The sequence below is a fragment of the Niallia sp. Marseille-Q9988 genome (assembly GCF_976954375.1).
In genome coordinates, this window is sequence record NZ_CDRJSZ010000023.1 from 1 (window position 1) to 41,802 (window position 41,802).

At 31.4% G+C, this 41,802-nt stretch carries 41 protein-coding genes and 2 pseudogenes; 4 read left to right on the forward strand and 39 right to left on the reverse strand.

Features of this window, described 5'->3' with window-relative positions; genetic code table 11:
* Both ACWNMZ_RS24605 and ACWNMZ_RS24610 read right to left on the reverse strand, forming a co-directional pair.
* A partial coding sequence (locus ACWNMZ_RS24605) for a helix-turn-helix domain-containing protein (RefSeq protein ID WP_449598946.1) occupies positions 1-629 on the reverse strand: 629 nt, incomplete at its 3' end.
* A 134-nt stretch (positions 630-763) separates the two neighbouring features.
* Complete coding sequence (locus ACWNMZ_RS24610) at positions 764-1,087, reverse strand: hypothetical protein (protein WP_251628161.1); 324 nt, start codon at positions 1,085-1,087, stop codon at positions 764-766.
* Between the two features lie 284 nt (positions 1,088-1,371).
* Between ACWNMZ_RS24610 and ACWNMZ_RS24615 the strand changes: the two genes are divergently transcribed.
* Both ACWNMZ_RS24615 and ACWNMZ_RS24620 read left to right on the forward strand, forming a co-directional pair.
* Positions 1,372-2,535, forward strand: coding sequence for a tyrosine-type recombinase/integrase (locus ACWNMZ_RS24615; protein WP_251628160.1), 1,164 nt, complete (start codon positions 1,372-1,374; stop codon positions 2,533-2,535).
* 385 nt (positions 2,536-2,920) lie between these two features.
* Positions 2,921-3,136: a DUF5348 domain-containing protein gene (locus ACWNMZ_RS24620; protein WP_251628159.1), complete on the forward strand. Its 216-nt coding sequence runs from the start codon at positions 2,921-2,923 to the stop codon at positions 3,134-3,136.
* A 704-nt stretch (positions 3,137-3,840) separates the two neighbouring features.
* On the opposite strand, the gene lepB is transcribed toward ACWNMZ_RS24620, so the two are convergent.
* From lepB to ACWNMZ_RS24730, 22 genes and pseudogenes are all read right to left on the reverse strand, one after another.
* Positions 3,841-4,377: a signal peptidase I gene (lepB, locus tag ACWNMZ_RS24625; RefSeq protein WP_449598947.1), complete on the reverse strand. Its 537-nt coding sequence runs from the start codon at positions 4,375-4,377 to the stop codon at positions 3,841-3,843.
* 31 nt (positions 4,378-4,408) lie between these two features.
* Positions 4,409-4,690, reverse strand: a complete 282-nt coding sequence (locus tag ACWNMZ_RS24630) for a hypothetical protein (protein WP_251628155.1) — start codon at positions 4,688-4,690, stop codon at positions 4,409-4,411.
* Between the two features lie 73 nt (positions 4,691-4,763).
* Positions 4,764-4,895 (reverse strand): hypothetical protein, encoded by a 132-nt coding sequence (locus tag ACWNMZ_RS24635; protein ID WP_285846431.1) that lies wholly within the window; start codon positions 4,893-4,895, stop codon positions 4,764-4,766.
* Positions 4,896-4,901: 6 nt separating this feature from the next.
* The gene (locus ACWNMZ_RS24640) at positions 4,902-5,747 is read right to left on the reverse strand and encodes a hypothetical protein (protein ID WP_251628153.1); all 846 of its coding nucleotides are present in this window, start codon (positions 5,745-5,747) and stop codon (positions 4,902-4,904) included.
* 94 nt (positions 5,748-5,841) lie between these two features.
* Complete coding sequence (locus ACWNMZ_RS24645) at positions 5,842-6,168, reverse strand: hypothetical protein (RefSeq protein WP_251628151.1); 327 nt, start codon at positions 6,166-6,168, stop codon at positions 5,842-5,844.
* 15 nt (positions 6,169-6,183) lie between these two features.
* The gene (locus ACWNMZ_RS24650; RefSeq protein WP_047944126.1) at positions 6,184-6,495 is read right to left on the reverse strand and encodes a DUF2325 domain-containing protein; all 312 of its coding nucleotides are present in this window, start codon (positions 6,493-6,495) and stop codon (positions 6,184-6,186) included.
* A gap of 97 nt (positions 6,496-6,592) precedes the next feature.
* On the reverse strand, positions 6,593-7,039 hold the full coding sequence (locus tag ACWNMZ_RS24655) for a hypothetical protein (RefSeq protein WP_251628148.1): 447 nt from the start codon (positions 7,037-7,039) through the stop codon (positions 6,593-6,595).
* Between the two features lie 454 nt (positions 7,040-7,493).
* Positions 7,494-7,751 (reverse strand): hypothetical protein, encoded by a 258-nt coding sequence (locus ACWNMZ_RS24660; protein ID WP_251628147.1) that lies wholly within the window; start codon positions 7,749-7,751, stop codon positions 7,494-7,496.
* Positions 7,752-7,771: 20 nt separating this feature from the next.
* Positions 7,772-8,329 (reverse strand): hypothetical protein, encoded by a 558-nt coding sequence (locus ACWNMZ_RS24665; protein ID WP_251628144.1) that lies wholly within the window; start codon positions 8,327-8,329, stop codon positions 7,772-7,774.
* The gene (locus ACWNMZ_RS24670) at positions 8,322-9,002 is read right to left on the reverse strand and encodes a hypothetical protein (protein WP_251628143.1); all 681 of its coding nucleotides are present in this window, start codon (positions 9,000-9,002) and stop codon (positions 8,322-8,324) included. Before ACWNMZ_RS24670 ends, ACWNMZ_RS24665 begins: the two co-directional genes overlap by 8 nt.
* Positions 9,002-9,640, reverse strand: coding sequence for a hypothetical protein (locus ACWNMZ_RS24675; protein ID WP_251628141.1), 639 nt, complete (start codon positions 9,638-9,640; stop codon positions 9,002-9,004). The genes ACWNMZ_RS24670 and ACWNMZ_RS24675 overlap by 1 nt, the downstream gene beginning before the upstream one ends.
* A gap of 286 nt (positions 9,641-9,926) precedes the next feature.
* The gene (locus ACWNMZ_RS24680) at positions 9,927-10,655 is read right to left on the reverse strand and encodes a hypothetical protein (protein WP_251628139.1); all 729 of its coding nucleotides are present in this window, start codon (positions 10,653-10,655) and stop codon (positions 9,927-9,929) included.
* 10 nt (positions 10,656-10,665) lie between these two features.
* Positions 10,666-12,153: a helicase-related protein gene (locus ACWNMZ_RS24685; RefSeq protein ID WP_251628216.1), complete on the reverse strand. Its 1,488-nt coding sequence runs from the start codon at positions 12,151-12,153 to the stop codon at positions 10,666-10,668.
* A 164-nt stretch (positions 12,154-12,317) separates the two neighbouring features.
* Positions 12,318-14,150: a reverse transcriptase/maturase family protein gene (locus ACWNMZ_RS24690; RefSeq protein WP_311297486.1), complete on the reverse strand. Its 1,833-nt coding sequence runs from the start codon at positions 14,148-14,150 to the stop codon at positions 12,318-12,320.
* Between the two features lie 600 nt (positions 14,151-14,750).
* Positions 14,751-16,547 carry a DEAD/DEAH box helicase family protein gene (locus tag ACWNMZ_RS24695; protein ID WP_251628136.1) on the reverse strand — a complete coding sequence of 599 codons (1,797 nt, stop codon included), beginning with the start codon at positions 16,545-16,547 and terminating at the stop codon, positions 14,751-14,753.
* A 332-nt stretch (positions 16,548-16,879) separates the two neighbouring features.
* Complete coding sequence (locus ACWNMZ_RS24700) at positions 16,880-17,203, reverse strand: hypothetical protein (RefSeq protein WP_047944141.1); 324 nt, start codon at positions 17,201-17,203, stop codon at positions 16,880-16,882.
* Positions 17,204-18,209: 1,006 nt separating this feature from the next.
* Positions 18,210-18,584, reverse strand: coding sequence for a hypothetical protein (locus tag ACWNMZ_RS24705; protein WP_251628134.1), 375 nt, complete (start codon positions 18,582-18,584; stop codon positions 18,210-18,212).
* Positions 18,562-19,047, reverse strand: a complete 486-nt coding sequence (locus ACWNMZ_RS24710) for a hypothetical protein (protein WP_449598948.1) — start codon at positions 19,045-19,047, stop codon at positions 18,562-18,564. Before ACWNMZ_RS24710 ends, ACWNMZ_RS24705 begins: the two co-directional genes overlap by 23 nt.
* A pseudogene (locus ACWNMZ_RS24715) lies at positions 19,040-20,060 on the reverse strand (IS3 family transposase). The gene ACWNMZ_RS24710 and the pseudogene ACWNMZ_RS24715 overlap by 8 nt, the downstream one beginning before the upstream one ends.
* 561 nt (positions 20,061-20,621) lie before the next feature.
* Positions 20,622-21,251: a tetratricopeptide repeat protein gene (locus ACWNMZ_RS24720; RefSeq protein ID WP_251628131.1), complete on the reverse strand. Its 630-nt coding sequence runs from the start codon at positions 21,249-21,251 to the stop codon at positions 20,622-20,624.
* Between the two features lie 28 nt (positions 21,252-21,279).
* Entirely contained in the window at positions 21,280-22,047 is a 768-nt protein-coding gene (locus ACWNMZ_RS24725) for an ABC transporter permease (protein WP_251628129.1), read from the reverse strand.
* A 3-nt stretch (positions 22,048-22,050) separates the two neighbouring features.
* A complete protein-coding gene (locus tag ACWNMZ_RS24730) occupies positions 22,051-22,806 on the reverse strand; it encodes an ABC transporter ATP-binding protein (RefSeq protein WP_449598950.1) in 756 nt (251 codons plus the stop codon).
* A gap of 444 nt (positions 22,807-23,250) precedes the next feature.
* Here ACWNMZ_RS24730 and ACWNMZ_RS24735 point away from each other — a divergent pair, with 444 nt between their 5' ends.
* Positions 23,251-23,874 carry a peptidoglycan-binding domain-containing protein gene (locus ACWNMZ_RS24735; RefSeq protein WP_251628125.1) on the forward strand — a complete coding sequence of 208 codons (624 nt, stop codon included), beginning with the start codon at positions 23,251-23,253 and terminating at the stop codon, positions 23,872-23,874.
* Positions 23,875-24,498: 624 nt separating this feature from the next.
* On the opposite strand, the gene ACWNMZ_RS24740 is transcribed toward ACWNMZ_RS24735, so the two are convergent.
* Positions 24,499-24,714 carry a hypothetical protein gene (locus ACWNMZ_RS24740; protein ID WP_251628122.1) on the reverse strand — a complete coding sequence of 72 codons (216 nt, stop codon included), beginning with the start codon at positions 24,712-24,714 and terminating at the stop codon, positions 24,499-24,501.
* Here ACWNMZ_RS24740 and ACWNMZ_RS24745 point away from each other — a divergent pair.
* Complete coding sequence (locus tag ACWNMZ_RS24745; RefSeq protein ID WP_449598951.1) at positions 24,629-25,060, forward strand: CPBP family intramembrane glutamic endopeptidase; 432 nt, start codon at positions 24,629-24,631, stop codon at positions 25,058-25,060. The two genes, ACWNMZ_RS24740 and ACWNMZ_RS24745, sit on opposite strands and share 86 nt — an antisense overlap.
* 223 nt (positions 25,061-25,283) lie before the next feature.
* Here ACWNMZ_RS24745 and tnpC read toward each other — a convergent pair.
* From tnpC to ACWNMZ_RS24815, 14 genes and pseudogenes are all read right to left on the reverse strand, one after another.
* Positions 25,284-26,778: pseudogene (tnpC, locus tag ACWNMZ_RS24750) on the reverse strand (IS66 family transposase); the annotation flags it as partial.
* 57 nt (positions 26,779-26,835) lie between these two features.
* A complete protein-coding gene (gene tnpB / locus ACWNMZ_RS24755) occupies positions 26,836-27,183 on the reverse strand; it encodes an IS66 family insertion sequence element accessory protein TnpB (protein ID WP_449598949.1) in 348 nt (115 codons plus the stop codon).
* A gap of 1 nt (position 27,184) precedes the next feature.
* Entirely contained in the window at positions 27,185-27,511 is a 327-nt protein-coding gene (gene tnpA, locus ACWNMZ_RS24760; RefSeq protein ID WP_251628118.1) for an IS66 family insertion sequence element accessory protein TnpA, read from the reverse strand.
* Between the two features lie 175 nt (positions 27,512-27,686).
* Positions 27,687-28,778, reverse strand: coding sequence for a DnaA N-terminal domain-containing protein (locus ACWNMZ_RS24765; RefSeq protein WP_311297478.1), 1,092 nt, complete (start codon positions 28,776-28,778; stop codon positions 27,687-27,689).
* A gap of 356 nt (positions 28,779-29,134) precedes the next feature.
* Positions 29,135-29,404 (reverse strand): hypothetical protein, encoded by a 270-nt coding sequence (locus tag ACWNMZ_RS24770; protein WP_016205235.1) that lies wholly within the window; start codon positions 29,402-29,404, stop codon positions 29,135-29,137.
* Between the two features lie 505 nt (positions 29,405-29,909).
* On the reverse strand, positions 29,910-31,628 hold the full coding sequence (locus ACWNMZ_RS24775; protein ID WP_251628116.1) for an LPD1 domain-containing protein: 1,719 nt from the start codon (positions 31,626-31,628) through the stop codon (positions 29,910-29,912).
* A 65-nt stretch (positions 31,629-31,693) separates the two neighbouring features.
* Entirely contained in the window at positions 31,694-32,698 is a 1,005-nt protein-coding gene (locus ACWNMZ_RS24780) for a DNA cytosine methyltransferase (protein WP_251628114.1), read from the reverse strand.
* An 11-nt stretch (positions 32,699-32,709) separates the two neighbouring features.
* Positions 32,710-33,792 carry a DUF6094 domain-containing protein gene (locus ACWNMZ_RS24785; RefSeq protein WP_396953876.1) on the reverse strand — a complete coding sequence of 361 codons (1,083 nt, stop codon included), beginning with the start codon at positions 33,790-33,792 and terminating at the stop codon, positions 32,710-32,712.
* A gap of 80 nt (positions 33,793-33,872) precedes the next feature.
* Positions 33,873-35,672, reverse strand: a complete 1,800-nt coding sequence (gene ltrA / locus ACWNMZ_RS24790) for a group II intron reverse transcriptase/maturase (RefSeq protein WP_016205239.1) — start codon at positions 35,670-35,672, stop codon at positions 33,873-33,875.
* An 800-nt stretch (positions 35,673-36,472) separates the two neighbouring features.
* A complete protein-coding gene (locus ACWNMZ_RS24795) occupies positions 36,473-36,880 on the reverse strand; it encodes a single-stranded DNA-binding protein (RefSeq protein ID WP_251628112.1) in 408 nt (135 codons plus the stop codon).
* Positions 36,877-37,536 carry a JAB domain-containing protein gene (locus tag ACWNMZ_RS24800; protein ID WP_251628110.1) on the reverse strand — a complete coding sequence of 220 codons (660 nt, stop codon included), beginning with the start codon at positions 37,534-37,536 and terminating at the stop codon, positions 36,877-36,879. The genes ACWNMZ_RS24795 and ACWNMZ_RS24800 overlap by 4 nt, the downstream gene beginning before the upstream one ends.
* Before the next feature lie 46 nt (positions 37,537-37,582).
* Positions 37,583-37,942 (reverse strand): DUF6018 family natural product bioysynthesis protein, encoded by a 360-nt coding sequence (locus ACWNMZ_RS24805; protein WP_251628108.1) that lies wholly within the window; start codon positions 37,940-37,942, stop codon positions 37,583-37,585.
* A gap of 202 nt (positions 37,943-38,144) precedes the next feature.
* On the reverse strand, positions 38,145-39,281 hold the full coding sequence (locus ACWNMZ_RS24810; RefSeq protein ID WP_251628106.1) for a DUF418 domain-containing protein: 1,137 nt from the start codon (positions 39,279-39,281) through the stop codon (positions 38,145-38,147).
* Between the two features lie 98 nt (positions 39,282-39,379).
* Positions 39,380-40,630, reverse strand: coding sequence for a replication initiation protein (locus tag ACWNMZ_RS24815; protein WP_084668800.1), 1,251 nt, complete (start codon positions 40,628-40,630; stop codon positions 39,380-39,382).
* Positions 40,631-41,802 lie beyond the last annotated feature (1,172 nt).

The following is a 41,802-nucleotide window of genomic DNA, read 5'->3' on the forward strand; positions in this document are numbered from 1 at the left end:
TCATAAGGGAACTCAAATTTAGCAAATTTCCTTTTGGAAATTATCGAACCTCTTTCAATTAAATAAACCGGTTTAAAACCATATTGCTCAATTTTCGTATATGGAATCTTATTTCCACTAGCAGTTAGCAAAAAGTAAACTTCATCATCCCCAACCATCAATCTTCCATGTTCTTCACTTCTTTCATGAATAAACAATTGAAACCAACCCTGTTTATTTGGTTTAGAATAAAACTCTTTATTATTTCTACTTCTAACATTTTTATAATTTTTTTGAAAACGTTCAAGCTCCGTTTGTTTAATAAAATATAATTCCCTACCTCTATAAACTTCTTTCTCTGCAGTTAGTTTACCATCCTTTATATAGTTAAATACCGTTACAGTAGATACTCCTAATTGTGTAGCAACTTCCCCAGTGCTAAGTCCTGGCTTTTTTAATTTGTCTTTTACCTCTTCTACATCATCTATATAAAAGTACTTCGTATTATCAATTTGCCAACTTTTTTCATTTACTGCAGTTAATATGCCTTGTCTGGAATATGATAAAACTGTGTTCTCGGCAACACCTAATAATTCCGCAGCCTCTTTTGTAGTAATTTGCTTTTTCTTTTTCTTATTTTCTTGGCCCATTTTATTCTCCCCGACTAATCATTATTAAAATAGTGTATACATATTATTTAATATTAAATCAATATTATAATCTATTTATATGTTACCATTTACTATAGTCAATATTCAATTGGGGAATAATTCTAATTTATGTATTAATTCTCACTTTGTTTACAATACTCACTAGCATTCTCTAAAAAATCTGTAATACATTCTTCTACCATTTTTCTTGTTGGTTTTTCTAATGTAATACTTTTAAACGTTTTATCAATAACTACACCTCCTCCCCCTATCAATAGTTTAATCTCAACTGTATCTTTTTCTCGACTCAAACTACCTCTTTTATCTACAAATCTACTAACTTGCACTCTGAGACCATATTTGGATTTTTGTAAGAAATAAGTTTTCACTTGCACTTCATATTTACTTACAAAAAATGTACTTTCTTCTAATGCTCGGTATAAACTTTCGCTAATCAAAAAATCCACCTCTCCCTTTTATCATTAATAAGATTATAATATATGTCTTAATATTAAACAAAGGTTCAATATCTGTTTTATATAAAAAAATACATTACCTACTATTTTATATTAAAATGTATTTTAGATATTAATTTTATTTATATGTATATATAGTAGACAAATAAAGTATTTTTCTACTAATATAGGAGTATATATTAAATATGACTAAATTAACTTAATAACGAATCATTTATCACCAGATAATTACTTTACTTATAAAAAATGACAAAAGGGGTGTGAAAATGCTAGAAAAAGAAATTTCATTCCATTCGAATAAAAATTCGATAGAATTTACAGGAAGTCAGTCGTCCATCGCATCGTTTTCGAAAATACTAACAGATCCGTCGCTATTTCAAAATTTACCCGACGAGTTAATCATTATGGAGGACGTATCTAACAATGCGGAAATGAATGACTTGGAAATGATGTATTTATTTTTACATCAAAAGAAAGATATGGATATACGAAAGAATAAAATGGAGAACACCATCGAAGAGTACAGTAGAGATTTACTTATCATGTATAAACAGATAATAGAAAATGCTTTTTCCATTGGATTAGATTTAAACGCACAGCAAAATCCATATCAGATATTTAAACTACTCAATCATGTACATATTAGAAAATTTCAAGAGTGGTTAGCAGCAGCTCCGTTAGGAAAGGGGAAGAAGCCATATGCAGTTTCTACACTGAGTCGCAAAATGGTAGTTCTTAAAGGGTTACTTTCTTTTTTGTACAAAACAAAATATATAGAAATTCCGCTGCATGAAAAAATGTTGAGTAGTAATGTACGGGATATTGATCGACCTGACAGAGATTTAGGAAAAAATGAAGTATTACCCATATTGGACTATTATAAAAATCATCCAATCGTACACTGCTTACTAGCGACCTTAATTACGACAGGGCTTAGAATAAACGAATTATGTCATAGTAAAATATCGGATATTTCATATGCGGATGGGGATTATTGGTTATATGTGCTAGGAAAAGGGCGACATGAAAGAGAGGTTCTCTTACATCCATATATAATAGAAGAAATACGGAGATTTCGACGAGCAAGACGGTTAGATTTTGTATTAGATGGAAGTGATAATTCGTATATTTTTACTACGAACAAAGGAAAACCATACAATTATAAATATTTATCAAATTATTTAACAAAAAAAATTAATGAAGTGGAATTACCTTTCATCAAAACAAAGAAAAATCCAATTACGCCACATACACTGAGACATGCCTTTGCTCAAATAAGTTCGGATCAAGGAGCAAGTTTAGATCAAATTAAAATAGCATTGGGGCATAAATCGATTCAAACAACGTCTATTTACTTGCAGAAAAAATCAAGAAGAGAGAATAATGCAGGTCATGTTTGGAAAAATTCAATTATAACTCATTTTAACTAATTAAAATTATTTTTAAATGAGGCACTGTTAAACTAGATGTTGAAAATAATACAAATATAGAAAAGGGAAGCCTATTCAGAAAGGTTTCCTTTTTTTTATATTTGCAAACTTACTTTCAAATAAAGTAAAGTTTCTATATAATTCTTTGAATAGATAACCACTGTTCAAATTTTTTGACTCCGTAATTATAATCAAATTCTTCAATCTCAATTGAAATAATTAATATGCCAATCCCTTTTAATTCGGTCTCTTGGCCAGTTTTTTAAACCATAATGCTCAATTTCGTCTAAGTTTCGTATGGTGCAGTATAGCTATTGTTTCTTACGTATAATTATCTTTTTTTTAGTCAATCCTTTAATAACAAATAGTAATGGAGTTGATTTCTTTGTTGACGAATACGGAAGATAATATGCTTTCCAAGAATCATCAAGGTAGATATTCATTACCCAATGGTGAGTATTTCACTACTGGTGATGATATTGAATTCAAATTTGATCATAAACATTGGATTAAAACTACTGTTCACCATAATCATGATGATTATTATTTAATTGGCTTTCCTACTTTAAGTATGAATGGTTTAATTGCGAGAAAACCTTAGTTTTCTCGTTTTTTATTGCACATAAGTTATCTACTAATTTTCTATGTCCTGTTTTAAGTTGAATTTATCATTACTATCTTTATTTGTATTTTTTTTAACAAGAAATTTAATGCGAAGACTATAAAAAATATCCCTAACAACTAATACAAAAACCATTAAAATTGAAAATATTATCAAGAAAATTAATATTGGTGCAAATATTTTCGCATAAAATAAAAATCTATCAAAAAATTGTAACATATTCATAAGTTTACCTACCTATATAAGTTTTTTTGCGAAGTGATTACTATAGTTTTGAATGGTGTGTTAATATATTCATTTATATCTGCCTTTCTATTGCATATAAGTTATCTATTACTATTACTATTAGTATGGCCCCTACATCATCCCATGTCCATTTCTGATTTTCTTTTTCTCTGTAATATCCATAATAACTCTCCCTTTACTAATCCATCATTTCTATCAATGATTTAATCCAACCAAGTATTTTCAGAATTGCACCCAATACATCAATATAGAACAACATACCTAATCTCCTTATCTATTTATTGGTCTTGTTAAACAATTGCACCTTTTTTATATTTTGTTCCATAGCTAAATGATGTTTCTCCAATATTTTTTTCTTTTCATCTTGATAGATTTTTACTTTTTGACTAGCCTGCTTTTCAATTTCATTAGCATATTCAGAAACTTCCTTAATAAAATCACTTAAAATTATCCTTTCCGATTGAAATAGACACTTTGTTTAAAGACCAATATCGCGCTTCAATGCAGCCAACTACACTATCAATAGGAATTGCCCCTAATTCCCTACTATCCGTACTAAATTGTCTATTATCCCCTAATACAAATAGATGTTCATCTGGCACTTTCCCCTTTAAAGCATAATCCTCCGTATAAATATCTTTTTTTCCATTATGTAAAAAATCCTCGTCAGTAGCTTCATTATTTATAAACAATTGATTATTCTTATATTGAACTGTTTCACCTGGTAACCCAATTACTCGCTTTACTATTTTCTCTCCTGAAGGAAGCTGGGCAATTACGATTGAAAATCTCTCCGGTTTATTAAATTTATTTATTAGGACTAAATCACCATTCTGTAGTGTCGGTTTCATAGATTCACCATCTACCTTTAAAGGAACAAAAATAAATAATCTTACGATGAACAATACTATAAAAAAAATAAAAATTTTCCTTACATATGTTTTCATTGTTGTTCTCTCATCTTGACTCAACATTTTTTATCTATACTCCTATCTTTTTTTCGAATCAGCTAATATCAAATGACCTTCCACTTTTTGTTACACCTGTTTCTAAAGTTAATATCCAATCATAGACATCATCTAAATTAAATCCATTTATCTTCAACTCTTTTGGAAATTCTATTTCTTCTCCAAAAATTTTATATAGCTTTTCTTTTGCTGTTTCAATTGGTCCAAATCCATATAGATATTGATGTTTTACCTTCTTTCCTTCTCTATAAGATTTGCGGATATACAAATATACTTTTCCTTTAGAGGTTTTCTTAGTTAAGTAACCCACCCTTTTCATGTTCAACCTCACCTCTTTGTTTCTCCTACAAGTTGAATTTATCTATATGTAGGGGAAACCCGTTTCAAAAAAATTATTCTATAGAAATAAATATCTTTATCCAACCTATCAAAGAAATCCATAGTGGAATGGAGAAACATAACCCTAAAAATATCCCTTTTATAGGGCTGCCTTCTATAGTTTCTATTTCTTCTTGTTCAATCAATTTAATTCATCCCTTTTTTATGATTTCTATATATTCGTCTGATTTAATTATTAGATTGGTAAAATTCTTATCGTTAAATGTATTTTTATGTAGGTGTCCCCAACAAAGAATGTACTTTCCGATTAATTCTTCATCCGTATAAGAGAAATACTTAAAGTATTTTTCAAAGATAACAATTGAAAATGAGATATTATTAATTTTTTTAAAGTTCAAGTAAATAACTTTATCTCTTCTATTTATTGTTTCTATCTCTCCATGAACTAAATAAGGAAGGTTAAGTACAGCCATGTCTGACCATAACTTCTCATGAGCTACCTCTTGAGACAAAATCAAATTGGAAATAGGAATTTTGTGTCCTTTCACTTGAATTAAAATGCTGCTAAGAATATCTGGTTCATAGGTGGAGAACAATTTAACTATAGATTTCAGCGAGCTGATGCTGTTGGGAGGAGCGGTTTCGTTTTTTATTTTGATTGTTTGCTTTTTCTTTTTTTTTTCATCTTTCTCTTCTCTTTGGATACTTCTAGGTTCATAATCAGGATCTAATTTATTTAAGCTTAATTTAATCACTGTTTCACTTATCCCTTGTTCTATAAAATCACTTTGATAGTCATTAATTTTCGAAAGGCTCTCTTCAAACGAAAGAGGTCTGTAAAATCCACAGGAAGAGGTATGCTTAGATTCATTTTTACCTGTAGTTTTAAAATGAGGTGTTGTTCTTTCGTTACCTTTCACATGAACCAATGGTGCTTTGCAGCTTTTATCGATACAATAAATTTCTTGGTTGTGTAGATCATCATTATATTCATTAATGGAGATAATTCTTCCATCACGAAACATAGCTGATATCACCTTACATCCTCCTTTTACAACATAAATTTTTCCTTAAGATATGTGCTCCAATTAATTTGGCGGCACTTCCATTTAAATCTCTTCTCTTGCTTTCTTAAATAAGATATAGTTGCTTTTCTAACATTTTTTGCAAACTCCAATGCTTCTTCCATCTCAGTAAATGTGAAAGTCGTCCCAATAAAATGTAGTCCTCTAAACAGTCCTGACTCTTAATTAGCAAACTATCAGAGAAAATGATTTTAGTTCTTTTATTTCTACCAAACAAAGGAAAATGCTGCCTTTTAATCTCTAAATGTATGGTTACCTTTTGATAAGCTAGTTCTAATAAATACTTTTTAAATTTTTCATTTGAAAAAGAAATTTTATAAAATACGCTAATCTTACCTTTTACACCTTTAATGTCCGTAGTGATGAAGAACATTATCTTAGCTCCTTTTTATGCAGACAATCCTTCAAAATAAGCAAGTGATGATTGAATTGCTCCAGTTACTCCGCGTCCTTGATGATAAACAATAGTTTTGTTTTGCTCTTTGCAAATCTCCTTAACCATAATCATAGATTTACGATTTATAGCCCCTTTTAACACAACTACACAATCCGCCTTATTGATTAGAGTTTGGTATTCTTTTTTATTTCCTGACTTTTTCGACTCTCCAGGATGATGTAGCACTTTAAGCTCAAATCTGTCGCCCATTTTTTTGAACGTTTTATCTTGATTTCCACCAACAACCAACAATGTATTTGCCATTATGATCACTCCAATTCTAATATTTAAAATAATCATAACATAAATTACCACAAATACAACTGTAATTTTAAATAAAACAAAATTTTTATTACCTCATTCACAACCGAACCACTTCATTTGTTTTTAAGACATCAACAAAACGGTTATATTTTGATAAGATATATGCACCTATATCAGGATGGACATAGATTGTTCCATGTAACAATACGTTCTCTATCGCTTCAGTCATTTCTTTAGTAGGCATTCTTTTGGATAAAAAACCGTTAAACATATTTAATTCAAAAGGAAAGCCATTATCATTTTCCTTAATCAAAACGAACTTAGTACCATACTGGTACAAGGTCCTTATCTTTTCCATAGCATTTACTTCTTTTAAAACTTCTTGTGTGAGTATTACAAGTTTTGGCTCACCACGTAAAGTATCTTGTAAACTATCTTTTGTCGAGACTATATAATCTTTACCGAATTTCACCTCTAATAGATCTTTAAAGCCTTTTCGAAAAGTAAAATTCTCATTTTCAACAATAAAAATACATCCCTTCATGCTCGTCACCCCCCTTAGAAATAAAAAAAACCCTATCTTAAATAAGACACCAAAAGCGTCTTACTTCAGATAGGGTTTTTCCCTTTAGATATTCAATTTATTGATTTTATTATATCCTTTACATCGATAGATATCAACGTATACTTCAATACTTCAATTGGTTTGTTATTTTAGAATATGTCCATTTAGTAAAGTCACATATTGACCTATACCATTTTCATCAATATACCAAGCTATTCGTGATGCTAAACCTTTTGACGCTTTATGATTATGAAGCGGTATTGCCGACTTATATACTTTTTCTCCGGGATTAGGACTAACTAGTACAATTGGCTTCTTGTAATCATTAACTATCCAACAACCGTATTCTTGACAAGGAGAAACATACCAATTAGCATCTGTTCTTCCAGCTGGGAAATCTGGTTTAAAAGGATAGCACGATTTTTTTAAGATTTCAATTTGTCCTTGTAAAATGGTAAGAGGTTTCCTCTTCTTCTAATCTGTCAAATTCAGCTTGGTTTAAATTTATATCTATTTCCAAACTATTTGTGGGTAAATATCTACTACATTTTGTAACAACTAAAGGATTATCTACATCTACCTTATTTTTAATTGAACAGGATTCTGTAATAAAATCATAAAGATCACAAGAATTCCGACAAGTATAAACTTTTTCTCTCGTATTTTTTGTATTATCTACTATTAAAGACAACAAGATATCACCTTCTTTATTTATGCTGCACCAAATGCATAAGGGATTATAAAGCTAATGATTAATAGAAATCCCGCAGATGCCCATAGTCTCTTACTCCATCTACCAAATTCAGGGTGTTTCAAAAGTTTATAGAATAGAAACATAACTAATCCAACCAATGCCATTCCCACTACTGTATAAAAACCAGATAACTGTAATAAGTTTATTACATCAGTTGCAAAAAGTGTAACATTTGTTGTGTTTATTGTAAATAATACAATTAAAAAAATACGAATTATAAAGAAAGAAATTGGTGCCCAAATCAATACACCAGTAGCTCCTTTCATAACTTGCCCAGTTTTAGTAACAATTGAATACCCTAGCCTAACTACTCCAATCAAGAACATTATAGTAAAGAGGGAGGAAAATAAACTAGATACTATTGGTGCAGAATCATTTATGGAATTTCCCCAATTTGTAATCATATCATCCATGGATGGAGCATCACTATAAGGATTTGCCAATGCTTTTGTAGGAATCAATAAAAGTGCGAATATAAATATTGACATGATTGTTTTGATTCGACTTCTAATCATTAAAAATCCCTCTTCGTTGATGAACTTTAAAAGTGAATTTCGACTCAAATGTAGTGGATTGCATTCTACCATCAACAGCATAAACCTTTTGTGAATAACTGTAGTTATTCGAATTCTGATCCATGATATTTTCTACTGTAGCTAACCATTGAGAAACAATTTGTTTATTTACAGGTTTTGTTTTTGCCTCTTTTAAAAGAGGTGTAATTTTATTACCTGGAATTTTTAAACTTACATGAATGAGATTAGTCATGTATTTAAAACCACTTACATCAAAATATTGGATGAAATTCCGATATTTTTCTAAGACCTTAAATTGCTCATATAAGGTACTCATTATTATTGCCTTTTCTCGGCTTGCTGATAGAGGTATACTAATTGTTAAATCAATATTATGATGGTTCATTTCTCCTGAAGGTAAGACTTCTAAATGTCCTTGAAAAGGACATTTTAGATCATCACATAATGGTGAAAGCCAACTATAATTAGCAAATATAAGATTTTCTTTTATATTCTCATAATAGTCATCCTCTTGTTTGATATTCTCTGTACCAATTGGCCCTATTAAAACGAACTTATCTCTCGTTTTAAATTCTAATTTTGATAAGTTTAATTGTTTTTCCTTAATCGTTACCATAATCTCATTTATACTTTTTTCTCCTATTCGAACCATTACCATTTCTCCTCTTCATTTATTAATTGTATTGGGTTTAGCATTCCATTTTGAACTTTAACTTTAGTGTAAAACGGCGCTTCTGGAATATAGTCTAAAAAATTATTAAAACTCGCTATCCATTGTCCTAAAAAATCCGTTTGGTTTTCATTTTTCAAATAGGATTTTTCCTTAGTATAGAGGTAAATTCGGATTTGATTTAGCCGTTTTTTTTCTCCTTGAACCTCTATCGAATTTATTATTGGATAAAGAGGGAGAAGCTTTTTAAACTTGCTATATAATTGGGACAAAGTCGATAATTTATCAAATGCTTCCACAGGGATAATAATTTCTACATATTGCTCTTCCTGTATAAATCCCCCTCTATCATTAATTTCTATATTTATAGTAAAATCATGAATTTTAAGTATGCTTAACGGGAATAGGCATCTCTCGTACATATTAATTACTTCTTTCGATAATGCCTCTAAGTAATTTTTCTTGATTAACGTATTAAATGTATCTCCATATACACAACCAATATAGAATTTATTATCTTTTATCCTATATTCTAGATTTAGTTTTCGAATATAACGATTGTCATCCTCAATCACAGACAAGATAGATTCTAAATCAGCTGTGTTGATATCAGATCTCATTTCACTGCCCCCTTTAGAAGGATTTTTATAATTTCTTTCATTTTTTTATCATTGATGTACATTAGTATAGTATTAATGTATATAGCAAAACTGTCGAATCTTGTCGATTACAGGGATATTTTTACTAATTTTCATGAAAAATTCACCAAAAACTAGTTAAATAGACCTTGACCGGTAAATTTTTGTACCCGAGAGGATTTCTCCTTCACTAAATGAACAAATCCAAATTTATACATTTAGTGAAGGAGGTGAACTAAATTCACTTCCTCCGAATATCCAATATTACTTAAATTGCAGCTGCCTCATATTCGATTTTTTCATCTGGGATGATATAATCTGATGAAACAGCATGTTCTAAAATTTCTATCTTTGAAACTCTAATATTTTTTCCTTCTCTTACTATTTCTAAAGACAAGGAATCTTTTCTATTTATTTGATGTACTCTCTCACCTATATTTATCCACACTCTTTTACCATCTGAAACATGGATATAATCCTCTTCCATACCTAGAACAGAAACAAGCCAACGCTGCTTCCCTTGTAAATTATCAGCAATTTTTGTAGTTGGTATCTCATCCACCAGAACCTCAGTTACTGAATTTACTTGTTTGATTCTAAATTCTCGAGAAGATGTTGCATTTAAATCTGCAAGGTTAAGTTCTTCTTCGAGCAGTTGACTTTGCACGTCACATAGTTCCTCAGAATTTATTTCTTTAGTCAAATTCGTTAAGTATTCTATTGTTCTATCATCTAATTCTGAAACAGTCGGAGTAATATGATAAATATTAGTTGGGCACATAACTTCTTCCCAATCATCTTCCTGTATATTTAGATTATAGGTTTCTTCTAAATAAATAGTTTCTTCTTCCGTATTAGATTCTGTCTCTATTGGAATTAATCCATTCTCTAAATAATAATGTTTCATCTTTAAATCCATACAGACTGCGTGGAAAAAGTATTCTATTAGAAAATACATATATACAAACCAATCTAAATTTATCGTAATAGTATGCATTTTTACCCTCCTAAAATAATTCGAATGCCAGCTGACCACTGACTACTCTACGTTTATTTTTCTTTTGTGCTGGTTTCTCTTCCACTAAATCAAACAAAGAAATTTGTGAACTGTCATTATTTGATTTTGACTCCCTCTCAACTCGAGTTAAATAGTCTACTATTTCACCATCAAGAGCTGAATCACTTCCAAAAGCAGCATATAGATCTACTTCCAATGACATTTCATTAAAGTAAAAACCAGTAATTTTACCGTTTTCTATATTGCTCGCGATAGTTTCAGATTTTCTTATAAGTACATTTCTTGAACTTTCAGTTTTAATGTACTTACTAGCCCATTCTTCGAAATATTCTTTGTTTGATTTTAATGGTACATTCTTAGGTTTTCCAATATTAGAAAGAATTTCTCTAGCTCTAACCGACGCTTCAGCAACCCATTCTTCCGTACTCCCTTGAAGCACGTTTCCTTTTTTTATAGATTGTATTAGCATGGATTGTAAATCGCCAGTATCCCCTAACATAGCATTCAATCCATCACTAGAAACATCACCGTTAATAGCACCAGCAGCTTTATTCTTCATGGCTATTAATGTTGCCATTTGTTCTTGGTACATATTTTCATACGCTAAATAATATAGTCTACATTCCTCGGTTTGTTTTATTCTCCATGCTCTTCGTGCAGCTTGATTAATTGTAAATAAAGACCAACTAAATTGATAAAATATCAATGTTGGAGTACATAATAGGTCTAATCCTACTTTCACTAATTCTTGAGATACAATACACACATCATAATTCTCTTTTTTTATCTTTTTTTCTAACCATTCACTTCGTCTATTGGTACTTGTTGAAGAAGTATCCAGGATACAGACCTTAGCACCTATCATTTCTAAAATATGCTTTAATCGTGGTCTTACATCCCTACCTTCAACACTCGATCCTGTATCTCGAACATAAACAATAGATTTTCTTCCTTCAGATATCTCGCCCTTAATTATTTCCTGTAACTTTTTCTCTTTACTAAGAATTCTTTCTTGTTCGAATGGTTCTGGTTTCCAAATAAGTTCACCATTCATATAAAATGCTGGATAAGTAAATGGATTATCTGGGTATGAAATTCCAGTCTGAGTTAATGGCATATATAATTTAAATCCATCTTCTAACTCGTCAATGGATTTTTCAAAAGTGTTGACCATTCTCTGATAATTTAGTTGGAGATCTTCATCTGGTTTCACTAGTATAGTTGGCACATTCACCAGTTCAACAGGATCTGGCCAAACATCAACTAATCTAACAAGTACTGTATTTTGTACAAGAAATTTTGAAAAAACAAAAGGTGAAATACCTGGTAGTGTTTTCTCGTTTCTTTTTGTCCCACCCCTTGATTGCTTGTTTGTATATTCAGAATTAGAATCTTGATTATAAGTGGTAGTTTCAATTACCCCATATTCTTCGTTCCATTTTCTAACTTCAGAATATTTATAACCATTTTCCACCATCAAAGAAGGAAACAGTCTCCATAAGGTATAATAAATATCTTCCGCAACGGGATAAGAAGGCGGTGCCTTGCTATATTACTATAGTAGGTTTCCACCAACTCTCCCCCAGAACCGTACTTGCAAGTCTCCAAGCATACGGCTCACTATTATCTCCCAGTTTTTAGTTAAAGTTGTCCATTGTGAAGTTTCATATGACAGTCATTTCCTTGACCTCTTGCGCAGAGAGCAAGCTGCCTGCGGTTACGGGCTATCATAATCACTGCCCATTTTTGTAGACTTCTTTTCTTTTTCAAGTCCTTTAGTTTCCTAACGTGGTGCATTTCCAAATCAACATCAGTTGCTCCACAGTATTCACATACACGGGCTTTCATTCTGTCAATTAGACTTGTAATGCCACTGTACACCCAACCATTAGGTAGATTATCGATTTTGGACTCTGTCGAAGCCTTTTCAACTCTAGTAAAAGAACTAATGAGTGTTTTTGACTTCATTCCTTTTTTCGTTTCATATTGAACAGTGAATACTCCATTGACACTGAATTTATCTATGACTTTTCTAACTGAAATTTTGTACTTTCTAGCGAATGTTTTATACATACTGTATTCCATGATGTATGCCATTTTATTAAGCACACTCACGTTATTCGCTATCTTGTAATACTCATAGAATCCTCGAAGTTCTGCATCGTAGATGCTAATAATTTCAAGGTCGTCATTATTGATTAGCTCAGGTCTATGAACCATTTTCCAATCGTTACCGTTTATTCTTAGAATATTCCTGTCAAGAAGTTTATTTACCCATTTTTCCTTCGGGACGTAGAGTTTTACCTTACCGTTATTTTGCCTTTGGAGTTTGCCATCTTTATTTCTTGTTGGTTGTGTACTGTAACTCGTTACAATATCAAAACCCAGAAATCTAGCTTTCTCTTTATGGGCATGAGTGATAAGTGTTTTCTCTACTGATAGTTCAAGTTTCAGCTTATTAGACAAGAATGCCTTAATGTCCTGTTTGGTTTTCTCCGCATCTTCCTTACTTCCAATTACACCGACAAGGAAATCATCAGCATAACGGACATAGTTGATTCTACGGAAGTCAGTATCAAATGGATCAGTCGCATTCATCTCATTACGTTTCTTAATGAGTGCTTTATAAGCTTTGGTGTGTTCCTTTTTCTCAGAAGTAGACATTAAGTCCCATTCTTCATCAGATTTCTTCATTTTCGTTAGTTGCCATTCTAACGCTCTATAATCATGTGTCCGTTTTCGCTTCTTACCCTTATTGAATTCTTCAGCATATTGTTCCATATACTTATCCAATTCATGAAGATATATGTTTGCTAATAATGGACTGATAACACCACCTTGAGGTGTGCCGCTGAAAGTCTTGTGGTAAACCCAATCCTCTAAATAACCTGCTTTGAGGAATTTCCAGATAAGTCGAATAAACCTTTCATCTTTTATCCTTTTCCTAAGAAGATTGATTAAAGTGTGATGATCAATGTTGTCAAAGAATCCTTTGATGTCTCCTTCAACAAACCACTTAACTCCAGTGAATGTTTTTTTTATTTTGTCTACAGCAGTTTGGCAACTAAGATTAGGTCTAAAACCATGTGAAGAATCTCGGAAGATAGGTTCGTATAACCCTTCTAAGATTCTACGTGCAACTTCTTGAACTAACTTATCATCCATTGAAGGAATTCCTAGAGGTCTCTGACCTGTTGGCTTCTTTGGAATATATTCTCTTCTTGAAGGTTTTGGTTGGTAACTTTCATCTTTTAACTGTTCAATGAGTTTACGGATTCGGTCGATGCTCATACCATCAATGGTTTTTCCGTCAGTACCCTCTGTCATATTACCTTCCTTTTTAGCTAACTTTGCATAAGCTTCTAGGAAGAACTCTTCATTATATAGATTTCGATATATACGTTCGAAAACGTAATTCTCATCTCTCTTGGACATTTCAACTAGGTTGTCCATAACTACTTTTGGGATTCTCAAAGTGTCTCCACACCTTCCTGATTTTGTTCTGGACTAGATAACTTGGTCCCTTCGCCATGTACTAAGCTTTCCCTAGCTCGGACTACTACGGACTCTCTGTTGCCCTATTGGATATTCAGACACCTAAAGTGTCATAGCCTTTACAGGCATTCCAACTTAGGCAATCCCCATTTAGTACATTTAGTAACATAGGCTTGAACCAGTGTCGGATGCGACTTTCGCCATTTACCATTTACTATGGTTGGAAGACCACTGAGGCATAACCTTATAAACGGAAAAGCTGTTTATAAAGCAGTAATTATCTAACGGCAAAGCTATTAGACAACATATGGTCAATAGACGTTAATAGAAGTCTTCCGTCTATGTCTTCGCTAGGACTCCTTTGGCTATCGTTCACGCAGTTTAGCATTCATCCTCGTCTGTTTCGATTTCATCTTGCCATTCAGTTGCACCATGACAACTTGGTGACTTATGGCTTTTCACCTAATATGCTGTGTTCCCCGTTATTGGTTTCCCTCACGAGTAAATTAGTAGATGATAGGAGACAATTGATGCCTCTACACTCCTACGACTTGCCTAAAGTCGAATTACTAAATGCCCTTATGGGCGCACTTTTCCACCAAATAATGTTCCAGTTCCTCCAACCACTTTCTTAGCTGCAGCTGCAATACTTCCCAATGCATTTCCTTGAGCACTTGTCGATGCTTTCAGTTCATGAATCTCATCCACAATTGCAATATCAAAAAAATTTTTCATTTTTCTTCGAATGTATTCAATACTGGCAATTCTTCGTGGTTGACCCTGCTTTTTTGGAACCTCTTTTTGGTTACTTTGAATATGTTCTAGTAAATTCTTATTTCCCTCCTTAATGGCTTTAATCAATTTCTTCTCATACTCATACCATTCTTTTATTGATGAATAACGAGTTGCCACCTTCTTGGTCCATAAGCTTTCTCCACATTCTGAACAAAAGGCATTTGCGGGCTTTTGTGTGTTTGTCAGCCTTCTTCCAGTTCCGAATTCGTCTTTATCCATGGTTCTTGTAGAACGTACTTCTATTTCTTTAGAAGGTTCATCCGTATCAGGAATCATTTTTATATCTTCAATTACCTGGTGAGCCTTTCCACAAGAAGGACAATAGTAACCATATCGATAAGGTAATCTATCTTCACTTTGCTGTTTACTAGTTTTTTTCTGACTAAATTGAACAGCTGGAACGATAGATGAATCTCCTCTCATGGTAGTAAAAGATATAACGAAAAAAACTGGGTTTTTTGGTTTCTTTCTTCCACTCATTAACCAATCACGATGATAAGTAATTAATTGACTCGTTCTTTCAATTACTCTCACTTCAGCATGAGGAATTATTTCTTTAATCTCTTCTGGCCACTTTTTAGTTAAAGAAGGTGGGCACATTAATACACTATGATATCCTTCTTTATTTTTCATATCCGATAGTACATCAGCCACAGCAGTCATAATGGTGCTTTTACCTGTCGACATTTCGCCTTGGATGATTACAGCCTTACTCTTAGCAAGTTTTTTCGCTACAGCAGTACTTACATGAGCTTGAACTGGAAACAATTCACGTTTATAAGTACTAATTTTAGGGCTAATATGATCCACTAAAGGATTATGAATTGGTGATACCTCTTTGCTTACTTTTTTAATCATTCCCTCAACATTTTGTTGCATATACTCTGTCAAATCTGATACCATTTCTACTACAGTTCCAGTACCCTCTTTGCGGAATCTTAACTTTTTCTCTTTAATCATTTTAGAGATTAAATTATCAACCTCTTCTTCTGTAGCTTGTAACTTAAATAACGAAAATCCTTTTGGAAATAATTTAGAATCAAAGTAAAGATCTACAGATTGTAAAATCCCTATATTCAAAAATTCATGAAAAATAATATCTTTCCATTCGGGTAGGATATGTAGTCCAAATTTACCTCCGCCTAAAACTATGCGTAAGTCTTCTGCTGGATCCCCAGTAAAAGATAAAATATAATCATCATTTCCCATTAATTCATCATGAACAACAACAATTGCTTTTCTATTATTCATAATAGTCATTGGAAATTTTTCGTATTTCCCTTTTTCTGTATAGAGTTCCAATTCTTTTGTATAAGTATAATCTGTTAAGCCTTTCTCTCCGTTTCCGAAAGACAAACCACTTGATCCTATATCAATAGCAGCCTTCATAGCTTGTACAGTAGAATCATTACCAGCAATAATAGTTAGAAGCAGTTTTGCTCTTTGCCAATTTTGCTTTGGTTTTTTATAGGCTAATCCATAGCAAAAAGCGGTCTGCCATGCATCATCTAGATATACTTCAATCATTTTTGGTGTGTCTATTAACTCTTCGGTTATACTTATCGTTTTAGTTTCCTTCATGCTTTCTACCTAATTAGAATAGAAAGCATCGATGCCTCTATCTAATTAGGTAGGGCACCTCCCTCTTATTAATTCATTTTTTATCAAAGTACATTTTAGTTAAATAAGACATTGCTGTATCAAAAGATGAACAAATATCATTAGATATAGAAACTACTTCTGATCTTTTGGAATTATGAATCAAAAACCAATATTGATTGTATTGATAACCGCAATATTCTATATATCTTTCTTTGTATTTGAAATACGGAAACTTAAAAGTTTCTATGTTCATATTTTCACCTTTGTGTAATAAAATCTCATGTCCCATAACATTGTAGTTCCTTATTGGTTTAATCTTTAACAAGCTGTACAAGGGATACGGTACCTTCTAAACCTACTACTATATCTAGTAGATTCTGTCGATTTTCGATATCTATATCTTTTGTTTCTTTAACCTTGTTAGCTGCTAGGTCATATTCTCCAATCATTAATTCTATTTCCATCCACCACCAAATTTTATGGTAAGTTTCATTCCCATGATAAATCTGCTTTAAAATGCAATATCCATCCTGTTCTACTTTCTTTTCGATTTGTTTTACTAGTTCCTTGATGGTCCTAGAATTCTTGGTACCCTCTTTTAATTTTCTCTTTTTAGATTGCTTTTTCGTCGTCATACCTCTCTCAATCCTTTCTGTTATGAATTCATCTGTACAAATGCTTCGTTAAAATAACGCAAAAAAGCCTTTGTGATTTAATGTAGATAAATAGCTTATAAGCTATTTATTTTCATCAACCACAAAGGCTGTTAACGTTATAACTAAGACTGCTAATCCTTAAGGATTGCAAATAAAAATAAAAATACGAAAGATTTGTATAGTGGTATTATATCCCTACTTCTCTTTTAAGACAAGTAGATAACAAAATTGGTTTTCCCTTATATAATATATGTTTTTAAAAGAATTGTTTTTATTAACTTAGTATTTATTTGCTTGCAAAAATTACAACCACCCCTTGTAAATTTCTCAACCATTAAATACCTTAAAAAATCCACAACAGGGGTTGAAAATTTTACAAAGCGTAAATTGTTAGATAAATATGCCTTGTAATTTTTACAACCCATATTAAATTTCCACTTTGTAAATTTTACAAAGGGTGTTGTGAAATTTACAAAACGCTTTGAAAAAATTACAACCCCCATTACAATTTTGATAATGCGGAAATATTAGTGGATAACTCTAACACTATTTGTAGTTTTGAATAAAGATTGATTAAGTGTAGCTTTAAAATAAAGTTTGAACAAAGACACCTCGTAAAACCTTACTTTAAGATTAATAAGAAGCATCCATCTTGAAAAAAAGATTAATCAAAATGGATGCTTCTTCAGCATTTTTAAATTTGGTTTTTATACATCTTATACAGCGTTACTGTATAAAAGCAAGCTCATATTGCTTGCTTTTAAGGCGATTCATAGAAAATTGCTAAAAGTACGCTTTTTAGCTTTTCTTGAGAAATTTTATAAGTAAATAGATTCCTCCTATGATAAGACTATTAAATAGTATCGTTGTACTATGTAGTAATGGTTTACAAAAAAGAATGGGAAGTCAAATTAAATTCTGATTATTCTAAAGGCTGTGTTCTAAAGCCACTATCCCAAAATATTTAATTACACTTCGCTTATTACTACTTCTCGTGTTTACGCTTTGGTTTATATTCTCGATTTGTTTGATGTAGGGATACTACCCACTTATTTGGTTCTTTATTTCCATCAGGTCTTGGAACCGTATTGAAGTATTTCATTGTGTTTTGTAGGTAATATTCGTGAGGAAATTCGACTCCTGCAAGAAGGTTGTCAAAATAAACAAGTCTCTGTGCCACACCTTCTCCTTTAAGATTCCTATTTGCTAGTTGAGGATATTCTTTTATCAATCTTTTTCCAAAGTTTATAGTGATTTCTTTTGTTTTTACCTCTGTTTCATCCTGAACAAAATAACGATATTCTTTAATATTGTCTATAAAAATTTGGTTTTGCTCATCAGTATATATCTGACCACTCATAATCTTCTCTCCTAATCATCCATTCCTCTGCTTCCTTATAAATTAACCTAGACCAAATAACTCTGAAACACTTGTCTTTTTTATGTCCTGTAAAGTAACAGAAACGTCCCGCATGACGAGGGTCTCCGTGTTCGGTAAAAGTGCTAATAGTATTCTTAATATCAAAAACATATAAATCATCTTTGTGTAATATAGAAAGTAAATCAACAATACGAAGGACTTCTTGATAATAGAACAGGTTGGGAATAGTTTTAACTTCTGGTTTCCCCCAACCTAATAAAATAAGTCTCTTATCCTTTAAAGCGATTGCTAGCTTAGCTGCATTTAACGTTTGAACTCTATCTAAGACATTTGCTTTGTGTAAAGCTCTAATTTGTGTTAGTACCGAGATGGTATTGCTGGCATAAAACGGTAAGACATTACAAATGGTAATATCTGGTATAACCAACACAAAACTAGACAACTTTTTTAAGGTGTTTCAGTTTATATTCAATAGGGCTTAAATAACCTAATGTTCCATAAATTCGAATATAATTAAACCAATTCACATAGTCGTATAATTCCCTTGATAATTCTTCTAAACTAGTAAAATGCCTTTTCTTAATAAACTCTGTTTTGATAATTTTAAACGTTGCTTCTGTCACTGCATTATCATAAGGACAGCCTTTCATGCTTAATGATCGCTTTATACCGAAAGTCTCTAAAGCTTCATCTATTAGTTTATTTTTAAATTCATTTCCACAATCCGTGTGGAAATATTGAATTTTACGCAAATCTTTCTTAATGGAAGAAAAGGCGCGATATACGAGTGCTGCATCCTTGTTTGGACCGGTACTTTCTGTCATTTCTTCTTCTTGATGAAAAGCACGATTTAATTCATTTTGTTTTTGAGATTCATTGCACTTCGTTGAATGTGGTTTAAATTGGGCCACTGCATAAGAGGAAACAAGCCCTTGTTCCCGCATAATGCGACCGATTCGGCGTCTTGAAATTATAAATCCTTGTTTTTTAATTCCACTTTTATCTTACGTGTGCCGTAGTTTTGCCGGCTTAAATAAAAGATTTAGATAATTTTGAGGTTATATCATCCTCTGACGCTCTTTCTTTTGCTTCATAGGTGTTTCTTGAAAGCTGTAGGACTTTACACATTGCTGATATCGAGTACTTGTGCTGGTTGTTCTTGATCACATTTACTTTCGTCCTAGTATCAGCGCTGCCTGCTTTAAAATATCATTCTCCATTTCAAGTTGCTTGTTTCTTTTCTGAAGTTCCTGAAAGTTCCTTTTGTTCGGGCGTTAAATTATCCTTTTCTTGAAAGGATCCGGTAGTTTGATGCTGATTAATCCACTTATCTAAGGAGGATGGAGTTAACTCATATTCCCGAATGATATCCTTTCTTGGTTTGCCGTTCAGATATAGTTGCACCATCTGTTGTTTGAATTCTGCAGTAAATGTTCTACGTGCTCTTTTGGTCATGGTAGATTCTCCCCTTATTGTCTTATTGGTATTCTACTTGACCTTAAAATATCTGTCCAACTAAGTGTAGCCTATCCGTGTATCACCTTCGACTGAAAGGACTTTGTTTTGTTTCGCAAACTCATCCAATGATACCTAGCCTCCTATGAAATTCGTGTTCCTCAGACCGGAGATTTGCCGCTCGCTTCCTTCAGATTCCACGTCGCCATAGACACCCTTGCGTTAAGCTAACTGCTACTTCTGTCTTCGCAGCTCGGGACTTTCACCCTATAGATTACACCCATGCTGTGCTACTATTGTAAGTATGTTTTGTTTATAAAAGATTTATCTATTAATTTGGAATGCATTAAAAATATATTTTTCGAACGGAAGAGTTAACGAATTTTTTATTGCAGTTATTATACTAGTTCTCCAATGATATTCTGTAGAGTAAGGCACATCTAAAATACTTATAACATATCCATTCCGCAAAAGGTAGCCCTTTTCTCCGAGATTGAATGTGTCAGTAAGTTTCATTTAACTTCTTTACCATATAGCCATTTCCTTTGATCAGTAAAAAAACTATTCAAAATAATTGTTTTTTATTTCGTTTCTAATTTCTTCAAAAGTAATATAGTTATTGATAAAATTATTATCTGATTCACTTATTTTCTTTAGATGTAAGTCTTTTATAAAATCATTGTATTTTTTCGAATAATCATTTAAAAAAGTTACATCAGAATCTTCTTTATTTTTAGTGTGAGAAAGTGCACTATTTAACTTCTTTATATATACTTCTGCTTTATTCAAATCAATTACCAAGTATATTTGAGATAAATAATACAAGGTTGTAAGATTTTCTGGTTCAATTAATAATATCTTTTCTCTATAATCTATTGCTTTATTATACTCCTTTAAATATATATAAGCATTTGATAAATTATTATAAGCTAGTGTATTTCCAGGTTCTAATTCAAGAACCTCTTTATATGTAGTAATGGCTTTGCTATAGTCTTTATCATTAAGATATAACTCACCTAATTCATTATAAATTTCAACACTTTTATTACTTTTTACCACATTTTCAAGCCTTCCGATTTTTTGCTCAATAGTTACACTACTTTTTTTAGAAGATTCCTTGGCAACACCATACTTAAATCCAATATTAAGTATTATTAATAGGAAAAGAATAAAAATTAATCTCTTTTTCATATATCCTCCGTATCCAAACTCATAATCTTTAATTTATATACTTCTCTTTTTTTTCAATAAATAAAACAGATAATAATAAAAAGAATAACATTGTTATTGCACATAATGTTATAGAATACAAAATGCGATAAATGGGAAAATCATCTTCCCCTAATAATTGATAAATATCGCTAACTTCAAAAAATAGTAAATTACGCATCCAATCATAATGAGGTATAAACATATAAAATAGTATAACCGCAATAGGAAGTAATAATGTTATAAATTGGTTCCTAGTTAATATTCCGCCTAAATAGGTTAGCGCACCAAAAGCTAATGAATATATTAGGTAAGAGATTGATATTACATAAACTCTGTATAATGCCAATCCAAAACTAATTGTCGTATAAGTCACTTCAATTATTGATAAATCCGCAAAGAATAATATTGTAATTATCTGATATATAGTAATTAAAATCAAATATAATATTGTAAAGAAGATTGTTCCTGCAAAAAATTTACCGAGAATAATTTGTTCTATTGAAAACCTCGATGAAAGCAGATTTTCAATAGTTTTATCCTTAAATTCTTTTGTAATCAAAGGTCCAAAAAACATAGATACTATTAATGGAAAAATTAATTGACCATTAATACTAAATATATAATGTGTATATCTTAAATAATTTTTATTTAAACCTGGTTCATACCAGCTCATTACCATACTAAGGCCAAGGAAAATTATAAAAAAAATTGCAACTGGTAAATGTATTCTTGATTTATAAATCTTATATAACTCTACCTTTATTAATTCATACATAAATCACTTACCACCTAAAGTCTCAAAATATATTTTCTCTAAATTTTTCAAAGAATTTTGAACGTCTATTATTTGTATGTTGTTCTTAAATAATAACATATTAAACTCTGTAAAATAGTCTCTCTCAATACTTACTAGGAGACTATCTTTATCTTTATTTATTATATGAACCTTGGGGTTAATTACTGGAAGTGACTCTCCCTTTATAATTAAATAGATTTTTTTGTTCTCTATTTTATAATCTATTGTATCAATAATTGCTCCACCTTTAATTATGACAACTTTATTACAAATCTCTTCTACTTCATTTAATAAGTGACTAGAAAGAATTATCCCCTTATTTTCCCTTCTTTTCTCTTCTATTATCTTTTTTACTAGTCTTACTCCATCAATGTCAAGTGCATTTAAGGGTTCATCTAATAATATTATATCAGGATTATGTATCATAGCACTAGCTACTCCCAACCTTTGTCTCATACCCAATGAATAGTTTTTAATTTTTTTTTCCAAATAACCTTTCATATCTAACTTATCAATAATAAGATCTAAATATTCCTCATCCTTTTTTCCTTTTAATCTTTGAATAATATTAAGGTGTTCTTTACCACTTAAATAAGAGTATAATTTAGGTTCTTCAATTAGATGACCTATTAATTCATTAGTTATTGAACTAATCTTATTACCACAAACTTCTATATTTCCACTGTTCTTCTTATAAATCCCAGTTATTAACTTAAATAATGTGCTTTTTCCAACCATTTGGTCCAATAATCCCTAGTACTTCTCCTTTTTGAAGAGTTAGATTTATATTTTTAATTATTCTAGAATTATTCTTACTGTATGTAATATTCTCTATCTTTAACAAATTATTATTTTTTAATTGTCCCAAACAATTCACTCCATCTTAAAATGTATTTTTCTACCTTTTAGTTTACATATTAATTTAAATTTTTCAATTAACAATTATATAATTTGAGGATTTTTATGAATTTTCAGAAAAAATATTGGTTTAAAGATGAAATTATGTTAATATCTTCCTTGTGGATGTGATAATTGGATTTCTGACAAAGTATAATACAAAAGGGAGGGAATAATATTATTCAATAGTTTATAACGTTTGCTATTTTTATTATAAATAAAATTAATATTGAACTAGTTATTCAAATATTACAATTCACTATTAAACTAATAAGGAGATTAAGTATGAAATCAAAAAAATTACTAGTAATAGCACTTAGTAGTACATTATTTCTTAGCACACTAGGAACTACATATGCTTCAGCTTCAACTTCTGCTTCAGCTTCAAAATTAGAAGAAAAATCAAATCAGAAAACAATTTTACAAGAGGTTGATACTAACATAGGAATCAACCAAGATCAAACCAAATATTTAAATTCAGAAGAAAATACTTCAATTACTCCAATGTATATACCTGGGAAATTTTGGGGTGAGTTATTAAAGGCCGTATTAGGAGAAGTTGTAAAAACAATTGTTACAGATAACTTCACTGTATTTACGAACTTTCTTTCGTCATCTGTAGGTAAATGGGGTGGAGATAAAAATGGGGATGCTTATGTAAAAGTAAACGATCATAGATTCACAGCTAACGTATCATCCAACATGGTTGGAGATGGTAAAGCAAACCAATCGGCTCGTGTAAAAGATCTTCAAGCTGCATTATATAATCTCGGTTATAATGTTGGTACAATAGATGGTATATGGGGCCCAAAAACTAAATCCGCATTGATTAAATTCCAGCAAAATAAAGGGCTCGTTGCAGATGGTATTTGTGGCGTTAATACTTGGAGGGCGTTAGCAGTAAAATAAACAAATTTTTACAGGAAGTGACCTTGTTTTTATTACATTGTTGCTCCCTGTAAACTTTTATAAATAAGAAAGTCAAACCAGCCATTTCCTATCATAAATATATATATAACTGTTTTATTACGGATATTTTTTCACGTTAGAAACAAAGCTCACAATAATGTACCCAATAAAATTACAATTTTCATTAAATTGAAGCTATTAATGAAAATTAATAACTATTGGAATATACGAGATTGACTTACCATCTAATAAAATTTATTATTTATTCACAAGATTTATTTTACAATTAACTTTAATATTGAAAAGAGTGATTCATATTTTTTTTAAAACTATAAAAGCACGACCAATTTTCATTTTATTTATCTCATTGATTATTCTATGGCAACTAATTGATACTATTTTTGAAACTATATTCCAATATCATAATAGCTTTTTAGATTCTGTTCTAATTCTGTTCATTTATTTATTCTGTTTTTTATGGATAATACTTACTTTTAAAAAAAATAATATTCTTATGAGCCCTATACTTGGGACATTTAATTCCTATAAGTCACTATTATATAGCATAACACTTCAATTATTAGTCACCATTTTTTCAATATCCAATCTATTTATAATAAATATCTATTTTATGGCTAGTAATGAAAATTTGGTACAAAAAGTATATAATTCAGAGAATATTTCTACTAATTCGTCGAGCTCAATACTTTCACTAATAACCGTAATCATCATTGCCCCAATCATCGAAGAGTTTATTTTCAGAGGATTTTTATTTAGTAAATGGACTGAAAAAATGGGAGCATATAAATCTATGATTCTCACATCATTAATTTTTTCCATATTACATATAAATTTCGACTTTATTGGCCTATTTCTAAATAGTATACTTTTTTGTATCCTGTATATGAAAACTAAAAATTTATTTATACCTATTATTTGTCATATGTTCAACAACTTTATAGGAAATCTGGGTAATTTAGAATTAATACCAACAAGCCCCAGCAGTTCGCAAGATACCTTAGAAAACTTTATTCATTTTATTACTAAGCTGTATAATAATATTCCATACTTCTTATTTTTCACAGTATTATTATTCCTTATTATTGTTTATCTATATACAAAGATTCTACCTAAAAATACTTGTAAACCGCCATATACTTCTAATCTCCAGAACACTGCACACTAAATAATTCCATTTTTTCTTTCCAAATCTCCAAACACTCTACAATTTGGCAGAAAATAAATGAGAGTTACATACCTTACTATTAATCTGTATAAATTTCTTTTTATATGTAAGCTAAATAAAATAGGGGATAACCTCTTTTGAGGCTCCCTCACAGAACCCGACTTGCTGATTTCCTTAACCGGTTGTATTTGGCAAGCAAAAAATGGTTCTTACGGAGGTTTGGTGACCAAGGATTTTGGATATTAGATTCTCCACCATACTGTATATGATGGATGGCACTGGCTCTAGCACCTTGCGGTGTATTACTGAATGAACAGCCATGCCTTTCTTCCGATCACTACTGACTTGATCGACCGTTCACTTCGATTATTATCGATTTCTAATCGACCATCCTCCAAAAAGGCTATTAGTTTATCCCATTGATTGAGGCAGTATGTCACCGCCTTGCCCATTCCACTTTTAGGGAGTACTTTTTGTTCTTGTATTTTTAGCCATGACAAAAAAGCGTCTAGTACTGGTTTGCTTTGTTTAAGACGTTGTTCAAAACGTTCCTTCGGGTCTAATTCTTTTACTTTTCTCTCAATGGCGAAAAGCTGATTACAGAATTGAAGACCTTCGGTTGCCGTTACCGGTTTTATGCTACCTGCTGGCAATGCCTTCAGAACGTCAGAGAATGCTCTCCTCGCATGGGACCAACAGCCCACAAGTGTGACATTCTCTACTTTTTGATAACCAGCATACCCATCAACCTGTAAATATCCCTTATATCCATTAAGGAATTTCTTTGGATTCTCACCGGCACGTGTTTCTTGATAATCATAGAGAACAATCGATGGTCCTTCTATTCCTGTCCTGTACTACCATAGATAGGAGTTGGAAGTAGCTGGACGTCCAGGTTCACTAAGTACCTGCAGGGTAGTCTCATCCGCATGCAGAATATCTAGCTTTAATAGAAGCTGATGCATTCGATCATATAATGGCGTCAACCATCGATCCGCACCATATATCATCCAGTTAGCCATTGTTTGGCGAGATAAAGCTAGTCCCATTCGGTGAAATTGCTTCTCCTGGCGATATAAAGGGAGTCCTTCTACATATTTTTGACTCATGATATGTGACAAAATAGATGGAGAAGCTAGGCTACCTGATATTACTGGTTTGGGCATTGGCGCCGTTTGGATGGGAGTTTCCACCGCTTCCTGTTCGCAATGACGACAGGAATACACATAGCGAACATGCTTCACTACTTTCACTTCAGCAGGAATATATTTTAATTCCTGACGGACTTCTGTGCTCATTTCATGTAAATTCTCATTGCAACATGAACACACCTGTTCTTCTTCGGATAAACGATATTCAATCGTTTCCACAGGCAGGTTTTCTACCATCAATTGACGGTGACCACGTTTCTTCCGAGAGTGGTAGGTAATGGTTTCTACTGTAGGTTCTGGTAATTCGAGGTTTGCTTCCTTTTCCGCTTCATTAAAAAGAGCTAATTCCAGTTGACCCGTAAGGGTTCTTTCGCTGGAAGCACCAAAACGCTTAGATTGATAAAGGCGAAGCTGCTCTTTTAACCAATTAATCTTGGCTTCCGATTCAGATTTTTCCTTTTCTAACTTCGCCTCTAGCTCTGCGTTTTGTTTTTCAAGAAGTTGAACGCGCTCGAGAAGTTCTTCAATTGTAGGAGTTGGGGTTGAGTGTTTTGTTTTCTTTTTCATAGGTTCTATTATACGAAAATACCGATGAATTGTCTCTCACTAAATAGAAGTATTCTATTATATGATGGTTCTAACCATCACCTCGAGATGGGCATGCTTTTGTTCTAGTGATAGTCCATCTAATAACCAGCGTAATTGTCGTCGAGTTATTTTTAGAGGAGTTGCGTTTTGGTCATCAGATGGCCATTGGAATTGGCCTTTTTCTAGACGACGGTAATAGAGCCAAAAACCATTTTTGTCCCAAAATAAAATTTTCATCTTATCTCTCTTTCTATTACAAAATACAAATAGATTAGGAGAAAAAGGATCTAGCTCAAAAACTTCTTGAACAAGGACAGCCAATCCATCAATCGATTTTCTCATATCCGTACTTCCTTTTGCTAGAAAGACACGATCAACAGTCACTTCATTCAACATGCTCTTTCAGTACCTTTATCACTTCTGCGAGAAGTGTTGAATTAAAGCCTGAAGTCACTTCTATGGAAACAGAGCCAACCTTGATTAGTAAAGATTCACATTGCGCTGTTGTAGGTTCCTCTATGATTACTGGAACCCAAGAATTGTTTGTTTTCTCGGTACTTTGATCTTTAAGCCTTCTCTTCCAGTATCCAAATTGATGATAACTAACCCCATTGTCCTCACACCATTTAGCTCGGGATTGACCACTCGCTTTGTAGTCAGAAATTCTCTGTTCCCATTCTTTGCGTAATTCTAAATTGGGTTTTTTAGTCATGAAAAAACCTCCTCCAATATTTATTTGAAGAGATTATCTCAAAGATTCTTCTATTTGAATATGTGGGAGGAGTTTGACGCTTACCATTAATTAGATAAGTTACCTTATTGAGAAACCGCCATAGGGAGAACTCTGCATTCCAAAATCATTACAGTTAGTGCTCTAATATTATTAATTAAACTTGCTTATAAAATTCATAATGGGAGAAATTTATATCTCTGATCCAACTACCTGCTTTATTCACCCATTCTAATATATTATCTTTATATCTTTCTTCTAGCCAATCCATAGCAAATTCGTTCGGTGCATAAATAGTTAAAATATTATTTTGAACTTTTATTAGGATATCTTTAAACCAAGTATCGAAAGAGGGTTTAGAAATATTTGCTTGTGCAGATTCTAGAACAACAGCTAAAAGCAGTTTTTCATCTTGTGTCATATTCTTTTTTAAATGTACCTCTGTTTCAGAATAGGTAATAGATGGGTCAACTTCTTCACTTTGAACTTTTTTATGAATATTTTTAAGTATATCTTTATATTGTAAGTATTTATTGTAAATCTCCTCATAATCTAATTGTTCTGGAAGGATATCCGCTTTGTTTTTTAAATGCTTCTTGGTAAAAACTTCGTGCTCTTTGCGTAATCTAGGAGGTAATCCTTCACGCTCTTTTTTTAGCATTTTCTTTACATGAGCAGGTGCGTTTTCAGGGATAATTATATTATTATCTCCCTCTATTAGCTTTTTAGATAATAAAGGAGTTTGTTTCCTGACTTTAAAAATAGGACTCTCTTCCATATTATTCCGAGACTCATTTATTACATTAAACTTATAGACAAAGCCGTAATGCTCTAGTATATCTAAATAGGTATGTAATGTTTTTCTTGATTTATCCATTTTCTCTGAAATCAATTCAAAATTGGGATACACATAGTCTTTTTCCCCATAAGCATGTCTTTTTAAATATGCATATAATCGTATGGCGTCTCCCAGATAAAATCCCCAAAAGTCAAAAAAATAGTTATTAAAAATAGTAAGCTCACCATCAATTGCTGGAATAGACTCTCCATGCTCGTCTAAACTAAAATTTCTAACTTGATTTTCCTCAAAGATCAATTTATCTTGCTCTGGGTAAAAATAGGTTTTATATTCTTGAGTATCCTCTATATTTATCAATTTACTTCTTTGCGTAAACATACCTGTATCTTTTAATCGAAAATACTTTAGTTTATCCTTTTTACCTTTTAAATTATAATACTCTTCTTCCACTATTGTTCCTCCTAAATAAACCCAAGTAAACAAATTAAAGAAGGAGTTTTACTTGCTAAAACATATATTTATGTTAAAATATTTTCAAGAATATAAGTTTAGAAAACTCCCGCTTTCACTCAATTAAACTACTATCAGTTTAGCGCCTGATAGTTTAATTGTATCTAGGTGGGTTTTTTTATTTTATCATACAAGCTTTTGTTTATGGATTAAACAAAAAGGGAAAAACCCTATGACAAAATACCAAATCGAAATTTGGCCTTTTCATAGGGTTTTTCCCTTTTGAATTTAATATTGAATTTATTAAAACATACTTTTTGGAATTATTCAATAGGATTAATTTCCAAAGATATTAATTATTTCAATATGATGGAATTTATTTCTCTTATTAACTCTTTTTCTTCATTAATTTTTAATAAGTAATCGGCTTGTTCCTTAGAAATTAGCAATTTTACTTCTTGGACTTTTTTACATCTATTTTTAGGTTTTTCTTGAATTATAGAAAGTAAAACACTAGATCTTATATTTTCATTACAATTTGTAAAATTTTCCTTTAACAAAGAATATAAAATCACATAATTATCTTCAGATGTAAAACCTATCCGTTTTAATAAGTAATTTTCCATCTTAATATCCCTCATTCTTATATCATCTTCTATTTATTTTAACTTATATATACAAACATTTTATAAATTTCTATAGATATCTCTCAATAAAGTATATAATTCACCAAAAAAAAGCTAACTAAACCAACGTTTACTTAGCTGTTATTACACTTTAGATATTAAGTAATAAAGTTCCGGTATACAGTGAATTTCTTTATAAATTTCCTATTCTTTTGTAACGCTAATGACATATTACCTATATTATAACCATTTTGAGGAAGAAAACAACTTTATTTTTAAAGTCCTTTGGACACTCCATTTATTTATTCACTCTTCAATTAAATTGGCTATTAGTTATCATTTTACCATCATCATAATAAAACTATAGTATAAAGTATATATAAAGAATAAACAAAATGTTAGGGTCTAAAGTTAGAGTTATAAAGAAGTTAATAGTAATTTTTATATAAAAAAGAAACCCAAGGTATCTTGAGCTAGATATCTTGGATTTCTTATATTTTTTGATTTATAATATGTCATTGATCTTTAATGTATCAAATAATATATCAAAAGCTTTATTTATTTTTTCTCGCTCTTTTCCTTGAGGAAAAGCAATCTCATCTGATGTCCCATACACTAGATAGTCATTACGTCTATTAGTTGCTGATAGTTTATCTGCAATGTAAGCTTCAAACGCCCTTGCAGCCATTTCAATAATATTACTCCAATATTTAGATTCATTTCCATTGTCTAACTCGATTGCATTTAGGTAATATTGTGATTTATCAGTTGGATAAGGTATTCTTTTAACTCTTTCTCCAGTAATTTTTTCATGATACCAAGCCATAGCCAATGCATATTTTTTAACTTCTCTTTTTGCCCTTCTTTTGAGTTTTTCTTTTTCTTTCTTTAGTGAAATTTCTGATGCTCCATAATACTGAGAAAAATCAAGTCTTCTATTTATGCTTTCTCGCTGAATAGTACATTCTTTTTTTATAGCTAATGCTATATCTCCGTTAAAACGTTCATAATCTCTTTTTAAAGCAACTCCTCTATAAGTTACATCATCTTTGTTTGTGTTTATGAAATATGCTGTTCCATTTCCTTCTCTTAAACTCTCAGATAAATATTCTAAGGCACTTTTTATTTGAGAAGGTATTTGTTCACCTAGTGTATTACATTCTGTTCCATATCCTCTACTACTTGTATTTTTATGACTTTTAATGTAAATGTAGTGATCAATGCTATGAAATAGCTCATGGGCGAGAATTCCTAAACAACCTTTATTTTTTGTCATATTAATAACTCTTGATAGAGCCTCATAAGTACCTAATGCATTTCCGCCTCTTCCTCTTGCTCCAAATGCTAGTCCAAGTGTTCCATCTAAAGATAAAGAAGTAACATCAATTTCAAGTACATCTGCTAAATCCAAAATTGCTTCTGAAGCTCGAACTAAATGCTCCATGCCTTTTTCATCATCCATATAATGGCCAAATTGCACTCCTCGAAATCCAAACAACTCCACCAAATCTTCTGGCTTTTTTACCGCGCTTGGTTTCCCACCTCTTCTATCAGGTCTTTCTGGTAATACTCTTTCCCATTTACTATTTTTCTTTTTTGTACCTTTTACGCCATTTTCCTTTTTCCCAAAGATATCGTCCCATGTATTTATTTTTGATGCTGTATTAATAGATGATTTATATCCTGCCCTCAGAAAAAATTTTAAGAAGCTTTTCCCTAAAATAAAGAAATTTGTATCTGATTCTTTATTTCTTTCTAATATAAGCGTTTTGGAAAAACCAACAATAAAGTCTGAAACATCGTCCCACTTTTTCACTTTATTAATAAGTTCTAAGAAACTTTGGATTGCTAACATAAAGTCTCTTCTTCCCTCTTTTGTTTGAACAGCGGGAACCTTATCTATTCTATTAATAATTAATTGCTTCAATTTAGCAACTCCTGGTTCTACACCATTTTCCTTCTCAAGCTTCAGAGAAAAAGATTTTGTTAATTCTCTTTTGGTTATTAATTCCTCTGAAAGAAGCGGATTAAGCTTTTCTATGTTTTCTAATTCTTCCTCAGAATGATTTTCCTGAAATCTTCTTTTTATTTTATCTAATTCTTTTCTAGAACCAGTAATAAAGTCTCCAACGTCATATGCAACATTCTTATCAATTTGCTTTTCTGTTCTTATTTCTTTAACTTTCTTAATATTAAGGTCAAAAATACTTAATTGTGAGTTCATGTTTATATCCTCCTAAAAAACGGATTAGAATATTAGATCTAATCCGTTTTTTCCATTTTATATTTTTAAATAATCAACTCTAATTGCCCTTTTGTATTTGTTAGTAAATCTTCTGCAAAATCCTCTTTTAGAATAACTTTAAAAATTGCTTCTAAAATTGGGACGACTATACTATTTCCTGCTAGTTCGTAAAGAGTAGCATTTCTACAACCCTTTCTAGAAGGGAATTGTTCCAAGATTAATTCAAAATCTTTATCATCAAAACCCATTAATCTCCATACTTCTCTTTCAGTTAGATATCTATATCCCACTTTATCTTTTAATCTAATAATTCCAGCGTTAGGACATCGATCTTGTCTTTCTGTTATAGTCCAACAATAATCTTCTATTACGGATAATCTACGTTTGTACTTATCCGTTTCCTTTACTGGGTTAAATTCTTCTATTCTACTCAACATACTTGGAACATTAACCAAATACTGAGAGCCAGTTACTTTATTCTCTAAAAATTCACTAATATGACGCATTGGGGTTCTTTCTAATTTATTGAAGTCAAATGCCTCTTTTCCAAAAATGGATATACAAAACACTCTTTCTCTTTGCTGTGGAATACCAAAGTCAACAGCATTTAAAACATCGAAAGAATTTGTGTATCCTAGTTTACGCATTTGTTGAATATAAGAGTTAAACGGGCCAATTAGGTCTCTATCTAAAACGCCTTTTACATTTTCCCAAATTACAACTTTTGGTTTCCACTTCCCCATATTTTCTATAATTTTAAGCGTTTCAAACATTAATGAACTGCGAGACTTAGTCTTTATATTTCCACCTTTTCTATATCCTGCCCTTGAAAAATCTTGGCAGGGAGATCCGTGGATAAGGACATCCGGCTTCAGATTCCATCCAACAACGGATTGTGGTTTATGAGCATGGTCATATAGAGCATTATAAGCACGTACTCTATTTTCTTTTATCTCTACATAATCTATAGCTTTATGATCAACCCCCAGATTTAATAAAGCTTTTCTTGGGGCCCCAATACCTCCGAATAATTCTAAAATTTTTATCATATCAATCACCGTCACACTAATTTTTTTATCATCCCATTTGGAGTTATTATCTTTACAGATACATCCCTCTTTGTTCTGGTTTTAGTTATTACAGTCTTGCTGCCATTGTCGTGATGTTTTACCTCTTCATCCACAATTTTAGAAACGGATTCAAGACCTTGTACTAAATGATAATTTTCGCCTTCACCTAGCTCACCATTAATCGCTCCGCTTGCTAATAATAAAGACAATTGCCCTTGATTAAGCGGCAGAATAGGTTCTCCACCTATACTTAATTGGCGTGGCTTGGTTCTATTCATAAAAGCTTCGAATCCTTTACTCTCTCTAATACTTTCAACAAAATCGTCTTTATTTGCCAATTTTGTATAAAATGTAGATAAGTTTTTATAACCGCTTGGTACATTCCATTTAAATTCTCTAGTTACAATCTGATCAATCGTATTTACATTCTTTAATATAAATTCCTCGGAATCCATTCTTAATAAAAAATCATATAATTTTTCATTAATTCCTTTATATTTTCCTGCCTTTTTTCTTCCAATAAAAATACACTGTTTATAGTCTTCATAATCCTCTTTTGCAAATCGCATAATGCCAACTTCATTAAAGTTAGTTGCTAAAAACCTAGAAATTTTTTGATCTGCAAAACGATATGAAGGAATAATATATATCAATATTCCATTCTCTTTTAGATATCTATAATTCCTTTCTAATTCAACCCATTCTTTTCTTTTGGCTGAAGAATCATCCATCCCCTTTAATGCAAAATCATATGGTGGATTAAGAAATAAGAATGACACAGCTTCATTTTGTATTACCATAGATTCTATAGGGGCATTTATACAATGATTCAAAATCTTTGAAGCGCGTTCTGCACGTCTTCTATCAAGTTCGACTCCATAAGTATTAATAAAAGTCTCTTCATTATTAAAGGCAGCTGCAAGTTGATTTAGAATCTCTCCCTCTCCGCAAGTGGGATCAAACCAAACACCACTACCTTCTACATTTAGTAATTTAATGATATATTCACCTTGTGTTTCAGGTGTTGCAAAAAAACCTGCTTTTAGTTCCGATAGGTAAGTCTTTGATGTAATCTCCGACTTTTCCCCCGGTTAGCACCGTACGTGAGACTTTCACCTCATACGGCGCCCCATCTAACTGGTTATACAGTTTACTAGTCTTTAATAGGTTGAAGTTTGCAAGCTTTACGAAGCTTGTTTAATTTCTTTAGTTGATATTCGTTTATATTCAACAACCTCATATATTTTTCTATAGTTTCCTCTTTCGTAGCATGAACCAAGATATGAGCAAATTTATGAAGTACAGCCAAATTTTCGTATTCGTCAGTTCCACCTAAATATATAGGTGTAATATGGTGGCAATGATAGTTGTGAATGTCTCTAGTTAGGTCCACATCTGTAACAAAACATTTGCCTTTACTGGCACTGAACTTTGAGACACGATTATCATTGTATTGAATGCTTCTTTTCTCAATGTAAGTTTTCGCTAGTTGTTGCACAGCTTTTTGAATGTTATACATGAGATTGACTTTACTATTTAGCTCTCTACCTTTCGGACTGTAGTCATTAATATCCTGTTGAAATTGTTTCACCACGATAGATTTCACCGCTGAAACAGGAATTAAAGGTACTTCTTTGATGGAAAAGGTAGTGTAATTGTATCTTTCATATCCTTTCACTTCACATTTGCCTGATTCACTAATTTTTGAAAGATTATTCCATATAGTTCGGTAAGTTTTGTAGGCAATTTCTTTCATATCAACGCTAACGTGCGATGCAGCAGAAAAGTAGTTATGAATTCCTCTAATATAAGAGTTGTATTCATATGCTTCTTTTCGGGTGTTAGAACGATATAGTGTTCTAGCTCTTTCGCGTAAGGATTGTATAATATCTTGTTTCTTTTTATCGCTGATGAAACTATGTGCTACGATTCTTTTTCCTTTCCTAACCCCTTTAATTTTGAATCCAAGAAATTCGGATTTTCTTTTGCGGAGATTAGTTATCTTCGATTTTTCTTTCGAGATATTTAAACCTAGTCTCTTTTCAAGGAAATTTTGTACTGCAAAATACCATCTTTTCGCTTCATTATATGAAGTTGTGATGATTTTAAAGTCGTCTGCGTACCTAACAATAAAGCCTTGCTTCATGTTTGTTTTGGTCTGCAAAAAGCGGTATTTACGAGTATCTTTACTTCCTAGTTTGCTAATGTCGAAGGTTTCAAATTGGTCACTTACCCAATGGTCGAGTTCGTTTAGAACGACATTTGAGAGTAAAGGGGAAAGTATTCCACCTTGTGGAACACCTTTGTTTGGTATCCCTTCACCTTCAATATTGGCTTTTAACATCTTTTTAATAATTGCCAGGAGCTTTTTGTCCTTAATACCTAAAGAAAATAGTTGTTTAATCAATTTGTTGTGATTGACGTTATCGAAGAATCCTTCAATGTCAATATCAACAACATAATGATTTTTCCCTACGTTTATAAGGTTTAGCATCCTTGCAAGAGCGTGATGTGTTGAGCGGTTTGGTCTAAAACCGTAGGAATGTTCAAAGAATTTCGCTTCACATATTGGTTCAAGTATCTGTTTTATGGATTGTTGGATAAGTCTATCTTCCATTGTAGGTATGCCAAGCGGTCTTTCCTTTCCATTAGCTTTAGGAATGAAAACTCGACGTACACTATTAGGGTGGAAGTTGGCTAACCTTTCTCGGATATTATTGATAAAGGTAGCTTCATCCATTATTTTATAATCTTTGATACTTAATCCGTCTGTTCCAACAGTTTTACTGCCCGTATTGGATTTGATATTTCTATATGCTAAAAGTAGATTGTCTCTACTAATAATTAGTTCATAGAGATTAGAAAATGAAAAATTTTCTTTTGATTTGGCGTATAGATTATCAAAAATTGGTTGCATTAAATAATATTCGGAATATCTTACACTATCATTCATTGGTAAGTTCGCTACTCTCCTTTAAAAGGATTTTGCCTACTTGTCCTAACCGATTGCTTACCCTAGTAATTTTCTGTTTAATTCCGTTAGACTAGTGGCCTTCCCTCCACAGTTTGTTATCCCTGTTTCTTCGGTACCATGCCACCACCATCACGAGTATTAACACACGTTATAGATTTGCTCTTTTCCGTATGAACGCTTCAAAAGTCTCCGAACCTCCACGTTACTCGCTTTCCACGTTCCAATCATTCCTATCTGTTCATATATACTTAGGTGCTTTCTTTACAACTACTTGCTGGAGCAACCCTTCTTTGTTGCTAAGGATTTTCATAACAAACATTCTTACTCATCCTCACAAGTACCGCTTTATACGGCGATGATTATTCCTAATCATCTAGGTTATAGTTGTGTACATTCGAAAGTTCGTCAGTTACAAGGACATTCTCACCATATATATTTTATAGACACCCGATTTATCGTTGAACCATTACATATAACAGCATTGGGACCAACTTCAATCGACTTTACCTAGCTTCACACCTCAAATCCTTCGGAGGGAGTTGACGCATGTAGGAGTCTTAGTGACTATGCTTCGGGGTGGTTAGTTCCCTCATTTCATAGTTTGGAATGACAGTTAGATATGAATTTGCAATCCCATATCCGAGCTTTTCACGACTTTTTTTAATGTCATTTATAGCTCAACGTGTCGCACGTTTGTTACCTATATGAGACATGTTATTTCCTCCTATTTTTAATCATGAAAAAACGCCCATTCTATTAGAATGAACGTTTACTCAATATTATCTTTCCCAAGGCATTATAATATCCTCTTGATGATAATTCTCCTCATATGAATATTTGTGATTATTCTCTCCATCATCATCAGTCTTCAGTCTCCTTTTACCTGAATCTAAAAAGACTATATCTTCAGCAATGATTTCAATTTCTGTTTTATTATCCTTAAATTTTGCTTGCAAACGTGCTGTAACAGCAATTAAACTACCTTTTTGTAAATTATTATGACAAGTGGTAGCTAACTTTTTCTCTTTAAAAGCTTTAATTGGAATAAAATCCGCCTCTCTTTCACCTTGCTGATTTCTATAATTTCGATTTACAGCAAGTGTCATAAAACAGACTGGATTTTCCTCTGTACCAGCTAAATATGGATCTCTACTCAAACGGCCGATTAGGTTACATTGGTTTTTCATGCTAACTCTCCTTTGGATTGTTTCGAAATTCCTTCCGCAACTGAAACGCACATTTTTTTACCCAAAATAATATGATCAATTACCTCAATATTCACAAGATTGGATATGGATACAAAATAGTCGAATAAAGAATAGTCTTCATCTTTTAAAACTGCATAACCTGCAGGTTCATTACTACAGACTACGATCTTCGAAGCGTTTCTTTTAATGGCTTGTCGAAAAGCCAAATGAACTAAGTCCTTATTGAGTGTTCTAGTCCCTTTAATAATATTTTGTCTGCCTATTACCACATTATTCTTATTTAAAAATAAAAGATCTAGTTGTGAATCCTGCTTATAACGAATGTCTCTCACATATTCAACTACATCAAATTTGGTAGATATTTTAAATTCTGATTGCCAATCAAATTTTGGTACCATATTTAAAATTCCATTTAATGCTTTTATTCTAAATAAAGTTTCCGTAGTTATTCCTTCTAAATTCAATAGTTCCTCTTCAGATAATTGAGAAATCCCACTCAAACCTAACTCACCTAAAATATCGATTGTTGAGTCACATACGTTTTCACCGACAATAATAGCCAATAAATGTGGAAAACTAGTATCATTCTCCCCGAAAAAATTTATATATTCCTTTGCGTCGTTATATCTACTCATTATAAATCTACCTCTCTTATTTAAATGTAAATGCCCTCATAGCTCTTTATTCAATATCAAAAAAATATCCCATTATTGCTTTTTTTAAGCGTTTAATTGTAGAAGGTTTTTCGTTGATAAGTGTACTAAAATGATAAACCTTATCGCCTTTATACCTCCACATTACTTTTGAGTTAATTCCTTGCTCTAAACACTCAATAAAAACTAAAAATTCATTAAAGGCATGTTCTTTAGACACTGACTTAGCTTTAAATATTCTTCGTTCCCCATCTGGCAAAATAATCTCGATACTATGACGAGAATGTAAGATTGGTTTACTAGCAATAATTTTTTCTGCTTTTCTTTTACTTTCCTCAAATACATTTCCTTGAAAACCTGGTCTCTTACTAATTGTTTCTTTCATCATTTTTCTTCATCCTCTCAATATATTATTTATATAAAACGCAAAAAAGCGCCCTGAGAGATGGTTTAATGAATTACACAAAAAGTGTAATACTCAATAAATCATCCCAAAGGACGCTGCGTTTAATATCGAAACTGCTAGCCAATAAAAGGCTGCTAAAATGTTAAAAATATAAAATAGTTACATTTTCATTCTACTATTATATCTATTTCTTATCAACCCTATTATAGGAAGGAGTCCTTTTATAGTAAGTTAACTTACGCCATACCGATTCAATGGGTCCTTGCTTATGTTTTTTTAACCACCAATTACTTAATAATATTTGTATGAATATTAAAGCTATAGAAAGAAAAACTAAATGACCAGGTGAAACTTGTGCATATAACTTAAATACTTTAAACATGAAAAAACAACATGTTGTTTGGAATAAATAATTACTCATAGATGTTTTTCCTATATTAGCAATTAATTTGAAATGCTTTCCTGTTTTTTTTAGTAATAACAGAATAGATAAACCATAAAATATGGACATGCTTATATTACCAAAAATTTCGGAAAGTCTTATTAAAAAGTAGGAGTCAGAATATATTATTGCTAATGTTTTTATTGCAATACCAATACTACCACTTATCACCCACATTAATTTGTGGATTCCCTTAATATTAGTAATCAATGCTTTATTTTTTCCTAATATCATCCCTAACAAAAACATTGGATAAATACTGCAGAACAAAGATGGAAGATTTTCTATAGAGTAAATCGTTAACCAATCAACAGTATTTTGTAATAATGCAATTCTTCCCCCTGTTTGATAATTAATAATCACATTTTGTAATAAGTTATAATCAACAGCTGCAATTTGATAATCAAATAACAGTATCTTAATTAATTCAAACAACATTGGAATCATAAATATACCAATCAGCAGCATCATAACACGACCAGGAACTTTATATACAGGAAGTAAGAACAAACCGATTACTGCGTATATCATGAGTATATCTCCATAAAAAATGAAAAAGGCATGTAAAAATCCAATTGCAAACAGTATCCATAATCTCTTTGAGAATAAATAGTAAGGATTATATCCTTTGTCTTCTGCGTTCTCCATAAAAATAATTGCGCTAAAACCAAAAAGGATAGAGAAGAGGGAATAAAAATTACCTTCAGCGAAGATAAATAAAATCGATTCTACTAGTTTATCAATAGGATCCATCCAAATACTACTTGGAGAGGATTCATATAAATGAGGACCACTTAGTGGTAATATATTTGCAAAAGCTATGCCTAAGATTGCAAATCCTCTTATAATATCAATTGAATGTATTCTTTCCTTTCTCATTATTCAGTCTCCTTCGCAAAAAAGACTACTCCAAATATTAGGTAACTTTGATTTACCTTCATATTTGGGGTAGTCCCATTGAGTTATTTTTTGTTATGTTATCTATTATATCGTTTCTGTAATTGTTCATCTTTTTTGGTTTTAATTTGATACATAATAATTGTTTTATATTTTTCCCATAATTCACTTGCAACTTTTTCACTAACGTTCATGAACTTCATGAAAAATGGAATTACTTCTTTTTCTAGAAAATAATCTGGAATTAATTCCTTACCAGGCGCATATTTTGCAACGATGTTTTGACGAGCAAGATTTAATAGAGATTCATCTATTTCATTTATATCATCTATTACTTCTTTGCTAGTATTTTCCTCTTTTCCTATATCAGGATCAACATCTTTATTTTCATACTTACTTTTTAACACTTTTGATATGTAATTCTCATAATTTTCAATGTCTCTATGCTTTATTTCTTCCAAAACTTCTAAAATTAATTCTATTCCATACTTTTTCCAGGATAGAATTTTCTTATCAGAAATAGCGATACCATGAATATATAGAGATTTCTTTACTGATTCAATAAATTCTTGTGCTTCTTTTGAAAGAGGAGTCTGTTGTTTAGGACTTTTTTTATGAATATTAAAATCTATTGCTACTGTTTTTCTACCTTGTTTGACTTCTTTAAAAGAAAAGTATAATTCTCCAGTTGCTTCTAATTCTTTTTTTGCAACATTTAATATTCGTTGTTTGAAATTCCCGTATACAGGATACTTATCCCCTACTCCAATCATCCTTTTAAGTTCATCTAGCTCTATTGTTCTTTTTCCAATTTTCTCATACTGTTTTAACAGTTCATAAACTCTCACTGTATATCCACTTTTTAATTTTTTTATATCATCAAATGAATATCCTGTAAATCTACTGTCTAAGCTAATTAAATAATCTTTAATTATTGGATTAAAAGAAACATGAACAGTACCATTATCATATATAATAGCGCTAAACCATGGAAACCATCCCATTTTATCATTAGACGAGCGAATCTTTATTCTTTTTCTTGTTAGATCATCAGCTAACTCTTTTACCTGACTATGATAATTATTTCCTTTAACATTCATGACTTCTGCAAATTCTTTAACAGTAATTGTGTAGTCTGGAAATTGGGAATCATTTTTCTTAATTTTACTAGCAACATATCGAATAAACTTATGCTCTAAAGTGGTTAATTCATTATCATAATAAGCCTCTATTAAATCATTAGACTGGATGATTAGATCATTTACTTTAAATTCAACTTGCTTTGTTTCTATCAAACTATCACCTACTAACAAGTTTGTAATCTTAAACAAATTATGACATTATTTTCAGAGAAAAGAAAGTGAAATATAACAAAAGATTATTAACTGTTATATTTCAGAATATTCTAATTGGTAATATCTTAAACTTGCCTACCCCAAATATGTCATAGTTCTGCTTTTTTCATAGATAACACTATCCCAAATATGTTATAGTTCCACTTTTTTCATAGATAACATTATCCCAAATATGTTATAGTTCCACTTTTTTCATAGATAACATTATCCCAAATATGTTATAGTTCCGCTTTTTTCATAGATAACACTATCCCAAATATGTTATAGTTCCGCTTTTTTCATAGATAACACTATCCCAAATATGTTATAGTTCACTTATTCCGTAGATAACACATCCCAAATATGTTATAGTTCCGCTTTTTTCATAGATAACACTATCCCAAATATGTTATAGTTCCGCTTTTTCCATAGATAACACTATCCCAAATATGTTATAGTTCCGCTTTTTTCATAGATAACACTATCCCAAATATGTTATAGTTCCGCTTTTTCCATAGATAACACTATCCCAAATATGTTATAGTTCCGCTTTTTCCATAGATAACATTATCCCAAATATGTTATAGTTTCGCTTTTTCCATAGATGACCCTACCCCAGATATGTTATAGTTCACTCATTCCATTGATAACATTATCCCAAATATGTTATAGTTTCGCTTTTTCCATAGATGACCCTACCCCAGATATGTTATAGTTCACTCATTCCATTGATAACATTCCCAAATATGTTATAGTTCACTTATCCAAAGATAACACTATCCCAAATATGTTATAGTTCCTTTTTCAAAAGACACTGCATCCCAAAAATTTTATAGTTCAATTATTAAAAGAAAAAACATCCCAAATATGTTATAATTCAAAATCTGAAAAAAGATAACATATTTGGGATGTTTTTTAGTAGTAATTTTTAAGAGCGTATTAAATATATTTTTTAATAAAAAATATATGCATATCATTATGATTTTAAAGATCCTGTGGACTCGAGTAATTTAAGAAATGCAATTTATAAAAGATGTCTTTAAATTATCAACTAAATGTAACGTGCTTAAATATCATTTGTTCATTTGATCCCAAAATTGTTATACTTTATCCCAAAAACGTTATTTTTTATCCCAAATATGATATATTTACTATCATTAAACACAGAT

What these genes read in the sequence shown, in the direction of transcription:
- ACWNMZ_RS24615 (WP_251628160.1), top strand. Translation starts at nt 1,372, where the DNA reads ATGCTAGAAAAAGAAATTTCATTCCATTCGAATAAAAATTCGATAGAA.
- lepB (WP_449598947.1), bottom strand. Translation starts at nt 4,377, where the DNA reads ATGTTGAGTCAAGATGAGAGAACAACAATGAAAACATATGTAAGGAAA.
- ACWNMZ_RS24630 (WP_251628155.1), bottom strand. Translation starts at nt 4,690, where the DNA reads ATGAAAAGGGTGGGTTACTTAACTAAGAAAACCTCTAAAGGAAAAGTA.
- ACWNMZ_RS24645 (WP_251628151.1), bottom strand. Translation starts at nt 6,168, where the DNA reads ATGTTCTTCATCACTACGGACATTAAAGGTGTAAAAGGTAAGATTAGC.
- ACWNMZ_RS24650 (WP_047944126.1), bottom strand. Translation starts at nt 6,495, where the DNA reads ATGGCAAATACATTGTTGGTTGTTGGTGGAAATCAAGATAAAACGTTC.
- ACWNMZ_RS24655 (WP_251628148.1), bottom strand. Translation starts at nt 7,039, where the DNA reads ATGAAGGGATGTATTTTTATTGTTGAAAATGAGAATTTTACTTTTCGA.
- ACWNMZ_RS24665 (WP_251628144.1), bottom strand. Translation starts at nt 8,329, where the DNA reads ATGATTAGAAGTCGAATCAAAACAATCATGTCAATATTTATATTCGCA.
- ACWNMZ_RS24670 (WP_251628143.1), bottom strand. Translation starts at nt 9,002, where the DNA reads ATGGTTCGAATAGGAGAAAAAAGTATAAATGAGATTATGGTAACGATT.
- ACWNMZ_RS24675 (WP_251628141.1), bottom strand. Translation starts at nt 9,640, where the DNA reads ATGAGATCTGATATCAACACAGCTGATTTAGAATCTATCTTGTCTGTG.
- ACWNMZ_RS24680 (WP_251628139.1), bottom strand. Translation starts at nt 10,655, where the DNA reads ATGCATACTATTACGATAAATTTAGATTGGTTTGTATATATGTATTTT.
- ACWNMZ_RS24685 (WP_251628216.1), bottom strand. Translation starts at nt 12,153, where the DNA reads ATGGTGGAAAATGGTTATAAATATTCTGAAGTTAGAAAATGGAACGAA.
- ACWNMZ_RS24695 (WP_251628136.1), bottom strand. Translation starts at nt 16,547, where the DNA reads ATGAAGGAAACTAAAACGATAAGTATAACCGAAGAGTTAATAGACACA.
- ACWNMZ_RS24700 (WP_047944141.1), bottom strand. Translation starts at nt 17,203, where the DNA reads ATGACGACGAAAAAGCAATCTAAAAAGAGAAAATTAAAAGAGGGTACC.
- ACWNMZ_RS24705 (WP_251628134.1), bottom strand. Translation starts at nt 18,584, where the DNA reads ATGAGTGGTCAGATATATACTGATGAGCAAAACCAAATTTTTATAGAC.
- ACWNMZ_RS24720 (WP_251628131.1), bottom strand. Translation starts at nt 21,251, where the DNA reads ATGAAAAAGAGATTAATTTTTATTCTTTTCCTATTAATAATACTTAAT.
- ACWNMZ_RS24725 (WP_251628129.1), bottom strand. Translation starts at nt 22,047, where the DNA reads ATGTATGAATTAATAAAGGTAGAGTTATATAAGATTTATAAATCAAGA.
- ACWNMZ_RS24730 (WP_449598950.1), bottom strand. Translation starts at nt 22,806, where the DNA reads ATGGTTGGAAAAAGCACATTATTTAAGTTAATAACTGGGATTTATAAG.
- ACWNMZ_RS24735 (WP_251628125.1), top strand. Translation starts at nt 23,251, where the DNA reads ATGAAATCAAAAAAATTACTAGTAATAGCACTTAGTAGTACATTATTT.
- ACWNMZ_RS24740 (WP_251628122.1), bottom strand. Translation starts at nt 24,714, where the DNA reads ATGGAAAAAATTAATGATGTGAGAATCATAGATTTATATGCTCCCATT.
- tnpA (WP_251628118.1), bottom strand. Translation starts at nt 27,511, where the DNA reads ATGACTAAAAAACCCAATTTAGAATTACGCAAAGAATGGGAACAGAGA.
- ACWNMZ_RS24770 (WP_016205235.1), bottom strand. Translation starts at nt 29,404, where the DNA reads ATGGAAAATTACTTATTAAAACGGATAGGTTTTACATCTGAAGATAAT.
- ACWNMZ_RS24775 (WP_251628116.1), bottom strand. Translation starts at nt 31,628, where the DNA reads ATGAACTCACAATTAAGTATTTTTGACCTTAATATTAAGAAAGTTAAA.
- ACWNMZ_RS24780 (WP_251628114.1), bottom strand. Translation starts at nt 32,698, where the DNA reads ATGATAAAAATTTTAGAATTATTCGGAGGTATTGGGGCCCCAAGAAAA.
- ltrA (WP_016205239.1), bottom strand. Translation starts at nt 35,672, where the DNA reads ATGAATGATAGTGTAAGATATTCCGAATATTATTTAATGCAACCAATT.
- ACWNMZ_RS24795 (WP_251628112.1), bottom strand. Translation starts at nt 36,880, where the DNA reads ATGAAAAACCAATGTAACCTAATCGGCCGTTTGAGTAGAGATCCATAT.
- ACWNMZ_RS24800 (WP_251628110.1), bottom strand. Translation starts at nt 37,536, where the DNA reads ATGAGTAGATATAACGACGCAAAGGAATATATAAATTTTTTCGGGGAG.
- ACWNMZ_RS24805 (WP_251628108.1), bottom strand. Translation starts at nt 37,942, where the DNA reads ATGATGAAAGAAACAATTAGTAAGAGACCAGGTTTTCAAGGAAATGTA.
- ACWNMZ_RS24810 (WP_251628106.1), bottom strand. Translation starts at nt 39,281, where the DNA reads ATGAGAAAGGAAAGAATACATTCAATTGATATTATAAGAGGATTTGCA.